Origin of the sequence: Achromobacter sp. 2789STDY5608621 (assembly GCF_001299375.1) — a bacterium.
Classification (GTDB): Bacteria; Pseudomonadota; Gammaproteobacteria; order Burkholderiales; family Burkholderiaceae_B; genus Achromobacter; species Achromobacter insuavis.
Genome location: NZ_CYTU01000002.1, coordinates 203,515 through 244,634, shown reverse-complemented (window position 1 = coordinate 244,634; position 41,120 = coordinate 203,515). Strand labels below are relative to the sequence as shown.

Sequence of the window (41,120 nt, the reverse complement as noted above, 5' to 3'; positions counted from 1 at the left end):
TCCAGCAACAGGCGCTGCGGATCTTCCAGGGCGTCCTTCATGGCGACCAGGCCCAGGACGGCTTCGCGGCCGTCGATGATGCGGTGGTCGTAGGACAGGGCCAGGTAGTTCATCGGGCGGATGACGATCTGGCCGTTTTCCACCACGGCGCGATCCTTGGTGGCGTGCACGCCCAGGATGGCCGATTGCGGCGGGTTGATGATCGGGGTCGACAGCATCGAGCCGAACACGCCACCGTTGGAGATCGAGAACGTGCCGCCGGTCATCTCTTCGATGCCCAGCTTGCCGTCGGCGGCGCGGCGGCCGAAGTCGGCGATGGTCTTTTCGATTTCAGCGATGGAAAGCTGGTCGGCGTTGCGCAGGATCGGCACCACCAGGCCACGCGGGCTGCCGACAGCGATACCGATGTCGAAGTAGCCGTGGTAAATGATGTCCTTGCCGTCGATCGAGGCGTTGATCAGCGGGAACTTCTTCAGCGCGGCAACGGCGGCCTTGACGAAGAACGACATGAAGCCCAGCTTGATGCCGTGTTCCTTCTCGAACTTGTCCTTGTACTTGTTGCGCAGATCGATGACCGCTTGCATGTTCACTTCGTTGAACGTGGTCAGGATCGCGTTTTCCTGTTGCGATTGCAGCAGGCGCTCGGCGATGCGGGCGCGCAGGCGGCTCATCGGCACGCGCTGTTCCGGACGGCCGTCCAGCGACAGCGTGGTCGGGGCCGGCGCGGCGGCGGCCTTGGCCGGGGCGGCCTTGGCGGCGGGGGCGCTGGCGTTCAGGGCGTCGCCCTTGGTGACGCGGCCGTCACGGCCGGTGCCGGCGACGTTGGCGGCGTCCACGCCCTTTTCGGCGAGGATCTTGGCGGCGGCGGGCGAAGCCACGCCGGCGGCGGCGGTCGAGGCGGGAGCGGCCGGGGCGGCGGCGGCTTGCGCGGCGGCCTTGGGCGCTTCGGCGGCGGGGGCGGTGGCCGGGGTGGCGGCGGCCTTGCCGGCGGTGTCGATACGGGCCAGGACTTCGCCCGAGGTGACGGTGCTGCCATCGCCCTTGACGATTTCAGCCAGCACGCCCGAGGCGGGAGCCGGCACTTCCAGCACGACCTTGTCGGTTTCGACTTCGATCAGGATTTCGTCCGCTTCGACGGCAGCGCCAGGCTGCTTCTTCCAGGTCAGCAGGGTCGCTTCGGAGACGGATTCGGAGAGTTGGGGGACGACGACGTCGGTGATAGCCATTTTGTTTATTCCGTAGAGTGTGTGTTCTGGACCGCGCGGCGCCGGCAAAGTTCGAAACGGGGTTTCGGGAACTCGCCGCGCGCCGCGCGCGCATCGGGTTGATTACTTGGTCAGCATGACCTTGAACTTGGGCGCGAACGCCGTCTCGATCAGGGCCTTCTGCTGTTCCTGGTGCTTGGCCAGGTAGCCCACGGCCGGCGATGCCGACGCGGCGCGACCGGCGTAGCCCAGCTTCTGGCCTTCGACCATGTTCTCGTACACGTGATGCTGAACATAGAACCAAGCGCCCTGGTTCTGCGGCTCGTCCTGGACCCAGATCACTTCGGTGGCCTTCGGGTACTTGCGCAGTTCGGTCTCGAACGACTTGTGCGCGAACGGGTACAGCTGCTCGACGCGGACGATGGCAACGTTGTCGGCGCCACGTTCACGGCGGGCATTGACCAGATCGTAGTAGACCTTGCCCGAGCAAGCCAGCACGCGCTTGACCTTGGCGGCGTCGATGGCCTCGTCGACCTCGCCGATCACCGGGCGGAAGCTGCCGCCGGCCAGATCGGTCAGGGGCGAACCGGCGTCCTTGTTGCGCAGCAGCGACTTGGGCGTGAACAGCACCAGCGGCTTGCGGAACGGGCGGATCATCTGGCGACGCAGCACATGGAAGATCTGCGAGGCCGAGGTCGGCTGCACCACTTGCATGTTGTTGTCGGCGCACAGCTGCAGGAAGCGCTCGATGCGGCCCGACGAGTGCTCGGGCCCCTGGCCTTCGTAGCCGTGCGGCAGCATCAGGGTCAGGCCCGACTGGCGGCCCCACTTGGCTTCGCCGGAGCTGATGAACTGGTCGATCACGACCTGGGCGCCGTTGACGAAGTCGCCGAACTGGCCTTCCCAGATGGTCAGCGTGTTGGGTTCGGCGCTCGAGTAGCCGTATTCGAAGCCCAGCACGGCCTCTTCGGACAGCACCGAGTCGATCACGGTGAACGGGGCCTGGCCTTCCGAGACGTTCTGCAGCGGAATGTAGGTGCCGTCGTTCCAGCGCTCGCGGTTCTGGTCGTGCAGCACGGCGTGGCGGTGCGTGAACGTGCCACGGCCCGAGTCCTGGCCGGTGATGCGGATGGCGTAGCCCGACGACACCAGCGTGGCGAAGGCGAGGTGTTCGCCCATGCCCCAGTCCAGGTTCATCTCGCCCTTGGCCATGGTGCGGCGGTCGTTCAGCAGCTTGGCGACCAGCGGGTGCACCGTGAAGCCTTCCGGCACGGTGGTGATGCGCTCGCCGATGCGCTTGAGCTCGGCCAGCGGCACGGCGGTGTCGGCCTGGTCGGTCCACTTGGCGCCCAGGAACGGCGACCAGTCGATGGCGTACTTGCTCTTGTAGTCGGTCAGCACCGGTTCAATGGTGCGCTGGCCGTCTTCCATCAGCTGACGGTAATCCTTGACCAGCTGGTCGGCTTCGCCTTCGGCCAGCACGCCTTGCGTGGTCAGCTTGTCGGCGTACAGCTTGCGCGTGCCGGGGTGGTGGCCGATGCGCTTGTACATCAGCGGCTGCGTCAGCGACGGGGTGTCCTGCTCGTTGTGGCCCAGCTTGCGGAAGCAGACGATGTCGACCACGACGTCGTGGCGGAACTGCAGGCGGTAATCCAGGGCCAGCTTGGTGATGAACACGACGGCTTCGGGATCGTCGCCGTTGACGTGGAACACCGGGGCTTCGATCATCTTGGCCACGTCGGTGCAATACAGCGTCGAGCGCGAGTCGCGCGGATCCGACGTGGTGAAGCCGATCTGGTTGTTGATGACGATGTGCATCGTGCCGCCCGTGCCGTAGCCGCGGGTCTGGGCCAGGTTCAGCGTTTCCATCACCACGCCCTGGCCGGCGAAGGCCGCGTCGCCGTGCACCAGCACCGGCAGCACTTGCTTGCCTTCGGCGTCGCCGCGGCGTTCCTGGCGGGCGCGCGCGCTGCCTTCGACCACGGGGTTGACGATTTCCAGGTGGGACGGGTTGAACGCCAGCGACAGGTGCACCGGACCGCCACGGGTCGACAGGTCGCTCGAGAAGCCGTTGTGGTACTTCACGTCGCCATCGGTCAGGCCTTCGGCGTGCTTGCCTTCGAACTCGGCGAACAGGTCGCCGGGCATCTTGCCCATGATGTTCACGAGCAGGTTCAGGCGGCCGCGGTGGGCCATGCCGACCACGATTTCCTGGACGCCGTTTTCACCGGCGTGGTTCACCACTTCGTCCATCGAGGCGATGAAGCTTTCGCCGCCTTCCAGCGAGAAGCGCTTCTGGCCGACGTACTTGGTGTGCAGGAAGCGCTCGAGGCCTTCGGACTCGGTCAGCTGCTGCAGGATGTGACGCTTTTCCTCGACCGAGTAGGTCGGCGCGCCCAGCGTGGTTTCCAGGCGTTCCTGGATCCAGCGCTTGGCGGCGGGGTCGGAGATGTGCGTGAATTCAGCACCGATGCTGCGGCAGTACGTGTCGCGCAGCGCCTTCAGGATGTCGCGCAGCGTCATGGTGCTGGCGGTCGTGAAGTAGGTGTTGGTGGCCGAGTAGGTCTGGTCCAGGTCGGCTTCGGTCAGGCCGTAGAAGGCCGGATCGAGTTCGGGGATCGGGGGACGTTCCTGGCGCTTGAGCGGATCCAGGTCGGCCCAGCGCGAACCCAGCGAGCGGTAGGCGGCGATCAGCGATTGCACCGAGACTTGCTTGGAGGCGACGCTCAGATCGGGTTCGGCGGCGCGTTGCACGAAGGCATTGGCCTTGGCGCGCTGGGCGAACGATTCGACGATGGGAGCGTGGGCCTGGTCGCGGGTGGATTCCTGGCCGTCGGTCGCGGGAGCGTGCTGCAGCTGGTCGAAGTATTCGCGCCAGTTGTCAGGTACCGAACCGGGGTTGTCGAGGTAGGCTTCGTAAAGCTCCTCAACGTAGGGGGCATTTCCCCCAAACAAGTAAGACGTGGATAGGGATTCTATTTCCGAAGACATAATCGCTTCACCTTTACGAGTGCTTCACTCGATTACGATGCAGGAAAACCTTCCGCGACACGGGCTTCCCGTTTAGCGGATAGCAGGGGCAGAAGGCGCGTACAAGCCTTGAAAGCCGTATGGATGAAAGTATAACCCTTTGAGTTTATGGGCGTCTTCTTGCGATTGCGTGACGCAAAAGCGCGAGCGGAATGGTTCCATGCGGGTTTGGAATGTCCGTCCAACCCCTGCAATTACGCTGTCTACTCGCCACCAATTTCCGCTAACGAAAAATGCCGCAATGCGGCATTTTTTTTGGCCCGCGCACGGGGTGTTGCGCAATAGCCTCGTCAGAGCGGCAGCTCGGTGGTCGACAGGATCTCTTTCAGGACGAAAAAAGTGCGGATCTGGCGCACCCCGGGCAGCTTGATGATCTCGCCCGCGTGCAGCTTGTTGAAGCGCTCCAGGTCGCGGATGCGCAGCATCAGGAAGTAGTCGAACTCGCCCGCCACCAGGTGGCATTCGAGGCAGCCGCTGATGCCGCGCGCCGCCGCTTCGAAGTCGGTGAAGGACTCGGGCGTGGAGCGGTCCAGCACCACCCCGACGATGACCAGCGTGGCCATCTCGACCTCGGCCGGTTCGAGCAGCGCCACGGTCTTCTTGATGATGCCCTCGGCCTTGAGCTTTTCCACGCGCCGCAGGCAGGCCGCGGGGCTGAGGTGCACGCGCGCGCTCAGGTCCAGGTTGGTGATCTGGGCGTCCTGCTGCAGCAGGCGCAGGATCTGGCGGTCGATGCGATCCAGCCCGGCGATGGCGGCCATTCAATATGTCCCTATAAAATTTAATTTGGTATTTATTTTTTATTCATAAATATTAGATCTAAAAATCCAATTTCCTGAAAATTTAAAAGGAAGAAATCTAAAAAATACGCAATTGACCAACAATCCGACGGGTTCCTATGATTTTTCCATCCGCGGCGCCGTCCGCCCGGACCCTTCCCCACCAGGAGCCCGCATGGATCTGCAACGCTTTCCCCGCCATCGCCTGACCTTCGGCGACACCCCCATCGAGAAGCTCGAGCGCCTGTCCGCCCATCTGGGCGGCAAGGTCGAGATCTATGCCAAGCGCGAGGACTGCAACAGCGGCCTGGCATTCGGCGGCAACAAGCTGCGCAAGCTGGAATACCTGATTCCGCAGGCGCTGGAACAGGGCTGCGACACGCTCGTCACCATCGGCGGCATCCAGTCCAACCACACCCGCATGGTGGCGGCCGTGGCCGCCAAGCTCGGCCTGGCCTGCGTGCTGGTGCAGGAAAACTGGGTGGACTACTCGGACGCGGTCTACGACCGGGTCGGCAACATCATGATGAGCCGATTGATGGGCGCCGACGTGCGCCTGGTGGACCAGGGCTTCGACATCGGTTTCCGCCGCAGCTGGGAAGAGGCGCTGGAAGACGTGCGCAAGCGCGGCGGCAAGCCCTATGCGATCCCGGCCGGCGCCTCCGATCATGAACTGGGCGGGCTGGGCTATGTCGGCTTCGCCGAGGAAGTGCGGCGGCAGGAGGCCGAGCTGGGCTTCAGGTTCGACTACATCGTGGTCTGCGCCGTCACCGGCAGCACCCAGGCCGGCATGGTGGTGGGCTTTGCCGCCGACGGCCGCGCCGACCGCGTGATCGGCATCGACGCCTCGGCCACGCCCGACCAGACCCGCGCGCAGATCCTGCGCATCGCGCGCCGCACCGCCGACATGGTGGGCCTGCAACGCCCCATCACGGACAGCGACGTGGTGCTGGACACGCGTTATGCGTACCCGGCCTACGGCCTGCCGTCGGCCGAGACCAACGAGGCCATCCGCCTGTGCGCGCGGCTCGAAGGGATGATGACCGACCCGGTCTACGAGGGTAAATCGATGCAGGGCATGATGGACATCGTGCGGCGCGGAGAGATTCCGGCCGGTTCCCGGGTGCTGTACGCGCATCTTGGGGGGGTGCCGGCGATCAACGCCTACAGCTTTCTCTACCGCAACGGCTGACGGCGGCTACGGCGCCAGCGCCTGGCCCTGCGGCGACCTGCGCTGACCCGACCGATTACCGATGCCCACGAACAACCCGCCGGCAGCGCATGCCGGCGGGTTGTTCGTTTCAGGACGACCGATTTTCCCTGGCGTATTAGGGTCATCACTAATGATGTACATAAATTGTATACAGACAATGCGGTTTACCTTATCGTGTCGAACACGATGTCCACGCCCGCCCCGCCATGAGCACCTACGACGCCACCCAGCCCTACCCGCGTGACCTGATCGGCTACGGCCGCAACCCGCCGCATGCGCAATGGCCCGGCGGCGCCCGCATCGCGGTGCAGTTCGTGCTCAATTACGAGGAAGGCGGCGAAAACTGCGTGCTGCATGGCGACGCGGGATCCGAGCAGTTCCTGTCCGAGATGTTCAATCCGGCCAGCTACCCGGAACGCCACCTGAGCATGGAAGGCATCTACGAGTACGGCTCGCGCGTGGGCGTCTGGCGCATCCTGCGTGAATTCGAAAAGCGCGGCCTGCCGCTCACGGTGTTCGCCGTCGGCATGGCGCTGCAGCGCCACCCCGAGCTGGCCTCGGCGCTGGTCGAACTCGACCACGAGATCGCCTGCCACGGCTGGCGCTGGGTGCACTACCAGAACGTGGACGAAGCCACCGAACGCGAGCACATGCGCCTGGGCATGGACGCCCTGGCGCAGCTGACCGGCGCCCGCCCGCTGGGCTGGTACACCGGCCGCGACAGCCCGCGCACGCGCCGCCTGGTGGCCGACTACGGCGGCTTCGAGTACGACAGCGACTACTACGGCGACGACCTGCCCTTCTGGATGCAGGTGCAAAAGAGCGACGGCAGCGTGGCGCCGCAACTGATCGTGCCCTACACCCTGGATTGCAACGACATGCGCTTCGCGCTGCCGCAGGGCTACTCGCACGCCGACCCGTTCTTCCAGTACCTCAAGGACAGTTTCGACGCGCTCTACGCCGAAGGCGACGAGGCCCCCAAGATGCTCAGCATCGGCATGCATTGCCGCCTGCTGGGCCGGCCGGGCCGCATCGTCGCCCTGCAACGCTTCCTGGACCACATCGCGCGCCACGACCGCGTCTGGGTCTGCCGCCGCCTGGACATCGCCCGGCACTGGCAGGCGCGCCATCCCTATCAACCCGCTCCCTGAACGGCGCAACCATGGCCCATACCCTCGCCCGATTCAACGACGCCGCGCCGCAAGACGCGGCCGCCATGCTGGCCGACCTGTATCCGCACGCGCCCTGGGCCGTGGACCAGGCGGTGCGCGCGCGGCCGGTGCACAGCGTGGCCCAGTTGCAGCTGGCGCTGCAACGCGCGGTGGACGACGCCGATGCCGCCGCGCAATTGGCGCTGCTGCGCGCCCAGCCCGCGCCCGCCCTCGCCGCCAACGCCGCAGCCGCGCTGGCCGCCGACCATGCCGCGCGTTTCGGCTTCCCGTTCGTGCTGTCCCGCTACGACCCGCGCGGCGCCCCCGTGCAAGACGCGCAGTGGGTCCAGGCCCTCGAACGCCGCCAGCACAACGCGCCGGACGATGAGCGCCGCGAGGCCCTGCGCCAATTGCACCGCGACGCCGAAGTGCAGTTGCACGAACGCTTCGGCGCCGAACCGCAACAGGGCAACGACATCTGGGACTGGCAGGAAAAACTCAGCGCGCACAGCGACCCCGGCTATGCCGAGAACGGCCAGCTCACCGTCACCTACCTGACCGATGCGCACCGCGCCTGCGCGCAGCGCATCTCGCACTGGATGCGCGATTGCGGCTTCGACGAAGTCGGCATCGATGCCGTCGGCAACGTGGTCGGCCGCTACCATGCGGTCCGCGCCGATGCGCCCATCCTGATGAGCGGCAGCCATTACGACACGGTGCGCAATGCCGGCAAATACGACGGCCGCCTCGGCATCTTCGTGCCGATGGCCTGCGTGCGCGCGCTGCACCGTCAGGGCCGCCGCCTGCCCTACGCGATCGAAGTCGTCGCTTTTTCCGAAGAGGAAGGCCAGCGCTATCCGGCCACCTTCCTCGGATCCGGCGCGCTGATCGGCGACTTCCAGCCGCGCTGGCTCGAACAGAAGGACGCCGACGGCATCAGCATGCGCGACGCCATGGCGCACGCGGGGCTGTGCGTCGACGACATTGCCAAGCTCAAGCGCGACCCGGCCCGCTATCTGGGCTTCATCGAAGTGCATATCGAACAGGGCCCCGTGCTCAATGAAATGGGCCTGCCGCTCGGCGTGGTCACCTCCATCAACGGCTGCGTGCGCTACCGCGCGCGGATCCACGGCACGGCCTGCCACGCCGGCACCACGCCGATGGACCGGCGCCGCGACGCCGCCGTGGCCGCGGCCGAGCTGATCGTGTTCGTCGAAGGCCGCGCCGCGCGCGACGGCGACTCGGTCGGCACCGTCGGCATGCTGGAAGTGCCCAATGGCTCGATCAACGTGGTGCCCGGCGAATGCCGCTTCAGCCTCGACCTGCGCGCGCCCAGCGATCCGCAGCGCGATGCGCTGGCCACGGACGTGCTGGCCGAACTGGAAGCGATCTGCCAGCGCCGCGGCCTGCGCTACACACTGGAGGAAACCATGCGCGCCGCCGCCGCGCCCAGCGCGCCGGCCTGGCAGCAACGCTGGGAGCGCGCGGTCCAGGCGCAGGGCGTGCCGGTCCACTGCATGCCCAGCGGCGCCGGCCACGACGCCATGAAGCTGCACGAGATCATGCCGCAAGCCATGCTGTTCGTGCGCGGCCAGAACGCCGGCATCAGCCACAACCCGCTCGAATCCACCACCAACCACGACATGCAGCTGGCCGCGCAGGCAATGCAGCGGCTGCTTGACGATCTCGCCAACGAAGCAACGAGCTGAACCATGACCGACTACGCCCGACTCGACGCCTGGGTGGACGCCCACTTCGATGAAGAAGTGCGCTTCCTGCAGGAACTGGTGCGCGTGCCGACCGACACGCCGCCGGGCAACAACGCCCCCCACGCCGTCCGCACCGCCGAACTGCTGCAGGGCTTCGGCCTGCAGGCCGAGTCCCATCCCGTGCCCGCCGACGAGGTGCGCGCCTATGGCATGGAATCCATCACCAATCTGATCGTGCGCCGCGAATACGGCGCCGGCGGCCGCCGCGTCGCGCTCAACGCCCACGGCGACGTGGTGCCGCCGGGCGATGGCTGGGAGCACGATCCGTACGGCGCCGAGATCGTGGACGGCAGCCTGTACGGCCGCGCCGCCGCGGTCAGCAAAAGCGATTTCGCCAGCTTCACCTTCGCGCTGCGCGCGCTGGAAGCGGTGGCCCGTCCGAGCCACGGCGCGGTCGAGCTGCATTTCACCTACGACGAGGAATTCGGCGGCCTGCTCGGGCCCGGCTGGCTACTGCGCCAGGGGTTGACGAAACCCGACCTGCTGATCGCGGCCGGCTTCAGCTATGAAGTCGTGACGGCGCACAACGGCTGCCTGCAGATGGAAGTCACGGTGCACGGCAAGATGGCGCACGCCGCCATTCCCGCCACCGGCGTGGACGCGCTGCAGGGCGCGGTCGGCATCATGAACGCGCTGTATGCGCAGAATGCGCGCTATCGCGGGATCACCTCGCAGGTCGAAGGCATCAGCCACCCCTACCTGAACATCGGCCGCATCGAAGGCGGCACCAACACCAACGTGGTGCCCGGCAAGGTCGTGTTCAAGCTGGACCGCCGCATGATCCCCGAAGAGAACGCGGCCGAGGTCGAGGCCGACATCCGCCGCATCATCGAAGACGCCGCGGCCGCCGCGCCCGGCATCCGCGTCGAGATCAGGCGCCTGCTGCTGGCCAACGCCATGCGGCCGCTGCCCGGCAACCAGCCACTGGTGGACGCCCTGCGCAAGCACGGCCAGGAACTGTTCGGCGAGCCCATCCCCGCCATGGGCACGCCGCTCTATACCGACGTGCGCCTGTATGCCGAGGCCGGCGTTCCCGGCGTGATCTACGGCGCCGGTCCGCGCACCGTGCTGGAATCGCACGCCAAGCGCAGCGACGAGCGCGTAGTGCTGGAAGACCTGCGGCGCGCCACCAAGGTCATCGCCCGCACATTGGCCGACCTGCTGCGATCCGCATGAAAAAAGGGCATGGCGCCCGCGCGCCATGCCCCTTGACCGATGCGTCGCGGCGCTACGCCAGCCGCATCACCCGGCGCCAGAACAGCACCGCCACCAGCGCGAATACCGCCAGCCCCAGGAACGAGGCGGTGCGCGCGAACTCCTCGCCCGCGATCGCCAGCGGCGCATCGGTGCCGGCGGCGCCGATGATGGCCGCCATCACCACGCCCACCAGGCTCTCGCCCACGATCAGGCCGGAGGCGATCAGCACGCCGCGCCGGTTGGCGGCCTCGGCGAACGACTCGTAGTCCTTGCCGGCGGCCGCGGCGCGACGGCGCAGCGCCCGCTCCAGCAGCCAGGCCAGCAGCGCGCCGGCCACGATCGGCGCCGCCACGGTCGGCGGCAGGTAGATGCCGATACCCACCGCCAGCACCGGGATGCGCGCCACCTTGCAGGTGCGCTTGAGGATCTCGTCCAGCACGATCAGGCCGACGCCCACCGCCATGCCGATCAGGATCATGGTCCAGTTCAGCTGGTGCGTGAAAATGCCGCGCGCGATCGCCAGCATCAGCGTGGCCTGCGGCGCCGACAGCGCCTGCGCCGGATCCATGCCTTCGCGCGGCATGGCGTCGGCAAAGCCGTAGGCGTTGTACAGCAGCTCCAGCACCGGCGAGATCACCGCGGCGCCGACCACGCAGCCGATCAGCAGCGCCACCTGCTGGCGCCAGGGCGTCGCGCCCACCAGCCAGCCGGTCTTCAGGTCCTGCAGGTTGTCGTTCGAGATCGACGCCACGGCCACCACCGCCGACGTGCTGAAGATGGCCAGCGCGATCGTCATCTGCACGCCGTTCTGCACCGCCAGCAATTCGCCGCCCAGGGCCAGCATCAGCAACGACACCAGCACGATGGCGACGATGCCCACGCCCGAGATCGGGCTGGTCGACGACCCCACCAGGCCGGCCATGTAGCCGCAGGCGGCCGCCACCAGGAAGCCGAACACGAAGGCGAACAGCACCGCGTAGGCCACCAGCTTCCAGATGGCCGCGGCCGACAGCGGCGCGCCCGCCAGGAACACCTGGAAGGTGATCACCAGCACCGCCACCAGCACCAGCGTGACCACCGAGATCCAGCCGGCAGACAGGTCGCGCTCGGTGCGCGGGGCCTTGCCGGCGCGCGCCGCGCCAGCCTTTGTCAGCGCCGAGAACGAGGCCTTGACGCCGCGCGCCATCGGCACGAACAGCGTCGCCAGCGTCCAGATGGCGCCCACGCCGATCACGCCGGCGCCGATGAAACGCACCTGCGACGACCACAGCCCGGTGGCGAACTTGGCCAGCGTCATGCCGGCGGGCATCTCGGCCATCGAGGTCAGGATCGGCACCGCGATGCCCCACGAGATCACCAGCCCGGTCAGCATGGCCAGGCCGGCCACGATGCCGATCAGGTAGCCGGCGCCGAGCAGCGCCAGCGAAAAACCCATCGGCAGCCGGAACACCGCGCCGCCCAGCGCGAACCAGCCGCTGACGCCTTCGCCCAGCACCCGCAGGCCGCTGGCGGCGAAGCTGACCGCCGCCGCGACCACGCCGCCACTGACGATGTCGCCCATGCCGGTGGCGGCCGGCTTGGCCGGCGCTCGGCCCGCCTCTTCGGCCGCTTCCTGGGCGCGCTCGGCGCTGCCAACCCGCAGGATCTCGGCCGCGGCCACGCCTTCCGGATACGGCAGGTCGCTCTGCACCACCATCACATGGCGCAGCGGAATCGTGAACATCACGCCCAGCATGCCGCCGGCCGCGCAGATGCCCAGGGTCTGCCAGAACGGAAAGCCCTGCCAGTGGCCCATCATGACCAGGGCCGGCAGGATGAAGATGATGGAGGACAGCGTGCCGGCCGCCGAGGCCTGCGTCTGCACCATGTTGTTCTCGAGGATGTTGGCGTCCTTGAACAGCCGCAACACCGACATGGAAATAACCGCCGCCGGGATCGCCGAGGAGAAGGTCAGGCCGACCTTGAGCCCCAGGAACACATTGGAGGCGGTGAAGATGATGGTGATGACCGCGCCCAGCAGCACGCCGCGGAACGTCAGTTCCGGTAGCGTGACCTCTGCCGGGACGGTGGTGGGTTGAGTCATTGAAGTCTCCCTTTACTGGCCGGGGTCGACCCGCCGCGGGAGCGGGACGGCCACGGCCTTCAGGGCGTTTACGCCCTGTTGGTTGCCGGTTTGTTTTTTCTGAAGCGCGAATTCTAGCGCCTCGGCGTCCAGCAGGTGGTCACCACCGGTAAGCGGCCCTTGGCGGCAGATCCTGCCGCCCACCCTGAAATCGGCAAACGATTATGCTGAAAACCTGGATTTCCTCCTGGCATTTTGATTACCCATGCCCCAGGGACAGGACTAGCATGGCGCTTACAAGGAGACAAAACCATCATGTGCGACGCCAGCCATTCCCCCGCCGGGACAGACCCCCGGCATGACGCCGATCCCGCCGAAACCGCCGAATGGCGCGACGGCCTGCAGTCCCTGGTCGAGGCCTCGGGCGCCGACCGGGCGGGCTATGTGCTGGACAACCTGCTGGGGCATGCCGCCACGCTGGGGCTGCGCGCCAACAGCCAGACGCGCACCGCCTACCTGAACACCATTCCCGCCGACCAGGAGCCGCCCTTCCCCGGCAACCTGGCGGTCGAGGAACGCATTGCCCGCATCAACCGCTGGAACGCGCTGGCCATGGTGGTGCGCGCCAACCAGGCCCATGGCGAGCTGGGCGGACACATCGCCAGCTACGCCTCGGCCGCCGACCTGTTCGAAGTCGGCTTCAACCATTTCTTCCGCGCCGCCGGCGCCGACGGCCCGGGCGACCTGGTCTACATGCAGCCGCACTCGGCGCCCGGCGTCTACGCCCGCGCCTACCTGGAGGGTTTCCTCAGCGACGACGACCTGGCCCACTTCCGCCAGGAAATCACCGCCACCGCGCGCGGCCTGCGCGGCCTGTCGTCGTACCCGCATCCGTGGCTGATGCCGGATTTCTGGCAGTTCCCGACCGGCTCGATGGGCATTGGCCCCATCAACGCGATCTACCAGGCGCGCTTCATGCGCTACCTGGAACACCGCTCGCTGGTGCCGGGCGCCGACCGCAAGGTCTGGGGCATCTTCGGCGACGGCGAGATGGACGAGCCCGAATCGATCGCCGCGCTGACCCTGGCCGCGCGCGAGAAACTCGACAACCTGGTGTTCGTGGTCAACTGCAACCTGCAGCGCCTGGACGGCCCGGTGCGCGGCAACGGCCGCATCATCGACGAGCTGGAAACGCTGTACGCCGGCGCCGGCTGGAACGTCATCAAGCTGGTCTGGGGCAGCGACTGGGACGCCCTGCTGCGCCGTGACACCAACGGCGACCTGGCGCGCGCCTTCGCCAACACGGTGGACGGCCAGTTCCAGACCTTCGCCGCCAACGACGGCGCCTTCAACCGCGCGCACTTCTTCAACCAGAATCCCGAGCTGGCGGCGCTGGTGGCCGACTGGACCGACGAGGCCATCGACCGCCTGCACCGCGGTGGCCACGACATGGTCAAGATCCATGCCGCGTACCACCGCGCCGCGCATCATCGCGGCCAGCCCACCGTGATCCTGGCGCAGACCAAGAAGGGCTTCGGCATGGGCACGGCCGGCCAGGGCAAGATGACCACCCACCAGCAGAAGAAGCTGGACGACGAGGCGCTGCTGGCGTTCCGCGACCGCTTCGCGCTGCCGATTTCCGACGCCGACTGTCTGGCGCTCAAGTTCTACCGCCCCGCCGAAGACAGCGCCGAGCTGCGCCACCTGCAGGCGCGCCGCGCCGCGCTCGGCGGCCACATTCCGCGCCGCCAGACGCAGGCGCCGCGCCTGGCGCCGCCAGCGGTCGAGCAATGGGCGCGCTTCGCGCTCAGCGCCGACGGCAAGGAAATGTCGTCCACCATGGCCATCGTGCGCATGCTGACAGCGCTGCTGAAGGACCCGCAGGTCGGCCCGCGCATCGTGCCGATCGTGGCCGACGAAGCGCGCACCTTCGGCATGGCCAACCTGTTCCGCCAGATCGGCATCTACTCGGCGCAGGGCCAGCTGTACGAACCCGAGGACATCGGCTCGGTGCTGTACTACCGCGAGGCGCGCGACGGCCAGATCCTGGAAGAAGGCATCACCGAAGCCGGCGCGATCTCGTCGTGGACGGCGGCCGGCACCAGCTACTCGGTCAATGGCCTGCCGATGCTGCCCTTCTATATCTATTACTCGATGTTCGGCTTCCAGCGCATCGGCGACCTGATCTGGGCCGCGGCCGACCAGCGCACGCGCGGCTTTCTCATCGGCGCCACGTCCGGCCGCACCACGCTGGGCGGCGAAGGCCTGCAGCACCAGGACGGCTCCAGCCACATCATGGCCGCGGCCGTGCCCAACTGCCGCGCCTACGATCCGGCCTACGCCTACGAAGTCGCGGTGATCGTCGAGTACGGCATGCGCCGCATGCTGGACGAGCAGCGCGACGAGTTCTTCTACCTGACCGTCACCAACGAGAACCTGGCGCAGCCCGACCTGCCGCAGGACGGCGCGGCGGCCGAAGGCATCCTGCGCGGCATGTACCGCCTGCGCCCGGCGCGCCAGCAGGCCGCGGTGCGCCTGCTGGGCGCCGGCCCCATGCTGCGCGAAGCGGAAATGGCCGCCGAGCGGCTGCACGCGGAATACGACGTGGATGCCGAGGTCTGGAGCGTGACCAGCTTCTCCGAACTGGCGCGCGACGGCCGCGAGGCCGAACGCGCCCGCGCGCTCGGCCTGGCCACCGCGCCGGACGCGGACTGGGTGCGCGCCTGCCTCGGCGGCAGCGACGCGCCGGTGGTGGCCGCGACCGACTACGTGCGCGCCGTGCCCGAACAGATCCGCGCCTGGGTGCCCGCGCCCTACCGCACGCTGGGCACCGACGGCTTCGGCCGCAGCGACACCCGCGCCCGCCTGCGCGACTTCTTCGAAGTCAGCGCCGACTGGATCGTGCTGCACGCGCTGGACAGCCTGGGCCTGCAGGCGCAGGCCGACACGCTGCGCCAGAAACTCGGGGCCACGACCCGCGCCACGCCGCCCTGGGCGCAATAACGCGCTGAAAGCAAAGGAAAAAGCCCCGAACGCCGGGGCTTTTTCCTTTTGCGTGCCGGAGGCGCGAAAGTGCGCCGGCTTGATCAAAATCGGACGATCGCTGCGGTGCAGCAACCAATTCGCGCCGCTTTCTGTTGAAATACGGGTGTTCCCTAAGCATTTCCCAAAGAATACGGCGGGCCGCGAGCCCGCTTTTTGCTTTCCGTTTTTTACCTACAGTTAGCGCCGAAAAGGCTATATCCCATGGACGAAACCCTCACCAAGCTGGCGTTGGATTACCACGCCTATCCCACCCCCGGCAAAATCTCGGTCACCCCGACCAAGACCCTCGCCAACCAGGACGACCTGTCGCTGGCGTACTCGCCCGGCGTGGCCGCCGCGTGCATGGCCATCTTCGACCAGGGCGACGACGCCGCCTCCAAGTACACTTCGCGCGGCAACCTCGTTGGCGTGATCACCAACGGCACCGCCGTGCTGGGCCTGGGCAACATCGGTCCGCTGGCCGCCAAGCCGGTCATGGAAGGCAAGGGCTGCCTGTTCAAGAAGTTCGCCGGCATCGACGTGTTCGACATCGAACTGGCCGAGAACGACCCCGACAAGCTGGTCGACATCATCGCCGCGCTCGAGCCCACGCTCGGCGGCGTCAACCTCGAGGACATCAAGGCGCCCGAGTGCTTCTACATCGAGAAGAAGCTGCGCGAGCGCATGAAGATCCCCGTCTTCCACGATGACCAGCACGGCACCGCCATCATCTCGTCGGCCGCCATCCTGAACGGCCTGAAGGTCGTGGGCAAGGACATCGGCACGGTCAAGCTGGCCTGCTCGGGCGCCGGCGCGGCCGCCATCGCCTGCCTGGACCTGCTGGTGCACCTGGGCGTCAAGCGCGAGAACATCTACGTGGTGGATTCGCGCGGCGTGATCTGGGAAGGCCGCGATGAAAACATGGAAGCCAACAAGAAGCGCTACGCGCAGAAGACCGACGCGCGCACGCTGGCCGACGTGGTCAACGGCGCCGACGTGTTCCTGGGCTGCTCGACCGCCGGCGTGCTGACCGCCGACATGGTCAAGACCATGGCCGACCGTCCGCTGATCCTGGCGCTGGCCAACCCGGAACCGGAAATCCGCCCGGAAATCGCCAAGGCCGCCCGCCCCGACTGCATCATCGCCACCGGCCGTTCGGACTACCCGAACCAGGTCAACAACGTGCTGTGCTTCCCCTTCATCTTCCGCGGCGCCATGGATGCCGGCGCCTCGCGCATCACCGAGGAAATGAAGCTGGCGTGCGTCAAGGCCATCGCCGAACTGGCGCAAGCCGAACAGAACGACGAAGTGGCCCGCGCCTACGCCGGCCAGGAACTGTCGTTCGGTCCCGACTACATCATCCCGAAGCCGTTCGACCCGCGCCTGATCGTCCAGATCGCCCCGGCCGTGGCCCAGGCCGCCGCCGACTCCGGCGTGGCCGCCCGTCCGATCGAGGACATCGAGGCCTACCGCCAGAAGCTGATGGGCTTCGTCTACCACTCGGGCCAGCTGATGCGCCCGCTGTTCGCCCAGGCCAAGAAGGCGCCCAAGCGCGTCATCTACGCCGACGGCGAAGACGAGCGCGTGCTGCGCGCGGTGCAGACCGTGGCCGACGAAAAGCTGGCGTTCCCGATCCTGATCGGCCGCCCGTCCGTGATCGAGATGCGCATCAAGAAGTTCGGCCTGCGCCTGGTCGCCGGCCAGCACTTCGAGATCGTCGATCCCGAAGACGACAGCCGCTTCAACGAAACCTGGAACGCGTACTACCAGCTCAAGGGCCGCGAGGGCGTGACCCCGGCCATCGCCAAGGCGATGATCCGCAAGCACAACACGCTGATCGGCGCGATGCTGCTGCGCCGAGGCGACGCCGACGCGCTGCTGTGCGGCGTGGCCAGCAAGTACGACAACCAGCTCAAGTACATCGACGAGATCATCGGCAGGAAGGAAGGCCAGACCTACGCCGCCCTGAACGTGCTGATGCTGCCCGACCAGACGCTGTTCGTCACCGACACCCACGTCAACGAGAACCCGTCGGCCGAGGAAGTCGCCAACATCACCATCCAGGCCGCCGACGAGATGCTGCGTTTCGGCGTGGTGCCCAAGATCGCCCTGCTGTCGCACTCGAACTTCGGCAGCCGCGTCACGGAATCGTCGCGCAAGATGGCCGCCGCGCGCCAGCTGGTGCAGGACCGCGCGCCCGACCTGGAAGTGGACGGCGAAATGCACGCCGACGCCGCCCTGTCGGAAAAGATCCGCGTGCAGGCCTACCCGGACAGCACCCTGAAGGGTCCGGCCAACCTGCTGGTCATGCCGACGCTGGACACCGGCAACATCACGTACAACATGCTGAAGATGACCGGCAGCAATGGCGTCGCGATGGGCCCGATCCTGCTGGGCGCCGCGCGTCCGGTGCACATCCTGACGACCAGCGCCACCGTGCGCCGCATCGTCAACATGACCGCCCTGGCCGTGGTCGATGCGCAGCAGGAAGCCGCCGAGGCCGCCAAGAAGCGCCGTTGATCGCATTGCGCTGATCGGCACGCAAGGGACGCCCCACGGGGCGTCCTTTTTTTTGTGCGGCTTGATGGCGCGATAGTGCGTGGCGACGGGCGAATGGTAAAAACGGGGCAGAGACTCCCCTCGACCCCTTCCCTACCGGAGCCCGACCCTATGTTGCTCGACGCCTTCCTGGCCTGGTTTCACTTCCTGGCCATCTTCGTGCTGGTGGTGGTGCTGACCGCCGAAGCAGTGCTGCTGCGCCCCGACCTGACGCCGGCCACGCTCAAGCGCCTGGTGGTCTATGACCGCCTCTATCTGCTCAGCGCGATCCTGGTGCTGGTCACCGGCGTGCTGCGCCTGACCCTGGGCGTCAAGGGCGCCGCGTTCTACATGGGCAACCCGTGGTTCCACGCCAAGATCACGCTGTTCGTCATCATCGGCCTCTGTTCGGCCCCGCCCACGCTGGCCTTCCTGCGCTGGGCGAAACAGGCGCGCCAGCAGCCCGCCTTCGTGCCGGACGCCGCGCAGATCAAGCGCGCGCGCCGCTGGGTGATGATCGAATCGCACCTGTTCATCTTCCTGCCGCTGTTCGCCGTGCTGATGGCGCGCGGCATCGGCGCGTAACGCGCGCCACGACCCGCGCGGCCCGCCCGGCTCAGGGGCAGCGCGCGCGGGTCGGCTGGGGCGCGTCGTCGCCCACGATGATGGTGGCGAAGTGGAACACGCCCACGGCGTCGTTCTTGACCACGTCGATGACCTCGCCCGACAGCGTCTGCCTCACCGACATGCCCTCGGGCACGTCGGCCTGGCCGTCGCGCCTGGCGACGTCGCCATTCCACGGACTCAGCACCAGCACGCCCGGGAACGGCTCGCGGCCATCGCCGCGGCCGCGCCGCATGGTCTGGACCTGCGTGCCGGCGGCGTAGCGGACGCCGCCAAAGGTCGTCGGGCAGGCCAATTCGGCATCGCTGACACGCAGCAGGCGCCGCTCGCCATCGAGGTAGAGCCGGGGCTCGCTCAACGGCAATCCGAACACCTTGACCGCCACCGGATCCTTGACCTCGATGCGCCATTGGTCCGGGTCGCGCGAGCCATCGGTATAGACGGTGCCGCCCGATCCATACACGATGGAGCCGGGCGCAAGATCGAGCGCATCGACCCGGTTGCCCGGGCCCAGCACGCACGTGTTCAGCGCCTTCATGGCGCCATCCTGCATCACGTCGAACTCGATGTCCTGGGTGGCGTCGCACTGCCAGCCCTGCACCGCCTGGCTGCCGGCGCCCCGCAGCAGGACGGTGCGCGGATGCCGGCCGCGCAGCGCGTAGGTCTCGCTGTCGTACTCGGCGTCGAGATAGCGCCGCGCGCTCGTCGCCTGCACGCCGTACATGGCCACCGGCCGCGGGAACTCGGCCTCGACGTAGGTCTCCAGTTGCCCCTCGTCCTGCAGCTTCAGGCGCGTGCCGGCCGGCATGGCAATGCCGCCCACCGTGGTCGTCGCCGCGAGGGTGACATTGCGGGCGGCCTCGGCGCGATCGCCTTCGCGCTCCACCTGCCAGATCACCGCCTGGACCCAGGCATAGAAGGCAAAGGGAACCGCCAGCACCACGAACAGCAGGCTGGAGGTCTTCCAGTACTTGCGCACCGTGCGGCGCGCGCCGCCGCTGGCGACCAGCACCAGCGCCCAGCCAAGCAGGATAAGCCCCGCCAGGAAGCCCAGGGAAACGAAGATATAGAAGCCCGCGGAGGGCAGTGCTATCGGAATCATGGCAAGGATGATAAACGCCAAAGCGCCCGGCCGCGACGGCGCGCTCGACGGCGGCGCGAGCGGGCAACAAAAAACCGCCCGAAGGCGGTTTCTTGTTCAAGCCAGGCAGCGTATCAACGCTTGTCCATCGGGGGCACGTCGCGCGTGACCGAACCGGTGAACAGCTGGCGCGGACGGCCGATCTTGTAATCGGGATCCGACAGCATTTCGTTCCACTGGGCGATCCAGCCCACCGTGCGGGCCAGCGCGAAGATGGCCGTGAACAGCGAGGTCGGGATGCCGATGGCGCGCTGGACGATACCCGAGTAGAAGTCCACGTTCGGGTACAGCTTGCGCTGCACGAAGTAAGGATCCGACAGGGCGATGCGTTCCAGTTCCATGGCCAGCTTGAACAGCGGGTCGTTTTCCAGGCCCAGGGCCGAGAGCACTTCCTTGCACGTTTCCTGCATCAGCTTGGCGCGCGGGTCGTAGTTCTTGTAGACGCGGTGGCCAAAGCCCATCAGGCGCACGCCCGAGTTCTTGTCCTTGACCTTCTCCATGAACTCGCCGACCTTGGCGATGCCGCCGTTGGCTTGCAGCTCTTCCAGCATCTGCAGGCAAGCTTCGTTGGCGCCGCCGTGAGCCGGGCCCCACAGGCAAGCCACGCCGGCCGAAATGGCGGCGAACGGGTTGGTGCCCGACGAACCGCACAGGCGGACCGTGGAGGTCGAGGCGTTCTGCTCGTGGTCGGCGTGCAGGATGAAGATGCGGTCGAGCGCGCGCTCGACGACTTCGTTGACCTTGTAGTCTTCGCACGGCGTGGCGAACATCATGCGCAGGAAGTTGCCCGTGTAGGACAGGTCGTTCTGCGGGTAGATGAACGGTTGGCCTTGCGAGTACTTGTACGCCATCGCGACCAGCGTCGGCATCTTGGCGATCAGGCGGATGGCCGAGATGTGACGGTGTTGCGGGTTCGTGATGTCGGTCGAGTCGTGGTAGAACGCCGACAGCGCGCCCACCAGGCCCGTCAGGACGGCCATCGGGTGGGCGTCGCGACGGAAGCCGCGCAGGAAGAAGTGCAGCTGTTCGTTGACCATCGTGTGATGGGTCACTTGCGAATCGAAGTCGGCCTTCTGTTCCTGGTTCGGCAGTTCGCCGTTCAGGATCAGGTAGCAGATGTCCATGAAGTCGCAATTGACGGCCAGCTGCTCGATCGGGTAGCCGCGGTACAGCAGCTCGCCCTTGTCGCCGTCGATGTAGGTGATGCCCGATTCGCAGGCGGCGGTCGACATGAAGCCGGGGTCAAACGTGAACATGCCCGTCTGGCCGTACAGCTTGCGGATGTCGATCACATCCGGACCGACCGTACCCTTGTAAACAGGGAACTCAATGGGTGCGCTGCCGTCCGAGAAGGACAGAGTGGCTTTTTTGTCAGACAGGTTCATGTTTTTTCCTCTCAATTAATCAGAGCGACCGCATCTGGCCGATGATGCCGCGGAGTCGGGGCGTGTCGAGTTCGCCCTCGAGTTCCTTGCGGGCCAGCAGCAGGTCGAGAAGATCGTTGTCTCCCAACTCGAAGAGCTGCGTCAATGCCGTCACGTCATCGTCGGTAAGCTCGGCCTCGTGGGCGTCGAGATACCGGGTGATGATCAAGTCGTTTTCGAGCAGGCCCCGGCGCGCCCGCCAACGCAGACGCGCCCGTTCCAGTTCAGTAAGCCTGCTCATCATTACACCTTAAATACACCAAACTACTAGACCGTGCGACGGACCATCAGTTCCTTGATCTTGCCAATGGCCTTGGTCGGGTTCAGCCCCTTGGGACAGACGTCGACGCAGTTCATGATGGTATGGCAACGGAACAGGCGGTACGGGTCTTCCAGGTTGTCCAGACGCTCGCCGGTGGCTTCGTCGCGGCTGTCGGCGATGAAGCGGTAGGCTTGCAGCAGGCCGGCGGGGCCGACGAACTTGTCCGGATTCCACCAGAAGGACGGGCAGGAAGTGGAACAGCACGCGCACAGGATGCACTCGTACAGGCCGTCCAGCTCTTCGCGCGCCTCGGGCGACTGCAGGCGCTCTTTCTCGGGCGGCGGCGTGTCGTTGATGAGGTACGGGCGGATCGAGTGGTACTGGTTGAAGAAGTGCGTCATGTCCACGATCAGGTCGCGGATCACGGGCAGGCCCGGCAGCGGGCGCAGCACGATCGGTTCCTTCAGCTCGCGCAGGTTCGTCGTGCAGGCCAGGCCGTTCTTGCCGTTGATGTTCATGGCGTCCGAACCGCACACGCCTTCACGGCACGAGCGGCGCAGGGCCAGGCTGTCATCGACGTCGTTCTTGATGCGCACCAGCGCATCGAGCAGCATCTTGTCGGTGGGCTGGAGTTCGACTTCCAGCTTCTGCATGTACGGGCGCTCGTCCTTGTCCGGATCGTAGCGGTAGATTTCGAACTTGACGATTCTCTTGGTGCTCATAGTAGGCTCTATCCGGACTTAGAAGGTACGCGCCTTGGGCGGGAAGGACTCGACCGTCAGCGGCTTCATCTGCACAGGCTTGTAATCCAGGCGGCTGCCTTCGGAGTACCACAGGGTGTGCTTGAGCCAGTTCTCGTCGTCGCGGGTCGGGTGGTCGTCCAGCGCATGGGCGCCGCGGCTTTCGGTGCGGTTGGCGGCCGACTTGATCGTGGCGCGGGCCACTTCGGTCATGTTGGCCAGTTCCAGCGCCTCGACGCGCGCGGTGTTGAACACCTTGGACTTGTCCTTGAAGTAGATGTTGTCGGCTTGCTTGGCCAGGTCTTCGATCTGGGTCACGCCTTCGTTCAGCAGCTCCAGCGTGCGGAACACGCCGCAGTGGCGCTGCATCGAGAAGCGGATGGCGTTGCCGATGTCCTGGGTCTTCTCGCCCGAGGTGCGCGATTCCAGCTTGTTGACGCGATCCAGCGAGAATTCGACGGCCTGCTGCGGCACGGGCTGGTGCGCGTGCTGGCGTTCCGGATGCGAATTGACGATGTGGTTGCCGGTGGCGCGGCCGAACACGATCAGGTCCAGCAGCGAGTTGGTGCCCAGGCGGTTGGCGCCGTGCACCGACACCGCGGCGCATTCGCCGATGGCGTACAGGCCGTTGACGATCTTGTTCTCGCCGTTTTCGCGCGTCAGCACCTGGCCGTGGTAGTTGGCCGGGATGCCGCCCATCTGGTAGTGGATGGTCGGAACGACGGGGATCGGTTCCTTGATCGGGTCGACGTTGCCGAACTTGATGGCGATTTCGCGGATCGAGGGCAGGCGCTTGTTGATGACGTCGGCGCCGAGGTGATCGAGCTTGAGCACCACGTAGCTGCCGTCCGGACCGCAACCGCGGCCTTCCTTGATTTCCTGGTCCATCGAGCGCGACACGAAGTCACGCGGGGCCAGATCCTTCAGCGTGGGCGCGTAGCGCTCCATGAAGCGTTCGCCATCCTTGTTCAGCAGGATGCCGCCTTCGCCGCGCACGCCTTCGGTGATCAGCACGCCGGCGCCGGCCACGCCGGTCGGGTGGAATTGCCAGAATTCCATGTCCTGCAGCGGGATGCCCGCGCGGGCGGCCATGCCCAGGCCGTCACCGGTGTTGATGAAGGCGTTGGTGGAAGCGGCCCAGATACGGCCGGCGCCGCCGGTGGCCAGCACCGTGGTCTTGGCTTCCAGGATGTAGATCTCGCCGGTTTCCATTTCGAGGGCGGTCACGCCCACGACGTCGCCAGCTTCGTTGCGCAGCAGGTCCAGCGCCATCCATTCGACGAAGAACTGGGTGCGGGCGGCAACGTTGCGCTGGTACAGGGTGTGCAGCAGCGCGTGACCGGTGCGGTCGGCAGCGGCACAGGCGCGCTGGACCGGCTTTTCACCGAAGTTGGCGGTGTGGCCGCCGAACGGACGCTGGTAGATGGTGCCATCGGGGTTGCGGTCGAACGGCATGCCGAAGTGCTCGAGCTCGTACACGGCGTTCGGGGCTTCGCGGCACATGAATTCGATGGCGTCCTGGTCGCCCAGCCAGTCCGAACCCTTGACGGTGTCGTACATGTGCCAGTACCAGTTGTCTTCGCTCATGTTGCCCAGCGAGGCGCTCACGCCGCCTTGCGCGGCCACGGTGTGCGAACGCGTGGGGAACACCTTGGACAGCACTGCAACGGACAGGCCCGCTTGGGACAGTTGCAGCGAACAACGCATGCCGGCTCCGCCGGCGCCAACGACCACCACATCAAACTGGCGGCGCGGCAAGGATTTCAGGACAGAGACCACGGCTTAGATGCTCCAGAGGATTTGCGCGAAGTAAACGACCGTACCGATCAACCAGAGGATCGTCAGCACTTGCAGCAGCAGGCGCAGGCCCACCGGCTTGACGTAGTCCATCCAGATGTCGCGCACGCCAATCCAGGCATGCCAGGCCAACGCAAAGAAGGCAAGGGAGGCCAGGATCTGGCCAACCGGAATGAAGCCCACGTAGAAATTGAACAGCTTGACCCAGTGTTCGTACGTGAAGGCGGGCATCGTCAGGATGCCGATGAGCAGCACCAGCGTGTACACGGCCATGATGACGGCGGTGATGCGCTGGATGATGAAGTCCATGACGCCGTAATGGGCGCCGACGACCAGGCGCTTGGGTCCGTAGTTTTTAGCGGCGGCCATTTACAGCACTCCGAACAGTTTGAGACCGAACACCAGCGTCAGCGCCAGGCTGACACCGAAGACCACGCCGGCGCTTTTCTTGGCCGACAGCTTGTCGATACCCAGGTGCAGGTCCAGCAGCAGGTAGCGGATGCCAGCACAGAAGTGGTGCAGGTAGCCCCAGATCAGGACCAGGAAGACAAGCTTGACGATCGGGTTGGCCGCGATGGAAGCGATCCATGCGAACGACTGCGGCGCGGCCACGCTCGCTGCGAACAGCGGAACGATGACCAAGGGCAAACAGAGGAACAGCAATATGCCGCTGATGCGGTGCAGGATGGACAGCTTGCCGGCCAGGGGCAGGCGATAGGAGAACGCAACTTGGGCAAGCCCAATATTGCGAAACTGCGGACGTGGCTTGGCAGCGGTGTCGGACATGACGGCCTCGGTGTTTCGGAACTAGGGAATCGTGACGGCGCTAATGCCGTGGCCCTTGCGGGCAAACACGGTATTTTCGCCCAGAGATCGGGTTGGTATCAAATCGTAGATAAAAAGCTCATCAATTCAGACTATTGCGGTAGTGGTAGCGATCGGTCAAGTACAAGCCCCGGCGAATTTCCATGGGGCGGTCACCATACGTGTACGACACGCGATCCACCTGCAACAACGGCGCGCCGGCGGCAACATTAAGCAGCGTACAGACTTCGGCCGGCGCCGCCACGGCGCGCAGCTTTTCGTCCGCGCGCACCATGCTCACGCCGAACTCGGATTCAAACAGGCCATAGAGCGGCGCCTTGTTGGCGGTCAGCAGCTCCTGGGTGAGGCCGCGGAAGATCGATCCGGGCAGCCAGATGTCGTCCAGCACGGTGGGCACCTGCCCCATGCACAGCAGCCGGCGGATCGAGATCACGGTTTCGCCGGCGCGCAGGTCGAGCGCGCGCGCGATCTCGGCCGGCGCGCGCAGGCGGCGGCACTCGAGGATGCGGCTTTCCGCCCGCACGGCCTCGCCCTCTTCATCGGGGGCCAGGCGCAGGAAACGGTAGCGCACGCGGGCTTCATGGTGGGTGGCGACGAAGGTGCCCTTGCCCTGGCGACGCAGCAGCAAGTGTTCGGCGGCCAGCTCATCGACCGCCTTGCGCACCGTGCCCTGGCTCACCTGGAAACGGGCGGCCAGATCGATTTCGCTGGGGATGAGTTCGCCGGGCTTCCATTCGCCGCGGTCCAGGCTCTGCACGAGCAGGTCCTTGATCTGGCGGTACAGCGGACTGAAAGCGGCCCCCTCGCCCGTCGGACGGGCGGCGCGTGTGCGTAGGGGAGTTTCGGGCCGGGGGTCTGCCATGGATCGTCTTGGAAGTGTCATGTTCATCCGGAGAATGGAAAGGCAGCGCAAACGATGCGGTTTCCATTCGCATGCGCTGCTGCGTTGCCGGTGTTCTGGCCTGATACAGGCGCGCAGCCGGCGGTGCTGCGGCGCATTCGAACAAACGCTCTATTGTGGCATATCGGGGGTGGCGCTGTCCAACGTCTTATGTCTTATATAAGATATAAGATCAATTGACGCACCCGTAAATTAGTTCTAGGATTTCTGTCTGTCCGGCAACCGGGCCGCCCCTCGCGCGCGGACGGTCTTCGCCGCTCAACGGATTACACTGATTGGTGAGATTATTTTCTCGCCACACCATTACGGAGAACGTCCATGTCTAAGCCTGCCTTGCGTGTCGCCGTCACCGGCGCCGCCGGCCAAATCGGTTACGCCCTGCTGTTCCGCATCGCCTCGGGCGAAATGCTGGGCAAAGATCAGCCCGTCATTCTGCAACTGCTCGAAATCCCCGACGAGAAAGCGCAAAAGGCCCTGAAGGGCGTCATCATGGAACTGGATGACTGCGCCTTCCCGCTGCTGCAGGAAGTCACCGCCCACAGCGATCCGCGCACGGCGTTCAAGGACGCGGACGTGGCCCTGCTGGTCGGCGCCCGCCCGCGCGGCCCCGGCATGGAACGCAAGGACCTGCTGTCGGTCAACGCCCAGATCTTCACGGCGCAGGGCAAGGCCCTGAACGACGTCGCCAGCCGCAACGTCAAGGTCCTGGTGGTCGGCAACCCGGCCAACACCAACGCCTACATCGCCATGAAGTCGGCGCCGGACCTGCCGGCCAAGAACTTCACCGCCATGCTGCGCCTGGACCACAACCGCGCCCTGTCGCAACTGGCCGCCAAGTCGGGCAAGGCCGTGGCCGACATCGAGAAGCTGGTCGTGTGGGGCAACCACTCGCCCACCATGTACCCCGACTTCCGCTTCGCCACCGTCGGCGGCGAATCGCTGTCCAAGCTGATCAACGACGACGCCTGGAACCGCGACACGTTCATCCCCACCGTGGGCAAGCGCGGCGCCGCCATCATCGAGGCCCGTGGCCTGTCGTCGGCCGCCTCGGCCGCCAACGCCGCCATCGACCACGTGCGTGACTGGGTCCTGGGCAGCAACGGCAAGTGGGTCACCATGGGCATCCCGTCGGATGGCTCCTACGGCATCCCCGAAGGCATCATCTACGGCGTGCCGGTCACGACCGAAAACGGCGAATACAAGCGCGTCGAAGGCCTGGAAATCGACGCCTTCTCGCGTGAGCGCCTGGACTTCACGCTGAAAGAGCTCCTCGAAGAGCGCGACGGCGTCAAGGACCTGCTGAAGTAAGCAGTCATCAAGCAGAATTGGGCCCGTTGACGCGGGCCCAATTCGCAAGCGGACGGCGCATCGACAGACGCGCCATCCGCGGAACGCAAACCTGTCTCTTTGCGCCCGCGCAATGAATTGTCGCGAAGGGGACAGATTTACGTTCCGCGACCGCGGTAAGGTCGTGGCCAGGCGCCGGAACCCGATCCGGCACGGCCACACTCGCCGCGGGCCCGCAGACCCAGCCATCCCAGCCGGGGCAACGTCACGACACCCGGCCCTCTATAACGGAGACCCCTCATGTCCAGACCCGAATCCGCCGGCGCCCAGTTCCGCCGCGCGCTCGCCGAAGAAAGCCCGCTGCAGATCATCGGCGCCATCAACGCCAACCACGCCCTGCTGGCCAAGCGCGCCGGCTACCGCGCCATCTATCTCTCGGGCGGCGGCGTGGCGGCGGGTTCGCTGGGCCTGCCCGACCTGGGCATCAACACCATGGACGACGTGCTGACGGACGTGCGCCGCATCACCGACGTCTGCGACGTGCCGCTGCTGGTCGACATCGACACCGGCTTCGGTCCGTCGGCGTTCAACATCGCCCGCACCGTCAAGAGCCTGATCAAGTTCGGCGCCGCCGCCTGCCACATCGAGGACCAGGTCGGCGCCAAGCGCTGCGGCCACCGTCCGGGCAAGGAAATCGTCAGCACCGAGGAAATGGCCGACCGCGTCAAGGCCGCGGCCGACGCCCGCACCGACAGCGACTTCTACCTGATCGCGCGCACCGACGCCATCGCCTCGCACGGCGTGGACGCCGCCATCGAGCGCGCCCTGGCCTGCGTCGAAGCCGGCGCCGACGCCATCTTCGCCGAAGCCGCCTACGACCTGCCGACCTACGACCGCTTCGTCAAGGCCGTCAACGTGCCGGTGCTGGCCAACATCACCGAATTCGGCAAGACGCCGCTGTTCTCGGTGGAAGAGCTCAAGAGCGTGGGCGTGGGCATGGTGCTCTACCCGCTGTCGGCCTTCCGCGCCATGAACAAGGCCGCCGAGGCCGTCTACACCGCGATCCGCCGCGACGGCCACCAGAAGAACGTGGTCGACCTGATGCAGACGCGCGAGGAACTGTACGACCGCATCGGCTACCACGAATTCGAATCGCGCCTGGACGCCCTGTTCCAGAAGGGCAAGGCCTGAGCGCTTGCCACCGTATCCGGCGCCACGGCGAACCCGCGGCGCCACGCTTCCCCCATTGCATTGCATTGCATCGACCACCGCGAAAGGAAAGGAGTAGAGACATGAGCACGGCTCCCAAGAAGCAAGCAGCCAAGACGGACGCCACCCCGGATGCCAAGCCCGAAGAAAAGGCCGGCTTCAAGCCCAAGAAATCGGTCGCGCTGTCCGGCGTGGTCGCCGGCAACACCGCGCTGTGTACGGTCGGCCGCAGCGGCAATGACCTGCACTACCGCGGCTACGACATCCTGGACATCGCCCATACCAGCGAGTTCGAGGAAATCGCCCACCTGCTGGTGCACGGCAAGCTGCCCAACAAGGCCGAACTGAAGGCCTACAAGGAAAAGCTGCGCTCGCTGCGCGGCCTGCCGGTGCAACTGCAGGACGCGCTCGAAGCGCTGCCCGCCGCCAGCCACCCGATGGACGTGATGCGCACGGCCGTCTCGGTGCTCGGCTGCGTGCTGCCCGAGAAGGACGACCACAACCTGCCCGGCGCGCGCGACATCGCCGACCGCCTGATGGCCAACCTGGGCTCGGCCCTGCTCTACTGGTACCACTACAGCCACAACGGCCGCGTGATCGACGTGCAGACCGACGATGACAGCATCGGCGGCCACTTCCTGCACCTGCTGCATGGCGAGAAGCCCAGCGACGAGTGGGTCAAGGCGATGCACATCTCGCTGAACCTGTACGCCGAGCACGAGTTCAACGCCTCGACCTTCACCGCCCGCGTCATCGCCGGCACCGGGTCGGACATGTTCTCGGCCATCACCGGCGCCATCGGCGCGCTGCGCGGCCCCAAGCACGGCGGCGCCAACGAGGTCGCCTTCGACGTGCAGAAGCGCTACGAGACGCCCGACGAAGCCGAGGCCGACATCCGCCGCCGCGTCGAGGCCAAGGAGGTCATCATCGGCTTCGGCCACCCGGTCTACACCGTGTCCGACCCGCGCAACAAGGTCATCAAGGAAGTGGCCAAGAAGCTGTCCAAGAAGGCCGGCAGCACCAAGATGTTCGACATCGCCGAACGCCTTGAGACGGTCATGTGGGACATCAAGAAGATGTTCCCCAACCTGGACTGGTTCTCGGCCGTCAGCTACCACATGATGGGCGTGCCCACCGCCATGTTCACTCCGCTGTTCGTGATCGCGCGCACGGCGGGCTGGTCGGCCCACATCATCGAGCAGCGCGTCGACAACAAGATCATCCGCCCGACCGCCAACTACGTCGGTCCGGAAGATCAGAAGTTCGTGCCGATCGACAAGCGCAAGTAAGACGACGACATGGGCCTGCCGACGCCATTCCCCGCGCCGCGCGGGCCCAGTGCCGCCTGTAAACACTCAGGAGAGGTACCAAATGTCTGCCCCGATCTCCAACGTCCGTCCCGAGCCCGACCAGGTCCTGGTCGATATCGCCGACTACGTACTGAACTATGAAATCCAGAGCGGCCTGGCCTACGAGACCGCTCGCAACTGCCTGATCGACACCCTCGGCTGCGGCCTGGAAGCGTTGGAATATCCGGCGTGCCGCAAGCTGCTGGGCCCCGTCGTCCCCGGCACCGTCGTCCCGCACGGCGCCAAGGTGCCCGGCACCCAATTCCAGCTGGACCCCGTGCAGGCCGCGTTCAACATCGGCGCGATGATCCGCTGGCTCGATTTCAACGACACCTGGCTGGCCGCCGAATGGGGCCACCCGTCCGACAACCTGGGCGGCATCCTCGCCACCGCCGACTGGCTGTCGCGCACCGCCGTCGCCGCCGGCAAGCCGCCGCTGACCATGCGCGCCGTGCTGACCGGCATGATCAAGGCGCACGAGATCCAGGGCTGCATCGCGCTGGAAAACTCCTTCAACAAGGTCGGCCTGGACCACGTGGTGCTGGTCAAGGTGGCATCCACCGCCGTGGTGGCGCAGATGCTGGGCCTCACCCGCGACGAAGTCATCAACGCCGTCTCGCTGGCCTGGGTCGACGGCCAGAGCCTGCGCACCTATCGCCACGCCCCCAACACCGGCAGCCGCAAGAGCTGGGCCGCCGGCGACGCCACCAGCCGCGCCGTGCGCCTGGCGCTGATCGCCCGCACCGGCGAGATGGGCTACCCCTCGGTGCTGTCGGCCAAGACCTGGGGCTTCTACGACGTGCTGTTCAAGGGCCAGCCGTTCAGGTTCCAGCGCCCCTACGGCAGCTACGTCATAGAAAACGTGCTGTTCAAGATCTCGTTCCCGGCCGAGTTCCACTCGCAGACCGCGGTCGAGTGCGCCATGCAGCTCCATGACCGCCTCAAGTCCCTGGGCAAGTCCACCGACGACATCGCCAGCATCACCATCCGCACCCACGAGGCGTGCATCCGCATCATCGACAAGAAGGGCCCGCTGAACAACCCCGCCGACCGCGACCACTGCATCCAGTACATGGTCGCCGTCCCGCTCCTGTTCGGCCGCCTCACCGCCGCCGACTACGAGGACGACGTCGCCGCCGACCCGCGCATTGACGTCCTGCGCGACAAGATCACCTGCGTCGAGGACCCGGCCTACACCCGCGACTACCACGACCCCGACAAGCGCTCCATCGCCAACGCCCTCACCGTCAGGTTCACCGACGGCACCCAGCTCGACGAGGTCGTCTGCGAATACCCCATCGGCCACAAGCGCCGCCGCGCCGACGGCATCCCCCTGCTCGAAGCCAAGTTCCGCACCAACCTCGCCCGCATCTTCCCCGCCCGCCAACAGTCCCGCATCCTGGAAGCCTCGCTGGACCAGAAAAAGCTGGAAACGATGCCGGTCCACGAGTACATCGACTTGTATGTGATCTGAGGCGACGAACTACTCACGGCCCCGTGACGGCAAAACCGTCCGGGGCCGCTTTTCTCCCTCCCCCGCAACTGCGAGCCAAGCAAGCACCTCCCCACCACCGCGCAGCGAACACCCTCCCGACGCAAACCACCACGTACGTCAAGACCGGCCGCCCGCGCGGCCGGTCTTGACGGGCCCCGCAAACCTCTCCAGAACCCCACCGCTCTGGCAGCGCACCATTTCTCGAAACCCGTAGCCCGTCGCGGCGGCGGATTTGGGGGCGGGCAACCTCGATGCGCCCGAGGGAATCCGAAGGAGTCGCCGAAGGCGAGGACGAGGATGACGCAGGGGGGGGCCGCCTAGGCAAGTCCGGAGCGAACGCTCCGGACCGCAATCGTGGGCGCCCGCCCCCAAATCCGCCGCCGCGACGGGCGACCTACGAAGAACCACCCGCCCATTACAATCTCCCTTCCCCAAGAAACAGAGACCGAACCCCACCATGTCCATGCTCTGGGTAAAAACCTTCCACATCGTCTTCATCGCCTCCTGGTTCGCCGGCCTGTTCTACCTGCCCCGCATCTTCGTGAACCTGGCCCAGCAATCGGATTCGGCCGTGCAGGTCACCCTGCTCGGCATGGCGCGCCGCCTCTACCGCTTCACCACCATCCTGGCGGTCGTCGCCGTGGCGCTAGGCATGTGGCTGTACCTGGGTTACGGCATCGGCGTCGGCCCCGGCAACGGCTGGATGCACGCCAAGCTCTTTTTCGTCCTGCTCGTCATCGGCTACCATCACGCCTGTGGCGTCATGCTGCGAAAATTCGAACAGGGCAAGAACACCCGTTCGCACAAGTTCTATCGCTGGTTCAACGAAGTTCCCGTCTTGCTGCTCTTGGTGGTGGTGGCGCTGGTCGTCGTCAAACCCTTCTGATTCCCCCTACCTTTGCACATTCGCCAGGATTCGTATGTCCGCTGATGACCAGGACCGCCCGCGCAAGACGCTGACGATCAAGAAGACCGCGCGCGACGCGCATGCCGAAGCCGCGCCCAAGCGCGTGCGCACCGGCGCCCGTGCCCGCCTGGTCGCCCAGAACGAGCGCGCCAAGGACAACGTCGAGCGCCAGAAGGACCCCGAGGGCTACCAGCAGCGCCAGGCCGCCGCCCGCGCCGCGCGCCGGCCGGACGACCGTGAACGCGGCGATGGCCCGCGCCGTGGCGATGGCCCTCGCGGCGACAATCCGCGCCGCGGCGACGGTCCCCGCAGCGACAGTCCGCGTCGTGGCGACGGTCCCCGCAGCGACAGTCCGCGCCGTGGCGACGGCCCCCGCAATGACAGCCCGCGGAGTGGCGATAGCCCGCGCAGCGACCGCCCCCGCCGTGGCGATGACGCGCGTGACGACCGCCCGCGCCGCGACGCCGCGCCGGCGCCGCGATCGGGCCGCACGCCGCAGCGCGCGCCGCGCCTGGACGACCAGTACATCGCCCCGGCGACGCCCGCCGGCCGCTTCTACGATCCGTTCGAGGACGACGGCCCCGCGCCCGAATTCGCGCCGGAACCCGATTACGACGACGACGCGCCGATCGACGCCGGCGCGGCCCGCGACGCCGACGCGCCGCGCGACCACGCGCCCGCCGTCGAGATCCGCGAACGCCGCCCGCGCGAGCCGCGCCAGGCCGAGCGTTTCAAGGTCTTCGCCCCCTGCCCGCAGGGCCTGGAGGAAGCCCTGACCGCCGAAATGCAGGCCCTGGGCTACGACGACGCCGAAGCCGGCCGCGCCGGCTGCTCCTTCACCGCCGACTGGGCCGGCGTGCAGCGCGCCAACCTGTATTCGCGCCTGGCCACCCGCATCCTGGTGCAGGTCGCCCACGCCGAGATCTCGCACGAAGACGACATCCTCGACCTGGCCCGCGACACGCCCTGGGAACGCTGGTTCGGTGCCGAGCAGACGCTGCGCGTCGACACCTCGGCGATCAAGAGCCCGGTGCAGAGCCTGCAGTACTGCAACCTGCGCGCCAAGGACGGCATCTGCGACCGCCTGCGCGAGCTGGAAGGCGAACGCCCCAGCATCGACACGGTCCGCCCCGACGCGCGCGTGCACCTGTTCCTGACCGGCCACACCGCCACGCTGTACCTGGACACCTCGGGTGAATCGCTGTTCAAGCGCGGCTGGCGCCTGGACAAGGGCGACGCGCCGCTGCGCGAGAACCTGGCCGCCGGCATGCTGGCGCTGGCGGGCTGGGACCCGGCCGCGCCGCTGCTGGACCCGTTCTGCGGTTCGGGCACCATCCTGATCGAGGCCGCCTGGATCGCGCTGGGCGTGCCTCCCGGCATCTCGCGTCCGTTCGGCTTCGAGCGCCTGCGCGGCCACGACGCCTACCGCTGGCGCGACCTGAAGGACGACGCCCGCTCGCGCATCCTGCCGCAGCTGGACGCGCCGCTGGTCGGCTACGACCTGGACCCGCAGGCGGTCGAATTCGCCCGCAACAACGCCGAGCGCGCCTGGCTCACCGCCGACTCCATCCGTTTCGAGGTGGGCGACGCCCGCGAAGTGCAGGCGCCGGCCGACCATGGCTGGATCGTCACCAACCCGCCCTACGGCGAGCGCATGGCGACCGAGCAGGACGCCGACCTGTGGCGCGACTGGGCCGCCTGCCTGAAGCGCAATTTCGCCGGCTGGCAGCTGCATATCATCACCAGCGACCTGACTTTGCCCAACCAGATGCGCCTCAAGCCCAAGCGCCGTGTGCCCCTGCACAACGGCGCCCTGGACTGCCGCCTGTTCGGCTTCGAACTGGTCGCCGCCGGCTACCGCGACGCCTGACGCCCTGCCACCCGCGCCCGGGGCGGTTCTCCCCCGGGCGCTCCCCTCTTTTCCCCCTGCTTCCCCGCTGCCCGCGCGTTGTAAAAGCGCCGCAACATCGCGCCCGTATCTTTGCTTATGGTGCCCCGCAGCGCCGATTTGGGGCATCATCAGCACCAAGGTGTTGCCGATACGCACCAGGTGCTTGCACAGTTTCAGGGTTAACCCTATAATTCGGGTTATCCCTAGTAGCTAAACAACAGTGCAAGCCCGTGGAGGCTATTGTGATCAACCCGAACAACACCATCCGCCTGACCGACGAACTCGAGCGTCAACTGATGCTCCAGGCCATTGAAGAACAGTTCCGCCCGCACCCGATGCGTGCGTTGGCCGCGGGCCTGCGTAAGCTGGCCCACGGCGTCCGTGCCCTGGCTGGCAAGACGAGCGCCAAGAACGCGCACTCCGCCGCCTGAAGCAGGACCCAGGCCTTCGGGCCTGAACGATTTCCCCTTGGGGGCTGCATAGCCCCTTTTATAGACCCGCCCTTACCGGCGGGTTTTTTTTATGGTCGGCACCGGGAAAGCGTCAACCCAACGGGCGGCGGCTTTGTCGGATAATACCGGCCCATGACCGACGCCTCCCTCGACCAGACCCCCAACCGGCTGCGCCGGTTCGCCTGCATGATGTACGAAGCCGTGCTGCTGTTCGGCGTGGTTTTCCTGGCGGGCTACCTGATGGACACCCTGACCCAGAGCCGCAACGCGCTGGAACTGCGGCCGCTGCGCCAGGCCTGGCTGTTCGTGGCGATCGGCGCCTATTTCGTGCTGTGCTGGCGCCGCCGCGGCCAGACGCTGCCGATGAAGACCTGGAACATCCGCCTGGTCGACCGCGATGGCCAGACGCCGTCCACGCCCCGCCTGATCCTGCGTTACGTGCTGGCCTGGCCCCTGGTGCTGGCCGGCGCCGCCCTGGTGTGGGCCGGCGCCATCGCCACCGGCTGGCCGTCGATGGACATGTTCATCGTCGCCGCGCCCTTCGCGATCTTCCTCTGGTCATGGGTCGACCCGGACGGCCAGTTCCTGCACGACCGCCTGCTCGGCACCCGCCTGCGCAATGCGCCGCAGCGCAAGAAGGCGCGTTGAACCGGGCAGTGGCGCACGGCTGACCGCGCGCTGAACATACCTGCTTACAACTGGCAAAATCGTGCGGCGAATTTGGTGCAGGCTTTCAGAAAGTTGAAAGTCGCGCGCAAAGACAATGGGGCCCCTTTCATAGACGCTCCAATAACTAATCATGCGCGCACTCCTTTCCCGCCTGTCGCTGGCCGCCGCCAGCGCCCTCCTGTTCCTGCCGTTCGGCGCCTCGGCCCAGAACGCCGCCGCACAACAGGAGATCGAAGCCGCGATGAAGGCGGCCTACGCGGCCGCCCAGGAAGGCCCGGCCGACGTGAAGCTGGGCGACCAGGCCGTGGTGCACCTGCCCGAATCGATGTTCTTCGTGCCGCGCATCCAGGCCGACCGCCTGATGGCCGCCTACGGCAACGGCAAGGACCCGTCGCTGCTGGGCGTGGTCATGCCCAAGAGCGACGATGACGACTGGGTCATCACCGTCAACTTCGACAAGGCCGGCTACATCAAGGACGACGACGCCAAGAACTGGAACGTCAACGAACTGCTGGACAGCCTGCGCGACGGCACCGAAGAGTCCAACGTCGAGCGCAAGAAGCGCGGCTTCCCCGAACTGGTCATGGACGGCTGGGTCGAGGCGCCCAAGTACGACAGCAACACCCAGCGCCTGGTCTGGTCGGTCGCCGTCAAGCACAAGGGCGAAGCGGCCAACGACAACCCCACGGTCAACTACAACACCTACGCGCTGGGCCGCGACGGCTACATCACGCTGGACCTGATCACGCAGAAGAACCTGGTGCCGAAGGACAAGACCGCGGTGCTGACCCTGCTGGACAACCTGAAGTACGTCGAGGGCAAGCGCTACGCCGACTTCAACTCGTCCACCGACAAGGTCGCCGAATACGGCCTGGCCGCGCTGGTCGCGGGCGTCGCCGCCAAGAAGCTGGGCCTGTTCGCCGTGATCGCCGCGTTCCTGGCCAAGTTCGCCAAGGTCGGCATCCTGGCCGCCGCGGCGCTGGGCGGCGGGCTGTGGAAGCGCTTTCGCGGCAAGAAGGCCGAACAGCAACAGCCCTGAGCGATGAAGCTGCTGCTACTGCTGTTCTCAGGGCTGAAATACCTGAAGTTCGGCAAGCTGTTCGCCACCGGCGGCACCATGCTGCTGTCGGTGGCGGTCTATGCCTTCGTCTTCGGCTGGCGCTACGCGGCCGGCTTCGTGCTGTTGCTGCTGGTGCATGAGCTGGGCCACTACGTGGCCGCGCGCCAGCGCGGCCTGGATGTGGGCGCGCCGGTCTTCATCCCGTTCGTCGGCGCCTGGATCCAGCTCAAGGACATGCCGCACGACGCCGACACCGAGGCCTACGTGGGCCTGGGCGGCCCGCTGGCGGGCACGGTGGCGTCGCTGGCCTGCTATTTCGCGGCGCGCAGCACCGGCAGCGACCTGCTGCTGGCGCTGTCCTACGCGGGCTTCTTCATCAACCTGTTCAACCTGATCCCGCTGTCGCCCTTCGACGGCGGCCGCATCACCGCGGTGCTGTCGCCGCGCATCTGGCTGGTGGGCGTGCCGGTGCTGGTGGCCCTGTTCTTCTGGCGTCCCAGCCCGATCCTGATCCTGGTGGCCGTGCTGGCCTTTCCCAACGTGCTGCGGGCCTTCAAGTACGACCCGTCGCTGCCCGAGAACCAGGCCTATTACGGCACCACGCTGGAAAGCAAGCTGACCTATACCTGCGCCTACCTGGGCCTGGTCTGCGTGCTGGCGATCATGGCGCACGACGTGCACGACATGCTGGGGCACCTGCGCGGCTGAACCTCCCCTGTTTGACGGCCGCCAGCGCCGAAGCGGGCGCGGCCGTCACAACAGCGTCACTTTTTTTTCATGTCACGGTCATCGCGGGATGGTTTCATTCCCAGGCATGACGACAGCCCCCATGGATAGCACCGTGAACGAAATCCGCCCCACGCACTGGCGCGCTCTCTGGATTTCCGACATTCACCTGGGCACCGCCGGGTGCAAGGCGGAGTTCCTGCTGGATTTCCTCGAGCACAACGATTCCGACACCCTGTACCTGGTCGGCGACATCGTCGACGGCTGGCAACTGCGCAAGCACTGGCACTGGCCGCGGGCCCACAACGACGTGATCCAGCGCATCCTGCGCAAGGCCCGCAACGGTACCCGGGTGGTGTTCATCCCCGGCAACCATGACGAATTCGCGCGCGAGTTCGCCGGCTACGCCTTCGGCGACATCGAGATCCTGGACGAAGACGTGCACGTCACCGCCAAGGGCCTGCGCCTGCTGGTGCTGCACGGCGACCAGTTCGACGGCGTGATCCAGCACAGCCGCTGGCTGGCGCACCTGGGCGATGGCCTCTATCAGCTGGCGCTGTGGATCAACCACCATTTCAACCGCCTGCGCCACCGCATGGGGCTGCATTACTGGTCGCTGTCGCAGTACCTCAAGCACAAGGTCAAGAACGCGGTGTCGTTCATCACCGACTTCGAGGAAGCGCTGGCCGGCGAGGCTCGCCGCCGCGGCCTGGACGGGGTGGTCTGCGGCCACATCCACAAGGCCGAGCTGCGCGACGTCGGCGGCATCCTGTACTGCAACGACGGCGACTGGGTGGAAAGCCTGTCGGCCCTGGCCGAGACCCATGACGGCCAGCTGCAGTTGCTGGACTGGGCCGCGATCCAGGCCGAGCGCCAGGCCGACCCGGCGCAGCGCAAACCCCGCTCGCTGTCCCTGCCGGCGCTGCCGTCGGCGCTACGCCGCCAGGGCAAACACCCGTGATAACCCTTATACGTCCCCGTTACGCAACGGGGATATTGCAGTTCACGGCCCTCTAGGTCATGCTTGCAATTGGGGCAACGGGCAAAAACTGACCCGTTCACGCTGCAACATGCTTACAACATAGGGCCATGAACGACCAATATCAGGTGCTCTACCAAACATTCCGCTGGCTGGTTCCCACCCAGTTCAACATAGCGGAAGCGTGCTGCCACCGCTGGGCATCCAGTAGTCCGGATGCGCGGCGCATCGCCATCTACTACGAAGATGAAGCCGGCAACCGCGAGGTCTGGACCTATGCGCGGCTGGCCGAGGCCGCCAATCAGCTGGCCAATGGCCTGATGAAGATGGGCGTGGGCCGGGGCGACCGGGTCGGTGTGGTTTTGGGGCAACGCCCGGAGACCGTGGTCGCCCACATGGCCATCTACAGCGTGGGCGCGGTGGTGTTGCCGCTGTCGGCGCTGTTCGGCCCCGAAGCCCTGCAGAGCCGCCTGTGCGATTCGGAAACCCGCGTCGCCATCGTCGATCATGCCTCCAGCGCCAACCTGCTGGCCGTCAGCGACCACTGCCCCAACCTGCAACAGATCATCGGCATCGGCTTCGCCGACGAGCGCGTCCTGCCCTGGCGCAGCCTGCTGGCGCGCCAACCCAGCGAATTCAAGCCGGTGCCGACGCGTTCGTCGGACCCCGCCATCCTGCTCTATACCTCCGGCACCACCGGCGCGCCCAAGGGCGCCCTGCTGCCGCACAGCGCGCTGATCGGCAACCTGCCGGGCTTCGTGGCCTCGCAGGACTGGTTCCCGCGGCCCGCCGACGTGTTCTGGTCGCCCGCCGACTGGGCCTGGACCGGCGGCATGATGGACGCGCTGCTGCCGACGCTGTATTTCGGCCACCCCATCGTCGGCACCCGCGGCCGCTTCTCGGTCGAGCGCGCCTTCGAGCTGATGGAGCGTTACCAGGTCACCAACACCTTCCTGTTCCCGACCGCGCTGAAGATGATGATGAAGGCCGTGCCCGAGCCTCGCAATCAGTACCAGCTGGCCCTGCGGTCGATCATGAGCGCCGGCGAAAGCGTCGGCGAGACCGTCTTCGAATGGTGCCGCTCGGCGCTGGGCGTGACGCCCAACGAGATGTTCGGCCAGACCGAGATGAACTACGTGGTCGGCAACAGCCAGAAGCGCTGGCCGGCCAAGGCGGGCAGCATGGGCCGGCCCTACCCCGGCCATCGCGTGGCGGTGCTGGACGACGCCGGCCAGCCGGTGGCGGCCGGAGAAACCGGCGAGATCGCCGTGAATCGCTATGACATCCACGGATTTCCCGACCCGATCCTGTTCCTGGGCTACTGGCGCAACGACGCCGCCACCCAGGCCAAGTTCAAGGGCGACTGGTGCCTGACGGGCGACCTGGCCCGGATCGACGCCGACGGCTACCTCTGGTACGCCGGCCGCGCCGACGACGTATTCAAGTCGTCGGGCTACCGCATCGGCCCCGGCGAGATCGAAAGCTGCCTGATCGGACACCCGGCCGTGGCCAATGCCGCGGTGGTGCCCAAGCCGGACGCCGAGCGCGGCGCGGTGGTCAAGGCGTATGTCGTGCTGACGCCCGAATTCGCCCAGCGCGACCGCAACGACATCATCGAGAACCTGCAGGAACACGTGCGCGAGCGCCTGGCGCCCTATGAGTACCCGAAGGAAATCGAATTCGTCGACGAATTGCCCATGACCACCACCGGTAAAATCCAGCGTCGCATCCTGCGCCAGCGCGAAGAAGAACGCGCCCAGGCGTCCAGGCCCCAATGACGCGGGCGGGTCCGCAGAGACCCGCCGCCGTACCCGGAGACAGGGCATGCCCATTTACCAGCTCGACGACCTCATTCCCCGCATCGATCCCGCCGCCTACATGGCCGACAGCGCCGACATCATCGGCAACGTCACGCTGGAGGCCGGCGTCAGCATCTGGTCGCACGTCTCGATCCGCGGCGACAACGACGCCATCCTGATTCGCCACGGCTCCAATATCCAGGAAGGCAGCGTGCTGCACGTGGATACCGGCTGTCCCATGACCATCGGCCCGAACGTCACCGTGGGCCACCAGGCCATGCTGCATGGCTGCACCATCCACGAAGGCGCGCTGGTGGGCATGCAGGCGATCGTGCTGAACAACGCCGTGATCGGCCGCAACTGCCTGATCGGCGCTGGCGCCATCATCCCGGAAGACCGGGTGATTCCGGACAATTCCCTGGTCATCGGCATCGGCAAGATCGTGCGCGAGCTGTCGGCCGAGGAAATCGCCAATCTGCACAAGAACACCGCCCATTACGTGGCGCGCGGCCAACACTACAAGACGGCCCTGAAACGGCTGGCCTGAGCCTGCCGCCGGGGACACCCCGGCAACCGCCTACACCCCTGCCGCCGGCAGGGGGAATCGGCCGCCCGATCGGCTAACATTCCGCCATGACCGATCAGCTCAAGAAATACCTCCTCGAAGACCGCAGCGTCCGCGTCCAAGCGGTGCGCCTCACGGATACCTGGAAGGCCGTCCAGGCCAACCACGACTACCCGCCCGCCATCACCCACCTGCTGGGCGAACTGGTGGCGGCCTCCACCCTGCTGGCCGCCAACATCAAGTTCGACGGCTCGCTGGTGCTGCAGATCCAGGGCGACGGCCCGATCGCCCTGCTGGTGGTGGAATGCCGTTCCGACCTCAGCCTGCGCGCCACCGTCAAGGTGCGCGAGGGCCACGACGTGCCGGCCGATGGCGACATGCAGAGCCTGCTGAACCCCGGCGGCAACGGCCGTTTCATCGTGGTACTGGATCCCCAGCACAAGGTGCCCGGCCAGCAGGCCTACCAGGGCATCGTGCCGCTGGAAGGCGAAACCGTCGCCGAGGCCCTGCAGCACTACATGAAGGCCTCCGAACAGCTCGACACCCGCCTGTGGCTGGGCGCCGACGCCGACCATGCCGCCGGCATGCTGATCCAGCGCCTGCCGCACCACGGCGGCTCGGATGCGACGACGCTCAGTGAGCAGGCCGCCACCGAGACCTGGGACCGCGCCACGGCGCTGGCCACCACGCTCAAGCGCGATGAACTGCTGACCACCGAGATCGACACCCTGATCCACCGCCTGTTCTGGGAAGAAACGCTGGTGGCGTTCGATCCGCTGCCGGTGCGCTGGCACTGTCCGTGCACCCGCGAGCGCGTGGCCAACATGCTGCGCTCGCTGGGCCAGGTCGAGGTCGACGACATCCTGGCCGAACGCGGCCAGGTCGACGTGGCCTGCGACTTCTGCGGCAAGCCCTACGTCTTCGACGCGGTCGATTGCGCCGCGCTGTTCACCGCCAGCCAGCCGGCCAACGACGACGCGCCGCCTACCGTCCATTGAACCCGCGCCGGGGGCCCGCCCCTCGGCTTGTACGAATCGACAGGCGGTCATG

The 41,120-nt window shown here is 66.6% G+C and carries 33 protein-coding genes; 21 read left to right on the top strand and 12 right to left on the bottom strand.

The genetic code is table 11. From position 1 onward, the window contains the following. The 3 genes from odhB to AOZ53_RS03550 form a co-directional block, all read right to left on the bottom strand. Positions 1-1,226: 2-oxoglutarate dehydrogenase complex dihydrolipoyllysine-residue succinyltransferase (gene odhB / locus AOZ53_RS03560; RefSeq protein ID WP_054486864.1), on the bottom strand; the 1,226-nt coding region annotated here is incomplete at its 3' end. A gap of 102 nt (positions 1,227-1,328) precedes the next feature. Then, positions 1,329-4,196: a 2-oxoglutarate dehydrogenase E1 component gene (locus AOZ53_RS03555; protein ID WP_054486862.1), complete on the bottom strand. Its 2,868-nt coding sequence runs from the start codon at positions 4,194-4,196 to the stop codon at positions 1,329-1,331. A 329-nt stretch (positions 4,197-4,525) separates the two neighbouring features. Continuing rightward, entirely contained in the window at positions 4,526-4,996 is a 471-nt protein-coding gene (locus AOZ53_RS03550) for an Lrp/AsnC family transcriptional regulator (protein ID WP_054486860.1), read from the bottom strand. A 193-nt stretch (positions 4,997-5,189) separates the two neighbouring features. Here AOZ53_RS03550 and AOZ53_RS03545 point away from each other — a divergent pair, with 193 nt between their 5' ends. The 4 genes from AOZ53_RS03545 (at position 5,190) to AOZ53_RS03530 (ending at position 10,323) form a co-directional block, all read left to right on the top strand. Continuing rightward, entirely contained in the window at positions 5,190-6,206 is a 1,017-nt protein-coding gene (locus AOZ53_RS03545) for a 1-aminocyclopropane-1-carboxylate deaminase (RefSeq protein WP_054486858.1), read from the top strand. Positions 6,207-6,433: 227 nt separating this feature from the next. Then, positions 6,434-7,378: an allantoinase PuuE gene (gene puuE / locus AOZ53_RS03540; RefSeq protein WP_054429526.1), complete on the top strand. Its 945-nt coding sequence runs from the start codon at positions 6,434-6,436 to the stop codon at positions 7,376-7,378. Between the two features lie 11 nt (positions 7,379-7,389). After that, a complete protein-coding gene (locus AOZ53_RS03535) occupies positions 7,390-9,087 on the top strand; it encodes a hydantoinase/carbamoylase family amidase (RefSeq protein ID WP_054486856.1) in 1,698 nt (565 codons plus the stop codon). A gap of 3 nt (positions 9,088-9,090) precedes the next feature. Continuing rightward, complete coding sequence (locus AOZ53_RS03530) at positions 9,091-10,323, top strand: M20 family metallopeptidase (RefSeq protein WP_054478388.1); 1,233 nt, start codon at positions 9,091-9,093, stop codon at positions 10,321-10,323. 52 nt (positions 10,324-10,375) lie between these two features. On the opposite strand, the gene AOZ53_RS03525 is transcribed toward AOZ53_RS03530, so the two are convergent. Continuing rightward, positions 10,376-12,427 (bottom strand): OPT family oligopeptide transporter, encoded by a 2,052-nt coding sequence (locus AOZ53_RS03525; RefSeq protein ID WP_054429529.1) that lies wholly within the window; start codon positions 12,425-12,427, stop codon positions 10,376-10,378. Positions 12,428-12,721: 294 nt separating this feature from the next. Here AOZ53_RS03525 and mdeB point away from each other — a divergent pair, with 294 nt between their 5' ends. From mdeB to AOZ53_RS03510, 3 genes are all read left to right on the top strand, one after another. Further along, a complete protein-coding gene (gene mdeB, locus AOZ53_RS03520; protein ID WP_054486854.1) occupies positions 12,722-15,409 on the top strand; it encodes an alpha-ketoglutarate dehydrogenase in 2,688 nt (895 codons plus the stop codon). 243 nt (positions 15,410-15,652) lie between these two features. Next, entirely contained in the window at positions 15,653-17,950 is a 2,298-nt protein-coding gene (locus tag AOZ53_RS03515; RefSeq protein WP_054486852.1) for an NADP-dependent malic enzyme, read from the top strand. 150 nt (positions 17,951-18,100) lie between these two features. Continuing rightward, positions 18,101-18,553: a DUF2214 family protein gene (locus AOZ53_RS03510; RefSeq protein WP_054486851.1), complete on the top strand. Its 453-nt coding sequence runs from the start codon at positions 18,101-18,103 to the stop codon at positions 18,551-18,553. Between the two features lie 31 nt (positions 18,554-18,584). Here AOZ53_RS03510 and AOZ53_RS03505 read toward each other — a convergent pair whose 3' ends face one another. From AOZ53_RS03505 to AOZ53_RS03470, 8 genes are all read right to left on the bottom strand, one after another. Beyond that, positions 18,585-19,694 (bottom strand): hypothetical protein, encoded by a 1,110-nt coding sequence (locus AOZ53_RS03505; protein ID WP_054478384.1) that lies wholly within the window; start codon positions 19,692-19,694, stop codon positions 18,585-18,587. A gap of 113 nt (positions 19,695-19,807) precedes the next feature. After that, positions 19,808-21,118 (bottom strand): citrate synthase, encoded by a 1,311-nt coding sequence (locus tag AOZ53_RS03500; RefSeq protein WP_006393556.1) that lies wholly within the window; start codon positions 21,116-21,118, stop codon positions 19,808-19,810. 19 nt (positions 21,119-21,137) lie between these two features. After that, entirely contained in the window at positions 21,138-21,398 is a 261-nt protein-coding gene (locus AOZ53_RS03495) for a succinate dehydrogenase assembly factor 2 (RefSeq protein WP_054429697.1), read from the bottom strand. A 26-nt stretch (positions 21,399-21,424) separates the two neighbouring features. Continuing rightward, a complete protein-coding gene (locus tag AOZ53_RS03490; protein ID WP_006389365.1) occupies positions 21,425-22,141 on the bottom strand; it encodes a succinate dehydrogenase iron-sulfur subunit in 717 nt (238 codons plus the stop codon). A gap of 18 nt (positions 22,142-22,159) precedes the next feature. Beyond that, a complete protein-coding gene (sdhA, locus tag AOZ53_RS03485; RefSeq protein WP_054429534.1) occupies positions 22,160-23,938 on the bottom strand; it encodes a succinate dehydrogenase flavoprotein subunit in 1,779 nt (592 codons plus the stop codon). A gap of 3 nt (positions 23,939-23,941) precedes the next feature. Further along, positions 23,942-24,325: a succinate dehydrogenase, hydrophobic membrane anchor protein gene (gene sdhD, locus AOZ53_RS03480; protein WP_006393552.1), complete on the bottom strand. Its 384-nt coding sequence runs from the start codon at positions 24,323-24,325 to the stop codon at positions 23,942-23,944. Continuing rightward, positions 24,326-24,742 carry a succinate dehydrogenase, cytochrome b556 subunit gene (gene sdhC / locus AOZ53_RS03475; RefSeq protein ID WP_006393551.1) on the bottom strand — a complete coding sequence of 139 codons (417 nt, stop codon included), beginning with the start codon at positions 24,740-24,742 and terminating at the stop codon, positions 24,326-24,328. A 121-nt stretch (positions 24,743-24,863) separates the two neighbouring features. Beyond that, the gene (locus AOZ53_RS03470; protein WP_035360087.1) at positions 24,864-25,643 is read right to left on the bottom strand and encodes a GntR family transcriptional regulator; all 780 of its coding nucleotides are present in this window, start codon (positions 25,641-25,643) and stop codon (positions 24,864-24,866) included. A 357-nt stretch (positions 25,644-26,000) separates the two neighbouring features. Here AOZ53_RS03470 and AOZ53_RS03465 point away from each other — a divergent pair, with 357 nt between their 5' ends. The 14 genes from AOZ53_RS03465 to hslO all read left to right on the top strand — a co-directional run bounded on the left by AOZ53_RS03465 (position 26,001) and on the right by hslO (position 41,068). Next, the gene (locus tag AOZ53_RS03465; protein ID WP_054429535.1) at positions 26,001-26,990 is read left to right on the top strand and encodes a malate dehydrogenase; all 990 of its coding nucleotides are present in this window, start codon (positions 26,001-26,003) and stop codon (positions 26,988-26,990) included. A gap of 279 nt (positions 26,991-27,269) precedes the next feature. Next, positions 27,270-28,160 carry a methylisocitrate lyase gene (prpB, locus tag AOZ53_RS03460; RefSeq protein WP_054429536.1) on the top strand — a complete coding sequence of 297 codons (891 nt, stop codon included), beginning with the start codon at positions 27,270-27,272 and terminating at the stop codon, positions 28,158-28,160. A 101-nt stretch (positions 28,161-28,261) separates the two neighbouring features. After that, positions 28,262-29,467: a bifunctional 2-methylcitrate synthase/citrate synthase gene (gene prpC / locus AOZ53_RS03455; RefSeq protein ID WP_054429537.1), complete on the top strand. Its 1,206-nt coding sequence runs from the start codon at positions 28,262-28,264 to the stop codon at positions 29,465-29,467. Between the two features lie 82 nt (positions 29,468-29,549). Then, on the top strand, positions 29,550-31,001 hold the full coding sequence (locus AOZ53_RS03450; protein ID WP_054486849.1) for a bifunctional 2-methylcitrate dehydratase/aconitate hydratase: 1,452 nt from the start codon (positions 29,550-29,552) through the stop codon (positions 30,999-31,001). Positions 31,002-31,479: 478 nt separating this feature from the next. Continuing rightward, positions 31,480-31,908, top strand: coding sequence for a CopD family protein (locus AOZ53_RS03445; protein WP_006384749.1), 429 nt, complete (start codon positions 31,480-31,482; stop codon positions 31,906-31,908). A 34-nt stretch (positions 31,909-31,942) separates the two neighbouring features. Next, positions 31,943-33,799, top strand: a complete 1,857-nt coding sequence (locus tag AOZ53_RS03440; RefSeq protein ID WP_054486847.1) for a THUMP domain-containing class I SAM-dependent RNA methyltransferase — start codon at positions 31,943-31,945, stop codon at positions 33,797-33,799. Between the two features lie 263 nt (positions 33,800-34,062). Continuing rightward, a complete protein-coding gene (locus AOZ53_RS03435) occupies positions 34,063-34,251 on the top strand; it encodes a hypothetical protein (RefSeq protein ID WP_006393542.1) in 189 nt (62 codons plus the stop codon). 153 nt (positions 34,252-34,404) lie between these two features. Next, on the top strand, positions 34,405-34,920 hold the full coding sequence (locus tag AOZ53_RS03430; protein WP_054429540.1) for an RDD family protein: 516 nt from the start codon (positions 34,405-34,407) through the stop codon (positions 34,918-34,920). 151 nt (positions 34,921-35,071) lie between these two features. Further along, a complete protein-coding gene (locus tag AOZ53_RS03425; RefSeq protein WP_054479670.1) occupies positions 35,072-35,980 on the top strand; it encodes a DUF2167 domain-containing protein in 909 nt (302 codons plus the stop codon). A 3-nt stretch (positions 35,981-35,983) separates the two neighbouring features. Continuing rightward, positions 35,984-36,709 carry a site-2 protease family protein gene (locus AOZ53_RS03420; RefSeq protein WP_054429542.1) on the top strand — a complete coding sequence of 242 codons (726 nt, stop codon included), beginning with the start codon at positions 35,984-35,986 and terminating at the stop codon, positions 36,707-36,709. Between the two features lie 106 nt (positions 36,710-36,815). Continuing rightward, positions 36,816-37,688, top strand: a complete 873-nt coding sequence (locus tag AOZ53_RS03415; RefSeq protein ID WP_116522752.1) for a UDP-2,3-diacylglucosamine diphosphatase — start codon at positions 36,816-36,818, stop codon at positions 37,686-37,688. Positions 37,689-37,816: 128 nt separating this feature from the next. Further along, positions 37,817-39,484: an acyl-CoA synthetase gene (locus AOZ53_RS03410; RefSeq protein WP_054486845.1), complete on the top strand. Its 1,668-nt coding sequence runs from the start codon at positions 37,817-37,819 to the stop codon at positions 39,482-39,484. Between the two features lie 46 nt (positions 39,485-39,530). Beyond that, positions 39,531-40,052 carry a gamma carbonic anhydrase family protein gene (locus AOZ53_RS03405; protein WP_054486843.1) on the top strand — a complete coding sequence of 174 codons (522 nt, stop codon included), beginning with the start codon at positions 39,531-39,533 and terminating at the stop codon, positions 40,050-40,052. 86 nt (positions 40,053-40,138) lie between these two features. Beyond that, positions 40,139-41,068: an Hsp33 family molecular chaperone HslO gene (gene hslO / locus AOZ53_RS03400; RefSeq protein ID WP_054429545.1), complete on the top strand. Its 930-nt coding sequence runs from the start codon at positions 40,139-40,141 to the stop codon at positions 41,066-41,068. Positions 41,069-41,120: the final 52 nt, after the last annotated feature.

Excerpts from the sequence above, each read along its gene's own strand:
- AOZ53_RS03445 (WP_006384749.1), top strand. The coding sequence starts at position 31,480 with ATGTCCATGCTCTGGGTAAAAACCTTCCACATCGTCTTCATCGCCTCC.
- mdeB (WP_054486854.1), top strand. The coding sequence starts at position 12,722 with ATGTGCGACGCCAGCCATTCCCCCGCCGGGACAGACCCCCGGCATGAC.
- AOZ53_RS03555 (WP_054486862.1), bottom strand. The coding sequence starts at position 4,196 with ATGTCTTCGGAAATAGAATCCCTATCCACGTCTTACTTGTTTGGGGGA.
- AOZ53_RS03530 (WP_054478388.1), top strand. The coding sequence starts at position 9,091 with ATGACCGACTACGCCCGACTCGACGCCTGGGTGGACGCCCACTTCGAT.
- hslO (WP_054429545.1), top strand. The coding sequence starts at position 40,139 with ATGACCGATCAGCTCAAGAAATACCTCCTCGAAGACCGCAGCGTCCGC.
- AOZ53_RS03425 (WP_054479670.1), top strand. The coding sequence starts at position 35,072 with ATGCGCGCACTCCTTTCCCGCCTGTCGCTGGCCGCCGCCAGCGCCCTC.
- sdhC (WP_006393551.1), bottom strand. The coding sequence starts at position 24,742 with ATGTCCGACACCGCTGCCAAGCCACGTCCGCAGTTTCGCAATATTGGG.
- AOZ53_RS03440 (WP_054486847.1), top strand. The coding sequence starts at position 31,943 with ATGTCCGCTGATGACCAGGACCGCCCGCGCAAGACGCTGACGATCAAG.
- AOZ53_RS03430 (WP_054429540.1), top strand. The coding sequence starts at position 34,405 with ATGACCGACGCCTCCCTCGACCAGACCCCCAACCGGCTGCGCCGGTTC.
- AOZ53_RS03415 (WP_116522752.1), top strand. The coding sequence starts at position 36,816 with ATGACGACAGCCCCCATGGATAGCACCGTGAACGAAATCCGCCCCACG.
- AOZ53_RS03500 (WP_006393556.1), bottom strand. The coding sequence starts at position 21,118 with ATGAACCTGTCTGACAAAAAAGCCACTCTGTCCTTCTCGGACGGCAGC.
- AOZ53_RS03495 (WP_054429697.1), bottom strand. The coding sequence starts at position 21,398 with ATGAGCAGGCTTACTGAACTGGAACGGGCGCGTCTGCGTTGGCGGGCG.
- AOZ53_RS03420 (WP_054429542.1), top strand. The coding sequence starts at position 35,984 with ATGAAGCTGCTGCTACTGCTGTTCTCAGGGCTGAAATACCTGAAGTTC.
- AOZ53_RS03525 (WP_054429529.1), bottom strand. The coding sequence starts at position 12,427 with ATGACTCAACCCACCACCGTCCCGGCAGAGGTCACGCTACCGGAACTG.
- AOZ53_RS03550 (WP_054486860.1), bottom strand. The coding sequence starts at position 4,996 with ATGGCCGCCATCGCCGGGCTGGATCGCATCGACCGCCAGATCCTGCGC.
- AOZ53_RS03490 (WP_006389365.1), bottom strand. The coding sequence starts at position 22,141 with ATGAGCACCAAGAGAATCGTCAAGTTCGAAATCTACCGCTACGATCCG.
- AOZ53_RS03470 (WP_035360087.1), bottom strand. The coding sequence starts at position 25,643 with ATGGCAGACCCCCGGCCCGAAACTCCCCTACGCACACGCGCCGCCCGT.
- AOZ53_RS03410 (WP_054486845.1), top strand. The coding sequence starts at position 37,817 with ATGAACGACCAATATCAGGTGCTCTACCAAACATTCCGCTGGCTGGTT.
- AOZ53_RS03515 (WP_054486852.1), top strand. The coding sequence starts at position 15,653 with ATGGACGAAACCCTCACCAAGCTGGCGTTGGATTACCACGCCTATCCC.
- AOZ53_RS03465 (WP_054429535.1), top strand. The coding sequence starts at position 26,001 with ATGTCTAAGCCTGCCTTGCGTGTCGCCGTCACCGGCGCCGCCGGCCAA.
- AOZ53_RS03505 (WP_054478384.1), bottom strand. The coding sequence starts at position 19,694 with ATGATTCCGATAGCACTGCCCTCCGCGGGCTTCTATATCTTCGTTTCC.
- AOZ53_RS03405 (WP_054486843.1), top strand. The coding sequence starts at position 39,531 with ATGCCCATTTACCAGCTCGACGACCTCATTCCCCGCATCGATCCCGCC.
- AOZ53_RS03535 (WP_054486856.1), top strand. The coding sequence starts at position 7,390 with ATGGCCCATACCCTCGCCCGATTCAACGACGCCGCGCCGCAAGACGCG.
- AOZ53_RS03450 (WP_054486849.1), top strand. The coding sequence starts at position 29,550 with ATGTCTGCCCCGATCTCCAACGTCCGTCCCGAGCCCGACCAGGTCCTG.
- prpB (WP_054429536.1), top strand. The coding sequence starts at position 27,270 with ATGTCCAGACCCGAATCCGCCGGCGCCCAGTTCCGCCGCGCGCTCGCC.
- sdhD (WP_006393552.1), bottom strand. The coding sequence starts at position 24,325 with ATGGCCGCCGCTAAAAACTACGGACCCAAGCGCCTGGTCGTCGGCGCC.
- AOZ53_RS03510 (WP_054486851.1), top strand. The coding sequence starts at position 18,101 with ATGTTGCTCGACGCCTTCCTGGCCTGGTTTCACTTCCTGGCCATCTTC.
- puuE (WP_054429526.1), top strand. The coding sequence starts at position 6,434 with ATGAGCACCTACGACGCCACCCAGCCCTACCCGCGTGACCTGATCGGC.
- AOZ53_RS03545 (WP_054486858.1), top strand. The coding sequence starts at position 5,190 with ATGGATCTGCAACGCTTTCCCCGCCATCGCCTGACCTTCGGCGACACC.
- prpC (WP_054429537.1), top strand. The coding sequence starts at position 28,262 with ATGAGCACGGCTCCCAAGAAGCAAGCAGCCAAGACGGACGCCACCCCG.